This is a genomic window from Allobosea caraganae, assembly GCF_003351345.1.
GTDB classification, from domain to species: domain Bacteria; phylum Pseudomonadota; class Alphaproteobacteria; order Rhizobiales; family Beijerinckiaceae; genus Allobosea; species Allobosea caraganae.
Genome location: NZ_QQTO01000020.1, coordinates 1 through 55161, shown reverse-complemented (window position 1 = coordinate 55161; position 55161 = coordinate 1). Strand labels below are relative to the sequence as shown.

54 protein-coding genes and 2 tRNA genes (1 of these 56 only partly in view) are annotated in these 55161 nt (G+C 67.6%); 30 read left to right on the top strand and 26 right to left on the bottom strand.

Annotation, left to right across the window (positions count from 1 at the left end; all coding sequences use genetic code 11):
• Nucleotides 1-849, top strand: the 3' portion of a protein-coding gene (locus DWF00_RS13270) for a helicase HerA domain-containing protein (protein ID WP_114831350.1). It extends 669 nt beyond the left edge of the window; the window shows 849 of its 1518 coding nt (coding positions 670-1518); the start codon falls outside the window, past its left edge; it ends in the stop codon at nucleotides 847-849.
• Between the two features lie 306 nt (nucleotides 850-1155).
• Here DWF00_RS13270 and DWF00_RS13265 read toward each other — a convergent pair whose 3' ends face one another.
• Nucleotides 1156-1725, bottom strand: a complete 570-nt coding sequence (locus DWF00_RS13265; protein WP_114831349.1) for a TIGR00645 family protein — start codon at nucleotides 1723-1725, stop codon at nucleotides 1156-1158.
• A 280-nt stretch (nucleotides 1726-2005) separates the two neighbouring features.
• Here DWF00_RS13265 and DWF00_RS13260 point away from each other — a divergent pair, with 280 nt between their 5' ends.
• Both DWF00_RS13260 and xth read left to right on the top strand, forming a co-directional pair.
• Nucleotides 2006-2434 carry a BA14K family protein gene (locus DWF00_RS13260; RefSeq protein WP_114831348.1) on the top strand — a complete coding sequence of 143 codons (429 nt, stop codon included), beginning with the start codon at nucleotides 2006-2008 and terminating at the stop codon, nucleotides 2432-2434.
• A gap of 184 nt (nucleotides 2435-2618) precedes the next feature.
• Entirely contained in the window at nucleotides 2619-3404 is a 786-nt protein-coding gene (gene xth, locus DWF00_RS13255) for an exodeoxyribonuclease III (protein WP_114831347.1), read from the top strand.
• Between the two features lie 10 nt (nucleotides 3405-3414).
• Here the strand turns inward: xth and DWF00_RS13250 are convergent, their stop codons facing one another.
• From DWF00_RS13250 to DWF00_RS13200, 10 genes are all read right to left on the bottom strand, one after another.
• Nucleotides 3415-3648: a hypothetical protein gene (locus tag DWF00_RS13250; protein ID WP_114831346.1), complete on the bottom strand. Its 234-nt coding sequence runs from the start codon at nucleotides 3646-3648 to the stop codon at nucleotides 3415-3417.
• Nucleotides 3649-3756: 108 nt separating this feature from the next.
• Complete coding sequence (locus DWF00_RS29075) at nucleotides 3757-4125, bottom strand: hypothetical protein (protein WP_147283770.1); 369 nt, start codon at nucleotides 4123-4125, stop codon at nucleotides 3757-3759.
• A 209-nt stretch (nucleotides 4126-4334) separates the two neighbouring features.
• Nucleotides 4335-5294, bottom strand: coding sequence for a tetratricopeptide repeat protein (locus DWF00_RS13240; RefSeq protein ID WP_114831344.1), 960 nt, complete (start codon nucleotides 5292-5294; stop codon nucleotides 4335-4337).
• A complete protein-coding gene (gene ilvD / locus DWF00_RS13235; protein WP_114831343.1) occupies nucleotides 5281-7011 on the bottom strand; it encodes a dihydroxy-acid dehydratase in 1731 nt (576 codons plus the stop codon). Before ilvD ends, DWF00_RS13240 begins: the two co-directional genes overlap by 14 nt.
• Before the next feature lie 424 nt (nucleotides 7012-7435).
• Nucleotides 7436-8017 (bottom strand): YqaA family protein, encoded by a 582-nt coding sequence (locus DWF00_RS13225; protein WP_114831341.1) that lies wholly within the window; start codon nucleotides 8015-8017, stop codon nucleotides 7436-7438.
• Between the two features lie 274 nt (nucleotides 8018-8291).
• On the bottom strand, nucleotides 8292-11111 hold the full coding sequence (locus DWF00_RS13220; RefSeq protein WP_114831340.1) for a valine--tRNA ligase: 2820 nt from the start codon (nucleotides 11109-11111) through the stop codon (nucleotides 8292-8294).
• A 265-nt stretch (nucleotides 11112-11376) separates the two neighbouring features.
• A complete protein-coding gene (dps, locus tag DWF00_RS13215; protein ID WP_114831339.1) occupies nucleotides 11377-11859 on the bottom strand; it encodes a DNA starvation/stationary phase protection protein Dps in 483 nt (160 codons plus the stop codon).
• A 116-nt stretch (nucleotides 11860-11975) separates the two neighbouring features.
• Nucleotides 11976-12533 carry a PopZ family protein gene (locus DWF00_RS30175; protein ID WP_465247584.1) on the bottom strand — a complete coding sequence of 186 codons (558 nt, stop codon included), beginning with the start codon at nucleotides 12531-12533 and terminating at the stop codon, nucleotides 11976-11978.
• 358 nt (nucleotides 12534-12891) lie between these two features.
• On the bottom strand, nucleotides 12892-14304 hold the full coding sequence (locus DWF00_RS13205; RefSeq protein WP_245973871.1) for a TolC family outer membrane protein: 1413 nt from the start codon (nucleotides 14302-14304) through the stop codon (nucleotides 12892-12894).
• A 152-nt stretch (nucleotides 14305-14456) separates the two neighbouring features.
• The gene (locus tag DWF00_RS13200) at nucleotides 14457-15098 is read right to left on the bottom strand and encodes a protein-L-isoaspartate O-methyltransferase family protein (RefSeq protein ID WP_114831336.1); all 642 of its coding nucleotides are present in this window, start codon (nucleotides 15096-15098) and stop codon (nucleotides 14457-14459) included.
• Nucleotides 15099-15421: 323 nt separating this feature from the next.
• Here DWF00_RS13200 and efeU point away from each other — a divergent pair, with 323 nt between their 5' ends.
• The 4 genes from efeU to efeO are packed head-to-tail and all read left to right on the top strand — an operon-like array spanning nucleotide 15422 to nucleotide 19452.
• Nucleotides 15422-16252, top strand: a complete 831-nt coding sequence (gene efeU / locus DWF00_RS13195) for an iron uptake transporter permease EfeU (RefSeq protein WP_114831335.1) — start codon at nucleotides 15422-15424, stop codon at nucleotides 16250-16252.
• Nucleotides 16249-17310 carry a cupredoxin domain-containing protein gene (locus DWF00_RS13190; protein ID WP_114831334.1) on the top strand — a complete coding sequence of 354 codons (1062 nt, stop codon included), beginning with the start codon at nucleotides 16249-16251 and terminating at the stop codon, nucleotides 17308-17310. The genes efeU and DWF00_RS13190 overlap by 4 nt, the downstream gene beginning before the upstream one ends.
• Nucleotides 17307-18626 carry an iron uptake transporter deferrochelatase/peroxidase subunit gene (gene efeB / locus DWF00_RS13185; RefSeq protein ID WP_114831333.1) on the top strand — a complete coding sequence of 440 codons (1320 nt, stop codon included), beginning with the start codon at nucleotides 17307-17309 and terminating at the stop codon, nucleotides 18624-18626. The genes DWF00_RS13190 and efeB overlap by 4 nt, the downstream gene beginning before the upstream one ends.
• 1 nt (nucleotide 18627) lies before the next feature.
• The gene (efeO, locus tag DWF00_RS13180) at nucleotides 18628-19452 is read left to right on the top strand and encodes an iron uptake system protein EfeO (protein ID WP_114831332.1); all 825 of its coding nucleotides are present in this window, start codon (nucleotides 18628-18630) and stop codon (nucleotides 19450-19452) included.
• A gap of 219 nt (nucleotides 19453-19671) precedes the next feature.
• Here efeO and DWF00_RS13175 read toward each other — a convergent pair whose 3' ends face one another.
• Nucleotides 19672-20151, bottom strand: a complete 480-nt coding sequence (locus DWF00_RS13175; RefSeq protein ID WP_147283769.1) for a hypothetical protein — start codon at nucleotides 20149-20151, stop codon at nucleotides 19672-19674.
• 317 nt (nucleotides 20152-20468) lie between these two features.
• Nucleotides 20469-20543, bottom strand: a tRNA-Asn gene (locus tag DWF00_RS13170).
• A 179-nt stretch (nucleotides 20544-20722) separates the two neighbouring features.
• On the opposite strand from DWF00_RS13170, the gene DWF00_RS13165 reads away from it, so the two are divergent.
• Together DWF00_RS13165 and DWF00_RS13160 are read left to right on the top strand one after the other, a co-directional pair.
• Nucleotides 20723-20796, top strand: a tRNA-Cys gene (locus DWF00_RS13165).
• Nucleotides 20797-21033: 237 nt separating this feature from the next.
• Nucleotides 21034-22482 carry a cryptochrome/photolyase family protein gene (locus tag DWF00_RS13160; RefSeq protein ID WP_114831330.1) on the top strand — a complete coding sequence of 483 codons (1449 nt, stop codon included), beginning with the start codon at nucleotides 21034-21036 and terminating at the stop codon, nucleotides 22480-22482.
• Between the two features lie 29 nt (nucleotides 22483-22511).
• Here the strand turns inward: DWF00_RS13160 and DWF00_RS13155 are convergent, their stop codons facing one another.
• Complete coding sequence (locus DWF00_RS13155; protein ID WP_114831329.1) at nucleotides 22512-23297, bottom strand: SDR family NAD(P)-dependent oxidoreductase; 786 nt, start codon at nucleotides 23295-23297, stop codon at nucleotides 22512-22514.
• Between the two features lie 168 nt (nucleotides 23298-23465).
• On the opposite strand from DWF00_RS13155, the gene DWF00_RS13150 reads away from it, so the two are divergent.
• Entirely contained in the window at nucleotides 23466-24182 is a 717-nt protein-coding gene (locus DWF00_RS13150) for an alanyl-tRNA editing protein (protein WP_114831420.1), read from the top strand.
• 28 nt (nucleotides 24183-24210) lie between these two features.
• Nucleotides 24211-25068, top strand: a complete 858-nt coding sequence (sseA, locus tag DWF00_RS13145; RefSeq protein WP_114831328.1) for a 3-mercaptopyruvate sulfurtransferase — start codon at nucleotides 24211-24213, stop codon at nucleotides 25066-25068.
• Between the two features lie 149 nt (nucleotides 25069-25217).
• On the opposite strand, the gene DWF00_RS13140 is transcribed toward sseA, so the two are convergent.
• Both DWF00_RS13140 and DWF00_RS13135 read right to left on the bottom strand, forming a co-directional pair.
• Nucleotides 25218-26000, bottom strand: coding sequence for an SDR family NAD(P)-dependent oxidoreductase (locus DWF00_RS13140; protein ID WP_114831327.1), 783 nt, complete (start codon nucleotides 25998-26000; stop codon nucleotides 25218-25220).
• Nucleotides 26000-26698: a hypothetical protein gene (locus DWF00_RS13135; protein ID WP_114831326.1), complete on the bottom strand. Its 699-nt coding sequence runs from the start codon at nucleotides 26696-26698 to the stop codon at nucleotides 26000-26002. The genes DWF00_RS13140 and DWF00_RS13135 overlap by 1 nt, the downstream gene beginning before the upstream one ends.
• A 125-nt stretch (nucleotides 26699-26823) precedes the next feature.
• On the opposite strand from DWF00_RS13135, the gene DWF00_RS13130 reads away from it, so the two are divergent.
• The 5 genes from DWF00_RS13130 (at nucleotide 26824) to DWF00_RS13110 (ending at nucleotide 31052) form a co-directional block, all read left to right on the top strand.
• A complete protein-coding gene (locus tag DWF00_RS13130) occupies nucleotides 26824-27663 on the top strand; it encodes an IclR family transcriptional regulator (protein ID WP_114831325.1) in 840 nt (279 codons plus the stop codon).
• Nucleotides 27660-28475: an ABC transporter permease gene (locus DWF00_RS13125; RefSeq protein WP_114831324.1), complete on the top strand. Its 816-nt coding sequence runs from the start codon at nucleotides 27660-27662 to the stop codon at nucleotides 28473-28475. Before DWF00_RS13130 ends, DWF00_RS13125 begins: the two co-directional genes overlap by 4 nt.
• A 50-nt stretch (nucleotides 28476-28525) precedes the next feature.
• Nucleotides 28526-29518 (top strand): ABC transporter substrate-binding protein, encoded by a 993-nt coding sequence (locus tag DWF00_RS13120; RefSeq protein ID WP_114831323.1) that lies wholly within the window; start codon nucleotides 28526-28528, stop codon nucleotides 29516-29518.
• A gap of 4 nt (nucleotides 29519-29522) precedes the next feature.
• Nucleotides 29523-30314 carry an ABC transporter ATP-binding protein gene (locus DWF00_RS13115; protein WP_114831322.1) on the top strand — a complete coding sequence of 264 codons (792 nt, stop codon included), beginning with the start codon at nucleotides 29523-29525 and terminating at the stop codon, nucleotides 30312-30314.
• Nucleotides 30315-30551: 237 nt separating this feature from the next.
• Nucleotides 30552-31052 carry a cupin domain-containing protein gene (locus DWF00_RS13110; RefSeq protein ID WP_114831321.1) on the top strand — a complete coding sequence of 167 codons (501 nt, stop codon included), beginning with the start codon at nucleotides 30552-30554 and terminating at the stop codon, nucleotides 31050-31052.
• A gap of 165 nt (nucleotides 31053-31217) precedes the next feature.
• Here the strand turns inward: DWF00_RS13110 and DWF00_RS13105 are convergent, their stop codons facing one another.
• A complete protein-coding gene (locus DWF00_RS13105) occupies nucleotides 31218-31424 on the bottom strand; it encodes a TOBE domain-containing protein (protein ID WP_114831320.1) in 207 nt (68 codons plus the stop codon).
• Nucleotides 31425-31567: 143 nt separating this feature from the next.
• Here DWF00_RS13105 and modA point away from each other — a divergent pair, with 143 nt between their 5' ends.
• The 6 genes from modA to cueR all read left to right on the top strand — a co-directional run bounded on the left by modA (nucleotide 31568) and on the right by cueR (nucleotide 37907).
• Nucleotides 31568-32371, top strand: coding sequence for a molybdate ABC transporter substrate-binding protein (gene modA, locus DWF00_RS13100; RefSeq protein ID WP_114831319.1), 804 nt, complete (start codon nucleotides 31568-31570; stop codon nucleotides 32369-32371).
• On the top strand, nucleotides 32368-33066 hold the full coding sequence (modB, locus tag DWF00_RS13095; protein WP_114831318.1) for a molybdate ABC transporter permease subunit: 699 nt from the start codon (nucleotides 32368-32370) through the stop codon (nucleotides 33064-33066). Before modA ends, modB begins: the two co-directional genes overlap by 4 nt.
• Complete coding sequence (gene modC, locus DWF00_RS13090; RefSeq protein WP_114831317.1) at nucleotides 33063-34151, top strand: molybdenum ABC transporter ATP-binding protein; 1089 nt, start codon at nucleotides 33063-33065, stop codon at nucleotides 34149-34151. The genes modB and modC overlap by 4 nt, the downstream gene beginning before the upstream one ends.
• A 284-nt stretch (nucleotides 34152-34435) precedes the next feature.
• Complete coding sequence (locus tag DWF00_RS13085) at nucleotides 34436-34819, top strand: winged helix-turn-helix domain-containing protein (RefSeq protein ID WP_114831316.1); 384 nt, start codon at nucleotides 34436-34438, stop codon at nucleotides 34817-34819.
• A 141-nt stretch (nucleotides 34820-34960) separates the two neighbouring features.
• Nucleotides 34961-37483 (top strand): heavy metal translocating P-type ATPase, encoded by a 2523-nt coding sequence (locus tag DWF00_RS13080; RefSeq protein WP_210207919.1) that lies wholly within the window; start codon nucleotides 34961-34963, stop codon nucleotides 37481-37483.
• Nucleotides 37484-37499: 16 nt separating this feature from the next.
• A complete protein-coding gene (gene cueR, locus DWF00_RS13075; RefSeq protein WP_114831315.1) occupies nucleotides 37500-37907 on the top strand; it encodes a Cu(I)-responsive transcriptional regulator in 408 nt (135 codons plus the stop codon).
• Between the two features lie 119 nt (nucleotides 37908-38026).
• Here cueR and DWF00_RS13070 read toward each other — a convergent pair whose 3' ends face one another.
• The 7 genes from DWF00_RS13070 to DWF00_RS13040 are packed head-to-tail and all read right to left on the bottom strand — an operon-like array spanning nucleotide 38027 to nucleotide 44677.
• Nucleotides 38027-39079: an ABC transporter substrate-binding protein gene (locus DWF00_RS13070; RefSeq protein WP_114831314.1), complete on the bottom strand. Its 1053-nt coding sequence runs from the start codon at nucleotides 39077-39079 to the stop codon at nucleotides 38027-38029.
• Nucleotides 39076-40269 (bottom strand): NAD(P)/FAD-dependent oxidoreductase, encoded by a 1194-nt coding sequence (locus DWF00_RS13065; RefSeq protein WP_114831313.1) that lies wholly within the window; start codon nucleotides 40267-40269, stop codon nucleotides 39076-39078. The genes DWF00_RS13070 and DWF00_RS13065 overlap by 4 nt, the downstream gene beginning before the upstream one ends.
• Entirely contained in the window at nucleotides 40266-41654 is a 1389-nt protein-coding gene (locus DWF00_RS13060) for an FAD/NAD(P)-dependent oxidoreductase (RefSeq protein ID WP_114831312.1), read from the bottom strand. The genes DWF00_RS13065 and DWF00_RS13060 overlap by 4 nt, the downstream gene beginning before the upstream one ends.
• Entirely contained in the window at nucleotides 41651-41941 is a 291-nt protein-coding gene (locus DWF00_RS13055; protein WP_114831311.1) for a (2Fe-2S)-binding protein, read from the bottom strand. Before DWF00_RS13055 ends, DWF00_RS13060 begins: the two co-directional genes overlap by 4 nt.
• Before the next feature lie 11 nt (nucleotides 41942-41952).
• A complete protein-coding gene (locus tag DWF00_RS13050) occupies nucleotides 41953-42747 on the bottom strand; it encodes an ABC transporter permease (RefSeq protein WP_114831310.1) in 795 nt (264 codons plus the stop codon).
• A 5-nt stretch (nucleotides 42748-42752) separates the two neighbouring features.
• A complete protein-coding gene (locus DWF00_RS13045) occupies nucleotides 42753-43610 on the bottom strand; it encodes an ABC transporter permease (RefSeq protein WP_114831309.1) in 858 nt (285 codons plus the stop codon).
• Complete coding sequence (locus DWF00_RS13040) at nucleotides 43607-44677, bottom strand: ABC transporter ATP-binding protein (RefSeq protein WP_114831308.1); 1071 nt, start codon at nucleotides 44675-44677, stop codon at nucleotides 43607-43609. Before DWF00_RS13040 ends, DWF00_RS13045 begins: the two co-directional genes overlap by 4 nt.
• Before the next feature lie 174 nt (nucleotides 44678-44851).
• On the opposite strand from DWF00_RS13040, the gene DWF00_RS13035 reads away from it, so the two are divergent.
• From DWF00_RS13035 to DWF00_RS13005, 7 genes are all read left to right on the top strand, one after another.
• Entirely contained in the window at nucleotides 44852-45670 is an 819-nt protein-coding gene (locus DWF00_RS13035) for an IclR family transcriptional regulator (RefSeq protein ID WP_114831307.1), read from the top strand.
• A gap of 602 nt (nucleotides 45671-46272) precedes the next feature.
• Complete coding sequence (locus DWF00_RS13030; RefSeq protein ID WP_114831306.1) at nucleotides 46273-46467, top strand: hypothetical protein; 195 nt, start codon at nucleotides 46273-46275, stop codon at nucleotides 46465-46467.
• Nucleotides 46468-46500: 33 nt separating this feature from the next.
• Nucleotides 46501-47457, top strand: a complete 957-nt coding sequence (locus DWF00_RS13025; protein ID WP_114831305.1) for a sulfonate ABC transporter substrate-binding protein — start codon at nucleotides 46501-46503, stop codon at nucleotides 47455-47457.
• A 48-nt stretch (nucleotides 47458-47505) separates the two neighbouring features.
• Nucleotides 47506-48657 carry an FMNH2-dependent alkanesulfonate monooxygenase gene (gene ssuD, locus DWF00_RS13020; RefSeq protein WP_114831304.1) on the top strand — a complete coding sequence of 384 codons (1152 nt, stop codon included), beginning with the start codon at nucleotides 47506-47508 and terminating at the stop codon, nucleotides 48655-48657.
• 7 nt (nucleotides 48658-48664) lie between these two features.
• Nucleotides 48665-49522 (top strand): aliphatic sulfonate ABC transporter permease SsuC, encoded by an 858-nt coding sequence (gene ssuC, locus DWF00_RS13015; protein WP_114831303.1) that lies wholly within the window; start codon nucleotides 48665-48667, stop codon nucleotides 49520-49522.
• Between the two features lie 11 nt (nucleotides 49523-49533).
• Nucleotides 49534-50367 carry an ATP-binding cassette domain-containing protein gene (locus DWF00_RS13010; RefSeq protein ID WP_114831302.1) on the top strand — a complete coding sequence of 278 codons (834 nt, stop codon included), beginning with the start codon at nucleotides 49534-49536 and terminating at the stop codon, nucleotides 50365-50367.
• Nucleotides 50368-50376: 9 nt separating this feature from the next.
• Nucleotides 50377-50946 carry a flavin reductase family protein gene (locus tag DWF00_RS13005; RefSeq protein ID WP_245973868.1) on the top strand — a complete coding sequence of 190 codons (570 nt, stop codon included), beginning with the start codon at nucleotides 50377-50379 and terminating at the stop codon, nucleotides 50944-50946.
• A gap of 9 nt (nucleotides 50947-50955) precedes the next feature.
• On the opposite strand, the gene DWF00_RS13000 is transcribed toward DWF00_RS13005, so the two are convergent.
• Entirely contained in the window at nucleotides 50956-51933 is a 978-nt protein-coding gene (locus tag DWF00_RS13000) for a TRAP transporter substrate-binding protein (protein ID WP_114831301.1), read from the bottom strand.
• Nucleotides 51933-53786 (bottom strand): TRAP transporter large permease, encoded by a 1854-nt coding sequence (locus DWF00_RS12995; protein WP_114831300.1) that lies wholly within the window; start codon nucleotides 53784-53786, stop codon nucleotides 51933-51935. Before DWF00_RS12995 ends, DWF00_RS13000 begins: the two co-directional genes overlap by 1 nt.
• A gap of 322 nt (nucleotides 53787-54108) precedes the next feature.
• Here DWF00_RS12995 and DWF00_RS12990 point away from each other — a divergent pair, with 322 nt between their 5' ends.
• The gene (locus tag DWF00_RS12990) at nucleotides 54109-54966 is read left to right on the top strand and encodes an NmrA family NAD(P)-binding protein (protein WP_114831299.1); all 858 of its coding nucleotides are present in this window, start codon (nucleotides 54109-54111) and stop codon (nucleotides 54964-54966) included.
• Nucleotides 54967-55161: the final 195 nt, after the last annotated feature.

Below are 55161 nucleotides of genomic sequence, written 5' to 3'. Positions count from 1 at the left end.
GAGATGTTCCGCGACCTGGAGCGCGGCCAGTTCGTCGCGCTCGGCCCCGCCTTGTCGAAGCGGCCCTTGCCGTTGCGCATCGGCGCCGTCTCCTCCGTCGATCGCGGCGGCGCGCCCGGCCTGATGCCGCTGCCGGAGCAGGCGCCAGAAGACGCCAGCAAGCTGATCTTCGAGGCCGGCGCCAACGAGCCGTCCCCCTCGCCCTGGCCGCCGCGCCCGGCCGCCGCCCGCCCGCGCCCGCCGGCCAACGACGTCTTCCGTCAGATCGAGAGCTATCGCCCGACGCCCGCTCCGGAGCCCGAGCCGGAAATCCCGATGGATCCGGCGGAGCGCGAGGCGATCATGACCGAGATCCTGCGCGAGCTGATGGCCGACCCGGAGACGCGCACCCGCCAGGTCGCGGTGCTCTATCAGGATTTCACCGTGCGCTGCCGCATGCGCCGGATCGGGCAGGCCTCGCTGAGCCTGGACGAGTTCCGCCGCCGGCTCGCGGTGGCGCGCGCCGGTGCGAGCGCGGACATCACCGGGTCGGAACGCTGGCAGGCTGCGCTCGCTGCTGCCGCCTCGCTGCCGGAAGACCTCCACAGCCTGTTTCTGTTCATCGTCCGCAGCGCGATCGAGCAGACGCCCTGCCCGTCCGATGCCGAGCTGGCGGCTGTCTATGGCAGCCACTCGCCCAGCCGGGCCCGCCGGCTGATCGGCTATATCGAGGAGCGCGGCCTGCTCGTCTGCCATGTCGATTTCAGGGGGCAGCGCACCTTGGCGCTGCCGACGCTCGGGCTGGAGACCGCCCCGGGATTGGCGCTGCCGCGCACCACAGCGGGAATGCCGCGTGGGGCAAGGGGCTGACAGGGCGAGCGGCTCTCTTCCCTTCTCCCGTCTGGGAGAAGGTGTCCCGGCAGGGGCAGACGAGGGCCCGCCGCTAAACCAGTTAAGCTGAAACGGAGCCCCGGTCAGGTCACAGCGCAGCGTCTAACCGCAGGCCCTCACCCTGCTCTGTCCCATCCGGGAGAGGGTTTCCCGCGTTTCTCATAGAAAGCCGGGAGCTACCGCCTAGAGCATCGGACCGAAAAGTGGAATCCGGTTTTCGGAACAATCCGATGCAATAACAAAAGCCTAGATCGCCACTTTGCGTCCAATAGGACGCACGGCGATCTAGTGCCCCTTCCCGGCCGGCACCGTCATCCGGTCCACCCAGGCGATGCCGATCGCCGACAGAATGAAGACGACGTGGATCGTCGTCTGCAGGATGACACCGGTCTCGGTGTAGTTCGCGGTGCGCCCGGCAATGCCGATATTGCCGGCCTCGATGAAGGTCCGCAGCAGGTGGATCGACGAGATGCCGATGATCGCCATGGCGAGCTTGATCTTGAGCACGCTCGCATTGACGTGGCTCAGCCATTCCGGCTGGTCGGGATGGTCCTCAAGCCGCAACCGCGAGACGAAGGTCTCGTAGCCGCCGACGATGACCATGATCAGCAGGTTCGAGATCATCACCACGTCGATCAGCCCGAGCACGACCAGCATGATCTGCTGCTCGCTGAAGTCGAACGCATGAGTGACGAGGTGCCAGAGCTCCTTCAGGAACAGGAAGACGTAGACGCATTGCGCCACGATCAGCCCGAGATAGAGCGGCAATTGCAGCCAGCGCGAGCCGAAGATGATCAGCGGCAGCGGCCTCATCGGAGCGCGAGGAAGCGGCTGGGTGTCCTCGGAATGCGACATGGTCTGGGTCCGGTCCTTTCGAACGTGAATCATGGTTTTGCGATGCAATATCGCGTGCCTTACATGGTATGAGCGCGCGCATGACGCAACCCGGCAGGATGTTTCGCCGGCACCGAAGATCAATATCGCGGCGCTAGCCGCAATATCCGTTTACCGGCAGATGAAAATTCGCCCATATTCGCTGCTAGCTCTTTCATGACGCGGCGTCGCGAGTTAGATTCCGTTCAATTGGAGGAACAGCACGCGTTCCTCTCGCATCGGAGAGGAAAGGAGTTTCGTCATGATCAAGACCCTGACCATCGCTGCCGCTCTGGCCGGTAGCGTCATGATCGCTGCCCCGGCCGGCGCCGCGCCGCTAAGCGCGACCGCAGGCTCGGCCGCTTCCTACAGCGAAGCCGGCAAGGACCTCACCCAGACCGTGCAGTATCGCCGTTACGGCTACGGCGGCTATGGCTATCGCGGCGGCTATTATGGCGGGCGCGGCTATTATGGTGGCCGTGGCGCGGCGGTCGGCGCCGGCGTGGCGGCCGGCATCCTCGGCGGCGCTCTCGCCGCTGGCGCGCTGGCGGCCCCGGCCTATCGCCCGGCCCCGGTCTATGTCGAGCCGGACGGCGACGCGATCGCCTATTGCTCGCGCCGCTTCCGCAGCTACGACCCCGAGACCGGCACCTATATCGGCACCGGCGGCGTGGTCCGCTCCTGCCCCTGAGCGGGATGGCGGTGCTCTAAGCACCGACCCACAACGACCGAGCCTCTCCGTGGCGACGCGGAGAGGTTTTCTTTTGCGCGCAGCCCGGCACGATCCTGACGCCATTCGGCTGCAACGGCGCATAGGGCTTGTCACCGGCTTATCCCTGCCGCTTATTCTGCGCTACCTGACTCGGAGCACGCCGTTGCGCATCGCCACCTGGAACGTCAACTCGGTCCGCCAGCGGCTCGGCCATCTGCTCGACTTCCTGAAGGAGGCCGAGCCCGACGCGCTCTGCCTGCAGGAGCTGAAATGCATGGATGCCGATTTCCCGCGCCGGGAGATCGAGGAGGCCGGCTGGCAGGTCGAGACCCACGGCCAGAAGACCTTCAACGGCGTCGCCATCATCAGCCGCAGCAAGCTCGAGGATGTCAGGCGCGGCCTGCCGGGCGACGAGAGCGACGAGCAGGCGCGCTATCTCGAAGGCGTGCTGCCGCTGGGAACGGGCGTCGTGCGCCTGGCCTCGATCTACCTGCCGAACGGCAATCCGCCCAACACCGAGAAATACCCCTACAAGCTCAACTGGATGCGCCGCCTCACCGCGCATGCGAAGGAGCTGCTCGCCCATGAGGAGCCGCTCGTCCTGGCGGGCGACTACAACGTCATCCCCGAGCCGCGCGATGCGCGCGAACCGGCCGCCTGGGTCGACGACGCGCTGTTCCTGCCGCCGACGCGCTCGGCCTTCCGCGGCCTGATCAATCTCGGCCTCACCGAAGCGCTGCGCGCCACGACCGACACGCCCGGCCTCTACACCTTCTGGGATTATCAGGCCGGCGCCTGGCAGCGGAACAACGGCATCCGCATCGACCATCTCCTGCTCTCGCCGCAAGCCGCCGACCGGCTCGCCGGCGTCAGCATCGCCAAGCATGTCCGCGGCTGGGACAAGCCCTCCGACCATGTGCCGGTGCTGGTGGAGTTGCGGCCGCAGTAAATCCGGCGGATCAGCCGGGGGGCTGCGCGCCAGTATCCTGCAAAGCGGCCTGCTGGGCCAATTGCGCGAAGCGCAGGACCGAAACCGCGCCGACGGTCACCAAAGCGACGGAAACGATCGCCGCCGCCAATTGCGAGGCGATGCTCCTGCGGCGATTCAGCCCCCGCTTCTCAAGCAGGTGCATAACGAACAACAGAGCGAAGCCGAGCGAGATCAGCCCGATCGTGAAGACAGTCTTGAGCACGACACAACCCGTCCAACCAGCACAGCTAAATAACGCGCTGTTCGGAGGCCGCCAGTCAATGCCGCAGGCGGGAATCGAACTGTATCATCAAGAGAAATCACGCGGCGGCTACTGCGCCGAGCCGCGCTTGACCCCGTCCTTGATGAAGACGCGGAACCGCGTGGTGCCGCTGGCGCTGCCATCGGCCGAGCGCCACTTGCCGTTGCTGCAAAGCGTGCCGCCCTGCGTCTCGACGGCGTCGAAGGTGATCACGTTGCGATAGGCGGTGCCGTTCGGCTCGACCGCGCGGAAATTCGTCGTGCAAGCGCCGTTGGCGACAACCGGGTCGTAGTCGTGGATCATGATGCCGCCTCCGCCCGTGCTTGGAAACGGATCGGTCAACGGCGCCCATGCCCCATAGTTCTCCTGAGCAGAAGCGGCTGCGACAGCCCCAAGCAGGAAGGCGGCGCTGGCGAAGGATGTCCTGAAGCTGGTCATGATGAACTCCCCGGTCTGTCCGAGGAATACGCGACGCCAAGTAAACCAGATGCAGGAGGCGCCGGACCTGAGACCATTCGAGAATTCGCTGGCGTGAGTCGGCTGGCGTGGCGGTCGAGAACCGGAGCGGAGCGGACTTCATGTCCGTGAGCACCGGAAGCGCAGATCGCTGCGTCAGACGGCCTCGTCAGTAGAATTCGCGAATGGTCTCAACGGGGTGGGATGCGGCCGCTGGTGTATTGCTGCTGCCGCTCGACGAGCGCGAGCGCGGCGCTGCGGTCGCCGGCGGAAGCAGCGGCGAAGGCTGCGTCATAGCGCTCCAGGATCCAGGCGTCGCGCTGCGGATCGGCCGCGTCGCGCGCCAGCGAGAGCCACATCAGCCCCTGCGAGACCTGCCGCGGCACGCCATCGCTGCCGCGCACCAGCATGTCGCCGAACACGGCGCGGGCCGGGACATGCCCCTTCTCGGCCGCGAGCTTCATCCAGCGCGCTGCCTGGCGCTGGTCGCGCGGCGTGCCCTGGCCGTTCATGTAGAGCCGAGCCAGGTTGTACTGCCCTTCCGGGTCACCGAAATAAGAGGCGGCGTAGTGGAACATGTCGAAGGCGCGGTCGGCATTGGGCTTCACATAGGTGCCCTTGATGCCGTCGATGAAATAGCCGCCGAGCGCCACGAATGCGCTGCCGACGATGCGGCCATCGGCCGTGCCCGGAATCGCGTCGGCATTCTCGTCCGCGATCTTCGAGAAATACTCGAAGGCCTTGAGGTCGTTGGTCGGAACGCCTTCGCCGCCGGCATACATCCGGCCCAGCTTGAACTGCGCGGTGAGATGGCCCTGCGAGGCGGCGTATTCCAGCGCGCGCACGGCGCCGACCTGGTCGCCCGCCGTCTTGTCGCGCATCCAGGCCCGGAGGGCTTCGCGGGCGTTGGTGAAGGGAGCCAGCGGCAGCGCGGCGCGCGGGGCTGGAGCAGCCGGGGCTGTCGTGAGCCCGCCGGCCAGAGGCTGCGGAACGGCCGAATCGTCCGTTTCCGGTTCGGGCAAGGCGACGCCAGGGATCGGCCGCGGCGGAATCGGCGCGGCGCGACCGGCAACGGCATCCTGTGCCCAGGCTGCCGGCTGGCAGCCCAGGACCAGCAGCGTCCCTACGATGATGGCGTCAGATATCCGCATAGCAATGGGTTTCGGCCGCCCCTCCTGGGTGGGTCACGGCCCCACCTTTCGCAGAGCCGACAGTTTGCGCGTACTTCCACAGCGCGCCCGAGTTGTAGTCGGTCTTGCGCGGCGTCCAGGCCTTACGACGCTCCTCAAGTTCGGCATCAGAAAGGCGGACTGCGAGCTTTCCTGTGATGGCGTCGAGCTCGATGATGTCGCCATCCTTGAGCAGGCCGATCGGCCCGCCGACAGCCGCCTCAGGCCCGACATGGCCGACGCAGAAGCCGCGCGTCGCGCCCGAGAAGCGCCCGTCGGTGATGAGCGCGACCTTGTCGCCCATGCCCTGGCCGTAGAGCGCTGCGGTGGTCGAGAGCATCTCGCGCATGCCGGGGCCGCCCTTGGGCCCCTCGTAGCGGATGACCAGCACGTCGCCGACCTCGTACTCGCGATTGGCGACGGCCTTGAAGGCGTCTTCCTCGCAATCGAAGCAGCGCGCCGGGCCGGTGAAGGTCAGTTGCTCGGTCGTCATGCCGGCGATCTTCACGATCGCGCCCTCGGGAGCGAGGTTGCCCTGCAGGCCGACGACGCCGCCATTATCAGAGAGCGGCTTGTTGGCGGGGCGGATGACGTCCTGCTCGTCGTTCCATTTCACCGAGGCGAGGTTCTCGGCGATGGTGCGGCCGGTGACGGTCATGCAGTCGCCATGCAGGAAGCCGTGGTCGAGCAGGGTCTTCATCAGCAGCGGGATGCCGCCGACCTCGAACATGTCCTTGGCGACGTATTTTCCGCCCGGCTTCAGGTCGGCGATATAGGGCGTCTTCTTGAAGATCTCGGCGACGGCGAAAAGGTCGAAGTCGATGCCGCATTCATGCGCGATCGCCGGCAGGTGCAGCGCGCCATTGGTCGAGCCGCCCGAGGCGGCGACGACCATCGCGGCGTTCTCCAGCGCCTTGCGGGTGACGATGTCGCGCGGCCGGATGTTCCGGGCGATCAGCTCCATCACCATCTCGCCGGCGGTGTAGCAGAAGGTGTCGCGGACATCGTAGGGCGCCGGCGCCCCGCAGGAATACGGCAGGGCAAGCCCGATCGCCTCGGCGACGGTCGCCATCGTGTTGGCGGTGAACTGCGCGCCGCAGGAGCCCGAGGACGGGCAGGCCGCCTCCTCCAGCTCCTTCAGGTCCTCGTCCGACATCGCGCCGACCGAGTGCTTGCCGACGGCCTCGAACACGTCCTGAACGGTGACCGGCTTGCCCTTGAAGGTGCCGGGCAGGATCGAGCCGCCATAGATGAAGATCGAGGGAACGTTGAGGCGCACCATCGCCATCATCATGCCGGGCAGCGACTTGTCGCAGCCGGCGAGGCCGACCAGCGCGTCATAGCAATGGCCGCGCATGGTGAGCTCGACCGAGTCGGCGATGCACTCGCGCGAGGCGAGCGACGACTTCATGCCCTGGTGGCCCATGGCGATGCCGTCGGTCACGGTGATGGTGCAGAACTCGCGCGGCGTGCCCTGGGCGGAGGCGACGCCCTTCTTCACGGCCTGGGCCTGGCGCATCAGCGAGATGTTGCAGGGAGCGGCTTCGTTCCAGCAGGACGCGACGCCGACGAAGGGCTGCGAAATCTGCTTCGAGGTCATCCCCATCGCATAATAATAGGAGCGATGCGGAGCACGCGCCGGCCCGACGCTGACATGCCGGCTGGGGAGTTTCGACTTGTCGAAAACGCGCGCGTCCATCTTCTTTTTCCTCGTTCCGCCCTGCACTTAGGGTGCGTGGCAGATGTGCCACGCCGCCCGCGCCGGACGCAACGTTCACGCCTCGGCAGGATGCAGGGTAAATCGACGCCCCAATCCTGCCAGACAGAGTTTAATTCTTCTATATCTCAGAGACTTAGTGCGACCCTTTGCTGGGCGCGCTTTGTGGCAGCATCGCGGCAATTCCGGCAGTGCAGAGCGGTGCCTGCGCAATGCGGATCGGTGTTGCGGGGATGTCACAAATCAGCGGGGCGGCGATCATCCCCCGCGCCGTGATCCCGGCCGCAACGCCGCAGAGTGCGGGGATTCATCTTAGGACTTCGGCGCTCTACGATGGATCCCGGAGCGGCGCGGCTTCGCCGCTTGTCCGGGACGACGCAGTCGAAATCGCGGCGTCTGTGAAGAGTTAAAGCACCGCCGGCAGCACGAAGAAGCCGCCGATCACCACGAGCGCCAGCACGGCTGCGCTGAGCGGCAAATGCTTTTCGATGAAGATGCGGATGTCGTCGCCGTAGAAGCGCAGCGCGACCGCAATCATGGCGAAGAAGGTGACGCGCGAGACGACCATGCCGAGCGTGAACTTCCAGATGTCGAAATGCAGGAAGCCGGACATGATCGTGACGATCTTGAACGGGATCGGCGTCAGGCCCTTGGTGACCAGCACCCAGAACCAGAAATCCTGCGAGGTCGCGATCAGGTGCGCGGCCTTGTCCTGCAGGCCGTAGATGCCGATCAGCCAGGAGCCGACCGAGTCATAGAGGAAGGCGCCGATCGCATAGCCGAGATAGCCGCCCGAAACCGCCCCCAGCGAGCAGACCAGGGCATAGAACCAGGCGCGATCCGGCCGCGCGATGCACATCGGCAGCAGCAGCGGCAGCGGCGGCAGCGGGCTGATCGAGCTTTCGACGAAAGTCAGCGCGAAGAGCAGATAGGGAGCGCCCGGGTGGGAGGCGTAAGATACGCACCAGTCATAAGCTCGCTTGAGCATGCGTCGGAACTACTCGCCTCGTGCTGCGGGTCGATGGCGCATGGCGGGCCTGCGCCACGCGCATCTAATCGCGTTTCCGTGAATATACCAGAGCTCGCCTACATCAAGGTCAATTTGGCGACGGTTTCATGACCGGCTGTTGGCAAAAAGCCGCAGCTTGCCCGCCACCGTCATTGCGAGCGCAGCGAAGCAATCCAGGGGGATTGCGTGAGCGAGCCCCCTGGATTGCTTCGTCGCTGCGCTCCTCGCAATGACGGCGAGGTGCCGCCGCCCTTTACGACAGCCGCGCCAAAGCCTCGGCGATCTTGATCTTGCGCGCCTCGGCCTGCGCCTTGCGCTCGCGGTTCTCCTCGACGACCTCTTCGGGCGCGCGCGCCACGAAGTCGGGGTTGCCGAGCTTGCGATCGACCGCGAGGATGTCCTGGTCGAGCTTGGCCAGCTCCTTCTCCAGCCGCGCCCGCTCGGCGTCGAGATCGATGATGCCGGCGAGCGGCAGGGCCGCGACCTCGCCGCGCACGATGATCTGAGCCGATTGCGCCGGCGAAACGGCCTCAAAAGCGATATTCGAGACCCGCGCCAGCCGCTCGATCATCGGCGCCCACGCCTCGACCGCGGCCTTGGTCGCAGCGCTGGCATTGACCAGCACCAGCGGCACCTGCGTCCCGGCCGGGACGTTGGTCTCCGAGCGAACCGAGCGGATATCGGAGATCAGGTCGACGACGAAGCCGATCTCGGCCTCGGCCGTCTCGTCCTTCAAGCCGGCGAGCTCGGGCCAGCGCGTCAGGCAGACCAGCGCATCGTCGCCCTTGGCGAGCTTGCGCGGCGCGCCCTCGCCCCCCTTCACCGCCCAGAGCTCCTCGGTCATGAACGGCATGAACGGGTGCAGCAGCTGGGATATCAGGTCGATGACATGGGCGACGGTCGCCTGCGTCTCGGCCTTCTCCTCTGGCGCCACGCCTTCGCCCTGCAGCACCGGCTTGGCCAGTTCGAGATACCAGTCGCAGAACTGGTTCCAGACGAAGCGATAGGCGCTGCCGGCCGCCTCGTTGAACTTGAACGAAACGATGCCTTCGGCGATCTCCTCGCTGGCGCGGGCAGCCTCGCTCAGGATCCAGCGATTGAGCGGCTGCTTCACCGCGGCTGGATCGAAGCCGGCAACGCGGGCGCAGCCATTCATCTCGGCGAAGCGGGCGGCGTTCCAGATCTTGGTCGCGAAGTTGCGGTAGCCCTCGACGCGCGCGGTCGCGAGCTTGATGTCGCGGCCCTGCGCCGCCATGGCCGAGAGCGTGAAGCGCAGCGCGTCGGCGCCGTACTTGTCGACCAGCGTCAGCGGATCGATGACGTTGCCCTTCGTCTTCGACATCTTCGCGCCCTTCTCGTCGCGAACGATGGCGTGGATGTAGACGTCGCGGAACGGCACCTCGTCCATGAAGTTGAGGCCCATCATCATCATCCGGGCGACCCAGAAGAAGATGATGTCGAAGGCCGTGACCAGCGTCGCCGTCGGGTAGTAGCGCTTCAGCTCGGCCGTCTCCTCCGGCCAGCCCAGCGTCGAGAACGGCCAGAGCGCCGAGGAGAACCAGGTGTCGAGCACGTCCCCGTCGCGGGTGAGCGCGACAGGACCGCCATAGTGGCCGAGCGCCTGCGCCTGCGCGGCGGCCTCGGATTCGGCGACGAAGCACTCGCCGTCCGGCCCGTACCAGGCCGGGATCTGGTGGCCCCACCAGAGCTGGCGCGAGACGCACCAGGGCTCGATGTTCTCGAGCCAGTCGTTGTAGGTCTTGGTCCAGCTCTCCGGCGTGATCTTGGTGCGGCCGTCCTTGACGGCTTTCAACGCGCGCTCGGCCAGCGGCTTGACGTCGACATACCATTGGTCGGTCAGCCAGGGCTCGATCGCGACATCGGAGCGGTCGCCATGCGGCACGGTATGACCGTGGGGCTCGACCTTGGCGAGCAGGCCGCGCTCGGCCATCAGCGCGACGATGGCGCGCCGGGCCGCGAAGCGGTCGAAGCCGTCGAGCTTCAGCGTCTCGGCAGCCGGCTGGACGCCAGCGAGGAAATCATCGTTGCCGTCGAGGGTCAGCCGCGCCTCGGCGTCGAAGATGTTGATGACCGCGAGCTTGTGGCGCTTGCCGACCTCGAAATCGTTGAAGTCGTGCGCCGGCGTGATCTTGACCGCGCCGGTGCCCTTCTCCGGATCGGCGTAGTCGTCGCCGAAGATCGGGATGACGCGGCCGACCAGCGGCAGGACCGCGTTCTTGCCGATCAGGTGGCCGATCTTTTCGTTCTCGGGATGCACCGCGACGCCGGTATCGCCCAGCATCGTCTCCGGCCGCGTCGTCGCGACCGTGATATAGGTCGAGGGATCGTTGGCGTCATAGGTGACGCCTTCGAGCGGGTAGTCGAAATAGTAGAGGTGCCCGCTCGGGTCGCGGTTCAGCGCCTTGTCGAGCTTGGCGGCGTCGAACGCCTCCTCCCCGCCCCGCTCCCACTTGAACGAGCCGGTCTTCTCGACCTGGATCACCTCGAGGTCGGAGATCGCGGTCTGGAACTTCGGGTCCCAGTTCACCAGGCGCTTGGCGCGGTAGATCAGGCCCTGCTTGTGCAGGGCGACGAAGACCTTGAGCACGGCCGCGCTCAGGCCCTCATCCATGGTGAAGCGCTCGCGCGACCAGTCGCAGGAGGCCCCTAAGCGCTTGAGCTGGTTGACGATGGTGCCGCCGGATTCAGCCTTCCAGCGCCAGACCTCTTCGAGGAAGGCCTCGCGGCCCATGGTCCGGCGGTCGGTCTTGTTCTCGGCCGCGAGCTTGCGCTCCACCACCATCTGCGTCGCGATGCCGGCATGGTCTGTGCCCGGCTGCCAGAGCACGTCCTTGCCGCGCATGCGCTCGAAGCGGCAGAGCACGTCCTGCAAGGTGTTGTTGAGCGCGTGGCCCATATGCAGCGAGCCGGTGACGTTCGGCGGCGGGATGACGATGCAATACGGCTCGGCGCCCGGCTCGGCGCCGCGCCCGGCCTTGAAGGCATCGGCCTCTTCCCAGGCCTTGCTGATGCGGGCCTCAACGGAGGCCGGCTCGAATGTCTTGTCCATCATCGCTTCGCTCGAACGCAAAACGGCCGGGAAGTCCCGGCCGGAAATCGGAAGGCCTAAAGGTTCGCCTTAAGAGCCCATGGGATGGGGCCGCGTCAACGTTTTCGACGCAGCGACGCCCTCGGGGGTGAGAGTGCTTGAGACTTCGCTGGGGTGAGTCGACTGGCGTGGCCGTCGAGAACCGGAGCGGAGCGTACGTTTGTACGTGAGCACCGGAAGCGCAGACGGCCGCGTCAGGCGGCCACCCCAGTAGAATTCGCAAGCGCTCTCAGGCGGCGCTCGATTCCAGGAACCAGAGCGCCTTGTCGAGGGCCCGGGAGTATCCCGTGAAGATATCGGCGGTGTCGGCATCGCCGGCCTCGTCGGCCGTGTCGATCGCGGCGCGCACGCTCTTGGCGGCCTCGGCATAGCGCTCGATCAGCTCGGCGAGATGGTCCTTCACCGCGACGATCTCGGTCGGATAGGCTTTGAGCTTGGTCGCCGCAGCGACGGTCTGCGTCGTGCCGAGCGCGATGCCGCCAAGCTGCGCGACGCGCTCGGCCACCGTGTCGACATGGCCGTCGAGCTCGGTGCGGAAACCGTCGAGCATCTCGTGGATGGCGATGAAGCCCGGACCCTTCAGGTTCCAATGCGCCTGCTTGGTGACGAGCGCGAGGTCGATGCCATCGGCGAGCCGGGCATTGAGCAGCTCGATCATGGCGGTCTTGGTGTTGGACTTGAGATCGATCCGGGAGACGGGCTTCTTCGACATGGCACTATCCTCGCTCAACCTGCTTGCGGCGGCGGCGCGCCGTCATGCGCAGATATAGCGGGCGCAGGCGGCATTCCCAATGCGCCAGCCGCAGATCGGCTACCAGATGACGAAGCTCAGTTCCGCCCGCCGCGCGCGACGCGCTCGATCTCGGCGCGGACCAGCCGCTCGACCATGGTCGGCAGGTTGTCGTCGAGCCAAGTCTTGAGCATCGGCTTCAGCATGTCCTTGACCAGATCCTCGAGCGTGCGGGCGTTGTTGCTCAGGACGGTGTGGGCGAGCGCGCCGAAGGCGTTGTGGACGGACGAGCTGGTCTGGTCTGAGATCAGCGAAGCCATGTCGAAGGGCGGTGGCGGGGCCGGCTGGAACGGCGGCGGCACGAAGGCCTGGGCCGGCGGCTCGGGCGGCAGCATCGGCGCGGGCTCCGGCTCGGGAGCGGCGGCCTCGACCTCGGGCGCATCGAGGAAATCGATGTCCTGCGCTTCCGGCTCGGGCGGCGGGATCAGGCTGGCCTCGGCGCCGAGGTCGAGCACGTCCTCGTCGATATCGGCGGCCGGGCCCTCAGCCGCCGGGGCGGGTTCCGCCACGGGAGCAAGCTCCGGCTCCGGCGCGGCGGCGGCAGGCTTGTCGTCGTCCGCGATGATCCGGCGGATGGAGGCGAGAATCTCCTCCATCGACGGTTCGTTGGGCTTCGGTTGCGCGCTCATGCTGGATCCGGACCACTCGACACCGGGCGCGTCACCAGAATCAACGCTGCCCCAAAGTTGAGTATTTCACCGAAAGGGCAGCAAGCAAGGCAGGTTTCAGCCCACCCACAGGAGAAATCCGGTCTGTTGCCGGAATGTCTCCTAAGGTCAGGCAGGAAAGCCGTGATTACCGGACCAAAGACAGTTAGGTCAGCGAGACCTTCCGAGAACTCGCTGACGTAAGCCGGCTGGCGTGGCTGTCGAGAACCGGGGCGCAACCCACCTTGGTACGTGACACCGGAAGCACGGAGAGCCGCGTCAGGCAGCCACGTCGGTGGGATGCCGCTCAGCGGCCGTCGGGCGTCTGCGTGCCCCAGAGCAGGCCCTTGACCTGGTCGTAGTGGCGGCGGGCGTCGTAGACCTCGGTCTTGAGCTTCAGCGTCGTGGCCGAGAGCTTGCCGGTCGCCGAGAGCACCGAATAGGAGGCGACGACGCGGTCGCGCTGCGCGGTGACCAGGGTCGAGCGGGCGCTGACCAGTTCCTGCTGGGCGTTGAGCACGTCGAGCGTGGTGCGCTGGCCGACCTTGGCCTCTTCGCGCACGCCGGCGAGCGCGGTCTCGGCGGCCTGGACCTGGGCCTGCGCGGCGATGATCTGCGCCTTGGCGGCATCGAGCCCGCCCCAGGCCGAGACCACGGCGGCACGCACCGTGTCACGCTGGGTGTCGACGTCGATCCGGCGCTGGCCGGCGGTTTCCTTGGCCTGGCGGGTGCGGGAATAGATCTGCCCGCCCTCGTAGATCGGAATGGTCAGGCGGCCGACGATGCTGGCCGTGTTGACCTTGTCGCCGCCGAACTGGTTGTCGTAGCGCCGGGCGACGCTGCCGATGACGTCGAGCGAGGGATAGAGATCGGACTCGGTGACCTTGACCTGCAACTCGGCGACATCGACGCCATGCAGCGCCGCGACGATCGCCGGATGCACCACCAGCGCGCTCCTGAGCGCAACGTCGAGGCTCTTGGGCAGCAGGTTCTCGACCGGGCGGCCGGGCGCCAGCGACTTCGGCTCGACGCCGACATTCTGGCGGTAGCGCGCGATGCTGGTCTTCAGGTTGGATTCGGCCAGGATCGCCTGCGACTGCGCCGAGGAGAGCCGGGCTTCGGCCTGCGCGACGTCGGTGCGGGTGACTTCACCGACCTGAAACCGGTCGCGGGTCTGGCGCAGCTGCTCCTCGAGAACCTCGACGTTGTTGCGGTTGAGGTTGAGGATCGCCGTGTCGCGCAGCACGTTCATATAGGAGGTCGCGGCATCGAGCAGCACGTTCTGCTCGGTGTTCTGCAAGGTCGCGCGAGCGCCGAGCACCTGCGATTCGGCCGCGCTGACGCCGCTCGCGGTGCCGCCGCCGTTGAAGATGTTCTGGCTGACCTGGACGCCGACGCCGCGCGGCGCGGTTCGTTCGGTCGAGCGGTTGCTGACGCCGCCCACGGTCGGGATGTGCGAATTGGTGATCTCGGCGCCGATATCGGCGGAGGCCGTGATCTGCGGCCGGTAGCCCGAGAGCGCCTGCGGCACGTTCTCGTTGGTGACGCGCACCTGGGCGCGCTGCGAATTCAGGGTCGGATTGCCGTTATAGGCGCGGGAAAGCGCCGCTTCCATGGTTTGCGCGGAGGCCGGCGCGAAGTGCGCCGCCCCAAGAAGTGTGGTCAGCACCGCCGCGAGGCTGTAGCCGAACCGCTTCCGCTTTACTTCGTTTTCAATCACGTGGACGCCTCTTGCGGACTGGAGTCGCGCCCAGGCATCGCCCCAGCCTCGGCAAAGTTCATACAAATCATAGCCATCGCCAAGCCCTAGGCCAACGCCGCGCTGACGTTGCGACGGTTTCTCTGTCGCAGTGCCGCAAAAATGCGACACCTTTAGAACACGAAACCCGGTTTCCGGCGGAATTCCTCAAGAATCGGCGCCGCCGCATCGAAGACGGGCCGCGCCGACATCGACTCCCCGGCCTTCTGATAGAGCTTCACCCGGGCCGAGCGACCGATTCCCTCGATCGCGATCAGCCTGCCGCCGTTCTTCACCAGCCCGAACAAGCTTTCCGGCGCCGTCTCGCAGGCGCCGCTGACCAGCACCGCGTCGAAATCCGAATCGGCCGGCCGCGAGGCACTGAGCGTGACGCCCGCCGTGCCCGCCTGCTTGAGCGCGCCCTGCGCCAGGGCGAAGGCCGCTTCATCCGGCTCCCAGAGCGTCGCCTGCGTGCCCATCTCGGCCATCAGCGCTGCGCCGAAGCCGCTGCCGCCGCCATATTCGAGGACCTTCTCGCCCGGCTGGAGATCGAGCACCTGGATCATCCGCGCGATCACCATCGGCGCCATCAGCGCGCGGCCGGTGCCCGGCAGCGGCACGGGCTGGTCGAGATAGGCGAGATGGGAGAGCTCGGCCGGCACGAAGGCCTCGCGCGGCACCCGGTCGGCCGCGGCGAGCAGGGTGCGGTCGGTCACTTCGTAAGTGCGCAGCTGGCAATCGACCATCACGCGGCGCAGCTCTGTGAAGCCGTCCATGTTCGCAATCTCCGTCAGCGCAGCACCACGAGCCGCTCCGCCTCAGCTTTTGTTCGAGCCCGCCGAAAAAGGCAAGATGGCGGCAGGCGCCTGCGTAGCACCGCAGCATGACACAATGGCATGGGCGACGCTCGCGTCATCTCTGCCGCCCGGTCGGCGAAGCCAAGATTAGAACCCGTATAAACTACTGATCCCAATCACGTTTCCCAATCCAGCCAACACATTTCGGCCGCGTTGACCGGCCAAAGCCGTTGCAATACGGCAAGCCCCGTCCAGTTCGGCACCGTTTGGTTCGTTCACGCGGGAACTGGGGAATCACTGCCATGCTCGTTCCCTTCCTCATCATGCTGCGCGAAGGCATCGAGGCCGCGCTGATCGTGGGGATTATTGCGAGTTACCTCGCCCGCACCGGCCGGAGCGAATGGCTGCCGGCGCTCTGGGTCGGCGCCGTGCTCGCCTGCGGCGCGAGCCTCGCGGTCGGCGCCGGGCTCGACATCGTCAGCGGCGAGTTGCCACAGCGGGCGCAGGAGCTGTTCGAGGCCTGCGTCGGATTGATCGCCGTGGCGCTGCTGACCTCGATGGTGTTCTGGATGCGCAAGGCCGCCCGCAGCATCAAGGGCGAGCTGCATGCCGGCATCGACGCGGCGCTGTCGGGCGAGCGGCAGGGGCTGGCCCTGGTCGGCCTCGCCTTCCTGGCGGTGGCGCGCGAAGGGCTCGAATCCGTCTTCTTCCTCCTCGCCGTCCTGCAGCAGAGCAGCGGCTGGGAGGCGCCGGCCGGGGCCGCGCTCGGCCTTGCCGGCGCGGTGGTCGTCGGCTTCGCCATCCACGCGATGGGGATGAAGCTCAACCTGCGCGTCTTCTTCCGCTGGACCGGCATCTTCATCCTGTTCGTCGCGGCCGGGCTGGTCGCCAATGCAGTGCGCGCCCTGCACGAGGCCGGGCTGTGGAACGGCTTGCAGCAGATCGCCTACGACATCGGCGCGCTCCTGCCGGTCGACGGCCCCCTCGGCTCGGTGCTTTCCGGCTTCTTCGGCTATCAGGAGCGCGCCACGCTCGGCGAGGTGCTGGCCTATCTCGCCTTCCTCGTCCCCACCCTCGCCTTCTTCCTCGCGACCGGCCGGCCCGAGCCGAAGCTGAGCGGAGCCCGGCCGTGACCGCCGCGGCCTCCAGTGGCAAGCCCTCGCCTGCCCTGCGCCTCGCCATGGCCGGCACGGCGCTGATCCTCTGCGGCGGGGTGGCCGCCTTCTTCTATGCGGCCCAGCGCGGCGCCAAGCCCCGCCCCGGCCAAAGCTCCGCCCAAGATGTCGCCATCGCCATCACCGAGCGCACCTGCGAGCCGGCGCAGATCACGGTGCCGGCCGGCAAGACCTCCTTCATTGTCACCAATCGCAGCCAGCGCGCGCTCGAATGGGAGATTTTGGACGGCGTCATCGTGGTCGAGGAGCGCGAGAACATCGTGCCCGGCCAGTCGCGCCGGCTGACGGCGCAGCTCCATCCCGGCGAATACGCCATGACCTGCGGCCTGCTCAGCGCGCCGCGCGGCAGGCTGATCGTCAAGGCCTCGAACGATGCCGCTGCGCCCAAGCTCGCGCTGATGGATTTCATCGGGCCGGTGGCGGAATACCGGGTCTACCTGATCGGCCAGTCCGATGCGCTGGCGGCGGCGCTGGAACAGTTGCGGGGCGCGGCAGAAGCCCGCGACATCGACGCAGTCGCTCAGCGCGCCGCCGAAGCCAGCGCAGCCTTTGCCCGCCTGCAACCGGCGCTGACCGACGATGAACTGAAGGCGGGCCCGATCGCCGATCTCAAGCTCGCCCTCGCCAACGCGGCAGGCTCGCGCTCGGAAGCGGATCTGGCGACATTCGTCAAATCGCCGGCGTCGCTGCAAGACAAGGCCAAGGCGCTAGCCGACGCTCTCGCCGCACGCACGGTGCTGCCCGATGCCATGCTTGGCGGGGCGGTGCGAGCCGCAGCCGGGCTCGTGAAGCCGAGCGAGGCCTCAGCCTCGCAAGTGGCTGGTATCCGCAAGATCGTCGAACTGCTGCAGCCCTTGGTCACGCGGCTGGACGCCCCCCTCGCCGCAAAGACCGCCGCCGATCTCGGCACGGTCGAGCGCGGACCGGACAGCGCTGGCGCATCAGCAGCCCTGGCCGGCGACCTTACCGCCATGCGCGCGAAGCTGACGCTCGACGCAAGCGGGAAGACGCCATGAGCAAGCCCGCCGATCCTTTCCGCCCCTCGCGCCGCGCGCTGCTCTCGGCCGGCGCGGTCGCGCTCGGCTCCTGCCCTTTCTCAGGCGCCGTCGCCGCCCCTGCGCAGAACCCCGCCGCCGCGCCTGAAAGCGACGACACAGCCCAGCGCCAGCCCTTCTATGGCAGGCACCAGCCCGGCATCGTCACGCCGCGCCCGGCCACCGGGCTCGTCGCCGCCTTCGACGTGGTCGCGACCTCGCTCGACGATCTCGATCGGCTGTTCCGGCTGCTGACCGAGCGCATCGCCTTCCTGATGCAGGGCGGCGAGGCACCGACGGCCGACCCGGCCTATCCGCCACCCGATAGCGGCATCCTCGGCCCGGTGATCGCGCCCGACAACCTGACCATCACGGCCGCGCTCGGCTCGTCCCTCTTCGACGAGCGCTTCGGCCTGGCGCCGCTGAAGCCCGCGCATTTGCAGCGCATGCGGCGCTTCCCGAACGACGCGCTCGACGGCGCGCTCTGCCATGGCGACCTCTTGCTGCAAATCAGCTCGAACAGCGCCGACACCAACATCCACGCGCTGCGCGACATCGTGAAGAACACGCCCGACCTGCTGATCCTGCGCTGGAAGCAGGAGGGCACCGTGCCGGCGCGGCCCGCCAAGCCCGGCACGCCGCCGGAAAGCGCGCGCAACCTGCTCGGCTTCCGCGATGGCACCGCCAATCCCGACGCGGCCGAAGCCGACCTGATGGACCGACTCGTCTGGGTCCAGGCCGATGCCGGCGAACCGGACTGGGCAACGGGCGGCACCTATCAGGTCGTCCGCCTGATCCGGAACTTCGTCGAGCGCTGGGACCGCACGGCGCTGCGCGAGCAGGAGGAGATCATGGGCCGCGAGAAGGCGACCGGCGCGCCGCTCGGCTTGGCCCGGGAATATGACGTGCCGGACTACGCCTCCGATCCCGAAGGCAAGCGCACCCGGCTCGACGCCCATATCCGCCTCGCCAACCCGCGCCGGCCCGAGACGGACGCAAGCCGCATGCTGCGCCGGCCCTTCAACTATTCGAACGGCGTCACCAGGGCCGGCCAGCTCGACATGGGCCTGCTCTTCATCTGCTTCCAGCAGGACCTGGAGCGCGGCTTCATCGCCGTCCAGAAGCGCCTCAACGGCGAGCCGCTGGAGGAATACATCAAGCCCGTCGGCGGCGGCTATTACTTCGCCCTGCCCGGCGTCCAGGCCAAGGGCGAGCACCTCGCCCATGCGCTCATCACCGCGGCCCGCGCCCGGGTCGCCTCCGCAACGACACCCAACTCGAAAAAGACAGGAGACTAGGATGGCCAAGCGTTTCGCCTGGCTGGCCGGCGCCAGCATGATCGTCGCCGTGATCGCGAGCCCGGCTCTCGCCGTCTCGCCGCTCGAGCTCGTCACCCCGATCGCGGACTACAAGCTCTACGTCTCGCGTGGCGTCGACACGCTGGTCCGTGACACCAAGGCCTTCACCGACGCGGTCAAGGCCGGCGACCTCGCCAAGGCGCAGTCGCTCTACGCCTCGACGCGCGTCTCCTACGAGATGATCGAGCCGATCGCCGAGCTGTTCAGCGATCTCGACGGCGCGATCGATTCACGCGCCGACGACCATGAGAAGAAGGAGGAGGATCCGGAGTTCACCGGCTTCCACAGGATCGAGTACGGGCTCTTCGCCAAGAAGAGCACGGAGGGCCTCAGCCCCTTCGCCGACAAGCTGATGAGCGACGTCAGCGACCTGCAGACTCGCGTCAGGGGCCTGACCATCCCGCCCGACAAGATGATCGGCGGCGCTGCGGCCCTGATCGAGGAGGTCGCGGCCACCAAGATCTCCGGCGAGGAGGATCGCTACAGCCATACCGACCTATGGGACTTCCAGGCCAATATCGACGGCGCCAAGAAGATCGTCGACCTGCTGCGCCCGCTGACCGAGCGCAGCGACAAGGCCTTCGCCGCCAAGGTCGACGCCAACTTCGCCACGGTCGAGAAGACGCTGGCCAAGTACCGCCTCCAGAGCGGCGGCTTCGAGACCTATGACAAGCTGAGCGAAGCCGACCGCAAGACGCTCGCGGCCGCGATCACGACGCTGGCCGAGGACCTCGCCAAGCTGCAGGGCGTGCTCGGCCTGAGCTGAGCCAGCGACTGCAGCGGCTGGCCGCCATCGAACAGGGTGGCCAGCCACTGGTCACATTGCGGCTGCCTGTTACGAAGCTCGGCTCGGGAAAAGGGCGGCCGGTTGATGGCGCCGAGCAGATAGACTCCAGCCGTCATCGCGAAGAACTCGCGGATATTGCTCAGTACACGCCGAAACGGCGGGCACTCGCATCCGCCCAACGGTTCGGCGCGTCAGAGATCACTGCTTGGCTTGGTCATGAGCGTCCGCGAGCTCGCTCGCCAGGGTGATGAGATCGGTGAACGGCTTGGTCTCCTTCCCGCAATCGATGCCGCCTTGAAGGTTGCGGCCCGACAGGCGCCAGCCATTCGCCGTCTTGTAGACCGCGATTTGCTTCTGGATTGTCTCCGAAAAATTCCGCTTAGACTGGGCATTGACGCAAAACAGAACGGCCCAGCCGCCCGTGATAGGGTCCTGATGGACGTTAGGTCCGGTTATCGTTGCGCTGCTGACGCGGGCACGCGGCGAGAACGGGCCGGCCTTCATCTCGTTCGCATTGACCAGCGCCTGAGCGATCATTCGGCGAATGAGAGGCTCTTGCTCCTTCGCTTGCTGCAGCGCCTCTTCCGACCCCGGCGGCATCGAACCCGGACGCGCTGCATTCATGCAGCCAGCGAGAGCGGCCGAGATGCTCAGCACCGCTGTTAGACGAGCAATCATGTGCCTCCCCCTATCAGGTAGGCAAACCTAAGATCACCGATCGCTAGTTGTGCAAGGCTTTGAATTGCCAGCAACGCATGCGGCCGAGCGTTGTTGCATTTTAGCAATCGCCATCAGGGCCACTTCTCGGCCTCCGCCGTTGCCAGCTCAAATTCGTTGCAGCGTTACGTTGGCGACCAGGGTACCGGCCGGTCGGCCCGGTCGCCAGGCGGCGCAGCGTTCGTTCAATGCGAGCCGCCGCTAAATTTGCTACCCATGTGCTACCCAGGCCAATTTCAGGAGAAATTGCCAATGCTTCGAAAACACCGTGGGAGCACTGGCTCCCGGAGCAGGATTCGAACCTGCGACCAATCGATTAACAGTCGATTGCTCTACCGCTGAGCTATCCGGGACCGGTGGGCGGCGTATAGCGGCGCTCCCCCATGGGCGCAAGCCCTTTACGACATTCCCATGGCAGGAAATCGCTTGGGACAATGTTCGCCTGTGCATGGCGTCGGATTGGGTTGCGGGCAGGCCCGCCATGTGGTTATACGCGGCGCTAAGGAATTCGCCGTATGGCAATTCCCAGGATGGCCTCGTGGCGGAGTGGTTACGCAGAGGACTGCAAATCCTTGCACCCCGGTTCGATTCCGGGCGAGGCCTCCAAACTCCCGATCAGTCGCTGATAGTCGCTCCCTGCGGTGCCACCGGCTGCGACGCGCTTCCGTCTCAGGCTCGCAGCGCCTGGGCGCCCGCGTTCGGAATCAGTCGCCGCTTTAAGCTGTTCCGCCTTGTGGCGATCGCTCCGGTGACGAACCTTTCCCTCCATCGGCAGTTCCTCGAAGGCGCTCTTTCCGGCGCGACACACTGGCCTACTCGCAGAAACGTCGAGGCAAGCTTGCGATGAGCGCATCCTCCCTTGTCTGGTTCCGCGACGACCTCCGGCTCGCCGACAATTCCGCCCTCGCAGCGGCCGCATCGCGCGGCCCTGTATTTTGCCTCTACATCCACGACGAGGGGCCAGAACGTCGGCCGCTCGGCGGCGCCGCGCGCTGGTGGTTGTCGCGCTCGCTCGCTGCCCTGGCGAAAAGCCTGACGGATAAGGGCGGCGCGCTCGTGCTGATGCAGGGCGACCCGGCCCGAATCCTTCCGGAAGTCGTGGCCGCATGCGGCATCGATATCGTCAGTTGGAACCGGCGCTATGACGGCGCCGCGGTCGCGCTCGACACGGCGCTGAAGGCGAATCTCCTGGCTGCCGGCGTCAAGGTCGAAAGCCACAACGCGAACCTGCTCAACGAGCCCTGGGAGATCGCCACCACCAGCGGAACGCCGATGAAGGTGTTCACGCCCTATTGGCGCGCCGCCCGGGCCAAGGGCGAGCCGGCGACGCCAGGACCCGCGCCAGAGCGAATCGACGCCCTGCCCTTGCCGCCACAGTTGAAAAAGCGTGCGCTCCCCCTCGAGGCGCTGGCGCTCGAGCCGACCGCGCCCGATTGGGCCGGAGGGCTGCGCGAAGCCTGGATGCCGGGCGAAGCTGGCGCCCGACAGGCTCTGGCCGAGTTTCTCGATGGGCCGATTCGCGGCTATGGCGAGGAGCGCGATCGCCCGGATAAGGCCGCGACCTCGCGGCTTTCGCCGCATCTGCGCTTCGGCGAGCTCAGCCCGCGTCAGATCTGGCATGCGGCGCAGGCCGCCGCCCATGCGCATCCGGCATTGCAGGGCGATGTCGACAAGTTCCTCTCGGAGATCGGCTGGCGCGAGTTCTCCTACCATCTGCTCTTCCACAATCCCGGTCTGGCGACGGCGAACTACAACCGGCGCTTCGACAGGTTTCCGTGGCGGAACGATTCGGCGGCGTTGCGCGCCTGGCGGCGCGGGCAGACCGGCTATCCGATCATCGATGCCAGCATGCGCGAGCTCTGGACGACCGGCTGGATGCATAACCGCGTGCGGATGGTCGTGGCCTCCTTCCTGATCAAGCACCTGCTGATCGACTGGCGCGAGGGCGAGGCCTGGTTCTGGGACACGCTGGTCGATGCCGACCCGGCCAACAATCCTGCGAGCTGGCAATGGGTCGCGGGCTCGGGCGCCGACGCCGCCCCCTATTTCCGCATCTTCAATCCGGTCACGCAGGGCGAGAAGTTCGACCCCAAGGGCTCATATGTCCGCCGCTGGGTGCCGGAGATCGCCGGCCTCGGCGACAAGTCGATTCATCAACCCTGGAAGGCGCGCCCGGCGGAGCTCGCGGCCACCAACATCCGGCTCGGCGAGACCTATCCCGAGCCGATCATCGCGCTCGATTTAGGCCGCCGCCGCGCTCTCGATGCGCTGGCAACGCTGGGCGGCAACTGACGCAAGCGCCGTCCCGCGGGACGATGCGGCTAGCCGCCGCGCCTGGACAGTCGCGTGACCGCGCGGAAATAGAGCGGGTACGGCAGCAGGTTCAGCAGCTTCAGCCCCCAGGCCATCCGGCGCGGGACGGCGATCTCGAAGCCGCCGCGCTCGAAGCCGTCGACCGCGCGCCGCGCCGCCTCCTCGACCGGCATCAGGAACGGCATCAAATATTCGTGCTTCTGCGTCATCGGCGTGTCGATGAAGCCGAGATTGAGCACCTGCACGCGGATGCCGAACTTCTCGCAGCCCGGCTTCAGCGATTCGCACAGATAGATCGCTCCCGCCTTCGAGGTGCCATAGGCCACCGCGCCCGGCAGGCCGCCATAGCCGGCGACCGAAGCGTTCACGACGATGTGCCCGCGCCCACGCTGCTTCATCCGCTCCAGCACCGCGGCAAGCCCGCGGGCGGCACCGAGCAGGTTGATGTCGACAGCCGCCTCCAGCGCCGCAAGGTCGAGCGGCTCGGTCTTGGATTTCGGCGCGATGCCGGCATTGAGGAAGGCGAGTGCGATCGGCCCGTGCACGCTCTCGATGCCCTCGACCAGCGCCCGCATCGCCGCAGCATCGGTGACGTCGCCGGCATGGGCGACGATGCGGCCGGGCAGGTCGGCGGCACTGTCGGCGATCACCTCCAGCAGGTCGAGCCGGCGCGCCGTGATCGCCACCGTCCAGCCACGCTCGGCCAGTTCGAGCGCCACCGCCTCGCCGATGCCGGAGCTCGCGCCGGTGATCCAGGCGACGCCGTCCTTCGGCTGCATGCGCGGCAATGACATGGGCTCTCCGGGGCTGTCATAAGGGATTACCGCCGCGCCCTGCCCCCGTGCAATGGTCAACGCTGCCGAAACATGCGGCTATGGCGCGGCGCGCGCATTCGGTGCATCGTCCGCCGCGACCGGCGCCGCCAATGCGCCACGAAAACGAAGATCCGGGACTTGAAGCCGATGCCGACCGAATTGCTGTTCCGCGACGACGCCTATCTGAGGGAGACGCCGGCCAAGGTCGAGGCCGTCAACGAGCTCGGCGGCATTGTGCTCGACCGCACCATCTTCTACGCCACCGGCGGCGGCCAGCCCGGCGATGTCGGCGTGCTCCGGCGCGGCGACGGTTCCGAGATCGCGATCGGCACCACGATCTACAACAAGGAAGACAAGAGCCAGGTCATCCATGTCCCGGCCGCGGACCAGGCCGCGCCCGCCGTTGGCGAGACCGTGACCCTCGTGCTCGACTGGGAGCGCCGGCTGAAGCGCATGCGCATCCACACCGCGCTGCATTTGCTCAGCGTCGTGCTGCCCTACCCCGTCACCGGCGGCTCGATCGGCGATGGCGATGGCAGGCTCGACTTCGACATTCCCGAGGGCGGGCTCGACAAGGCCGAGGTCGCGGAGAAGCTGAACGAACTCGTCGCCCGCAACGCCGCCGTCACCGAAAGCTGGATCACCGACGCGGAGCTCGACGCCAATCCCGGCCTGGTCAAGACCATGTCGGTGCAGCCGCCGCGCGGCTCGGGCCGCGTCCGCCTGGTCTCGATCGAGGGCATCGACCTGCAGCCCTGCGGCGGCACGCATGTGCGCAACACCTCCGAGATCGGCCTTGTCGCGATCACCGATATCGAGAAAAAGGGCAAGCAGAACCGGCGCGTGCGCATCGCCCTCGCCTGAAATCCTTGAGAAAGACGGGAAACGCCCAATGGCCCGCGATGATGTCTTCGTCTCCACCGACTGGCTGGCCGAGCGCCTGAACGCGCCCGACGTCGTCGTGGTCGACGGCTCCTGGTACCTGCCGGTCCATGCCCGCGATCCGCATGCCGAATATGCCGAGCGCCGCATTCCCGGCGCGCTGCGCTTCGACATCGACACGGTCAAGGACACGGGCTCCGATCTGCCGCACATGTTGCCCCGGCCTGAAATCTTCGCCGCCACTGTGGGCGGGATCGGCATCGGCGACGGCATGAAGATCGTCGTCTATGACGGGCTCGGCCTGTTCTCGGCCCCGCGCGTGCGCTGGACCTTCAAGACCTTCGGCGCCAAGGACGTGGTGATTCTCGAAGGCGGCTTCCCGAAATGGCAGGCGGAAGGCCGGCCGGTCGAGGAAGGCCCGCCACGCTCCCGTGCCGCCCGCACCTTCACTGCAAGGCTCGACCATTCGGCCGTGGCCGATGCCGGCGATGTCGAGCGCGCGCTCGGTAGTGGCTCCATCCAGGTCGTCGACGCGCGCCCGGGCGACCGCTTCCGTGGCGAGGCGCCGGAACCGCGCCCCGGCGTGCGCTCCGGCCATATGCCGGGCTCGCTCAGCCTGCCCTTCCCGGCCATCGTCGCGGATGGCGCGCTGAAATCGCCCGAGGCGATCGCGGCCGCTTTTGCCGAGGCGGGCGTCGACCTGGACAAGCCGCTGATCACCAGTTGCGGCTCGGGCGTCTCGGCGGCGATCCTCTCGGCCGCGCTGGAGACGATCGGCAAGCCGGCGCGCGCGATCTATGACGGCTCCTGGGCCGAATGGGGCGCCAGCGACCGCCCGATCGCGACCGGGCCAGCCAAGAAGGGCTGAACTTACCTCACCCTCGCCGTCATCCCGGCCGGAGCGCAGCGTAGCGCCGGGATCCATCGCAAGGCTCAGCGCTCTACGATGGATCCCGGAGCGGCGCCGCTTCGCGGCTTGTCCGGGATGACGGCGCTATTTCCGGATAGCTGGCACGTTCAATACGTCGCCCGGCCGCCCGACAGGTCAAAAATACCGCCAGTCGAGAACGAGCATTCGTCGGAGGAGAGCCAGAGCACCATCCTCGCGACTTCCTCGATCTCGACGAAGCGGCCCATCGGGATGCGCGCGAGGATGTCGGCCCGGCGCTCGGCCGTGATCTCCTTCGCCATTGCCGTTTCGGCGGCGGCGGGCGTGATCGCGGTGACGATGATGCCGTCCTTCGCCGTCTCCTTGGCGACGCTCTTGGTCAGCGCCAGCAGCCCGGCCTTGGAGGCGCTGTAGGCCGCGGCAAGCGCCATGCCTTCCTTGCCCTGGATCGAGGCGATGTTGACGATGTGGCCGCGCAGGGCGTGCTGGCTGACCGCGGTCTCGCGCGGCACCTGCGCCCGCATCCGCCCGACCACGGCGCGCGTGACCAGGTAGGCGCCGAACAGGTTGACCTGCAGCACGCGCTGAAAGTTCTCCGGTGAGGTCTCCCAGACCGGCTTCACCTCGCCGAGCACGCCGGCATTGTTGATCAGGATGTCGATGCGGCCGCCGCTCTGGAAGGCCGCCTCCGCCCCGATCTCGACTGCGGCCGCGTCGGTGATGTCGATATGGCGGGCGCTCGCGGCCGGGCCGAGATCGGCGGCGGCTTCGGCCAGAGCGGCCGCATTCGCGTCCCAGAGTTCGACGGTGGCGCCCGCATCGATCAACGCCTGGGCAATGCCGCGCCCGAGCCCGCCGGCGCCGCCGGTGACGATGGCCCGGCGGCTGCGCAGATTGTAGCGCGCCCCCATCAGCCGGCGCTCCAGGGTGTCTTGGTCCGAGTGACCTGATGGCGGTAGAGCCCGAGATCGAACGGCCCCTCTGCGCCTAAAGCCTCCAGCTTGCCGGCCGCAAGCTCCGCCTTGGCCAGCGCGATGAAATCGACCTCGTCGCCCCAGCCTTCGAGCAGCAGCACCCAGCGCGGTACCGTGTTGGCAACGCCGCGCGCCTTCTGCTCGGCGGTGGCGACGCCACTGGCTTCGGCATCGGCGGTCAGGAGATGGACGCCGGCGATGCCGGGCTTGGCGAGCAGGTCGGGAATGGTCTGGCGCAGCAGTTTGGCCCTGTGCTCGGCGGCCTTCTCGTCCGCCACGTCATAGCGCAGCGTTGCGATCAGGCCGCCCTGGGACGGCCCCGCCGTATGCGCGACGCGGCAGATCGAGCGGGCGACCGAACGAAAATGCTTCACCGTCGAGAGCGTCCATGGCGTCGGCGCGTTCACCCGCGCCGTATAATCCTGGCCCTTGAGTGTCTCGACGCTCAAGGCTTCGTAAAGGTTGAAGAATTCGAGGCTGGCCTCGATCGCGACATAACGCCGGCCGCGCAGGAAGCCGGGGATGCCGACCCGCTCCGGCATGTGCTCCTGGCCGTGCCAGGCATAGAACTCGCCGCGCCCTTCCGGAGCGATGTCGTGCCAGATCGCGACCGCTCCCTCACCTGCCAGACTCATGGTCGCTCCCTCACCGTCAAGGCTCGTTGACTCGGCCCTGCCCCGCTTCTATACGAAACTCAATTCTGAATTGGAATGCTATTCCAAAAATAACAGAGACGGCAGGAACGGCTAAGGATGGAACGTTGACGGTCGGAGCGGTCGAGCGCGCGCTGAAGATGCTGGAGACGCTGTCGGGCGAGCCCGAGGGCGTCGATCTCGGCGCACTCGCCGAACGGCTCGACCTGCCGGCCTCCGCAACGCATCGCCTGCTCGCGACCTTGGCCGAGCGCGGCTTCGTCACGCAGGATGCCGCCAGCGGCGCCTATGCCCTGACGCTCAAGCTCGCCCTGCTCGCCTTCCGCAATCTCGACCTGCGCCACCTTCCCGATGCCGGCCAGATCGTGCTCGACGGCCTGGCGCGCGCCACCGGCGAATATTGCCGGCTCGCCGTGGTCGAGGGCGAGAATCTCGTCTGGATCGCCCGCGCCCAGGGCGCGACCGCCGGCCTGCGCTACGAGCCGCCGATGGGCTCCGAGATCGTCCTGCACGCCACCGCCACCGGCAAGGCCTGGCTCGCCTCGCTGCCGGAGGACGAGGCGCTGCGCATCGTCTGCGCCCGCGGCTTCCAGGGCCGCACCGGCCCAAACGCCGTCGAAGGCGTCGACGCGCTGCGCGGGCATCTCGACGAGACGCGCCGGCGCGGCTTTGCGCTGGCGGTCGAGGAAGGCGAGCTCGGCGCCGTCGCGCTCGCGACGACCTTTCGCGCCTCGCCCGATGAGCGCGCACCAGTTGCCGGCACGCTCAGCGTCGCCGGCCCGACCGCGCGCATGCAGCCCGAGCGCCACGCCGCGATCTCCGAAGCCCTGCGCAAGGCCGCCGCCGAGATGGCCGAGATCTGGCCACTGCGCCGCCGGCAGAATCCGGGCCAGCAGGTCCCCGCCCTCAACGGCCGTGCCCTCCTCCAGACGGGAGCCCAGGCATGAGCAACGACAGCGCCGCCCTGCCCGCCGTAGCGACCAAGGCCGACGCCTCCGGCAACGCCCGCGCCTGGTTTTCCGCCATCGCCTGGCCGCTGGCGAGCTTCGCCGTGCTGCTGCTCGCCTGGCAATGGCTGGTGCCGATGGCCGGCATCCCCGAATACATCCTGCCGGTGCCGAGCGCCTTCTTCGAGCGGCTCTGGATCGATCGCGCCCTGATCGCGCAGCACACGCTGGTCACCGCCAACGAGATCGTGCTCGGCTTCCTGATGGCGGCGGTGGTCTCGATCCCGCTCGGCTACGTAATCGTCTCCGTGAAGATCCTGGAGAAGGCGATCTACCCGGTCATCGTCTTCTTCCAGCTGGTGCCGAAGATCGCGATCGCGCCGCTCTTCGTCGTCTGGTTCGGCTTCGGCCTGTTCCCGAAGGTGCTGCTGACCTTCCTGCTTTGCTTCTTCCCGACGCTGGTCGCCAGCATGACCGGCTTCCGGGCGCTGGACGAGCGCGTACTTTACCTGACCCGCTCGATGGGCGCCTCCGGCTGGCAGACTTTTCGCTATGTCCGGGTGCCGGCAGCGCTGACCTATATCTTCTCCGGCCTGAAGGTCTCGGCCGTCTTCGCCGCCACCGGCGCGATCGTCGGCGAGTTCGTCGGCGCCAATGCCGGACTGGGCTACCTGCTGCTGCGCGGCACGAGCTTTTTGGACATGCCGCTGATCTTTGCCTGCCTGGTGGCGCTGAGCGTCGTCGGCATCGTCTTCAGCTACCTCGTCGATGGACTGGAGGTCCTGCTGATGCCCTGGCAGCGCAAGGGCTGAACCGCACCGAACAACGCAAACCGGCACAGACCGGACCTGGGAGGAATGAGATGAACAGACGCATGCTGATCACCGCCGCTGCCGCACTCGCGCTCAGCGCCACCACCGTGCTCGCCCAGAGCGGCGGCAAGCCACTCAAGATCACGCTGAACTTCCTCGCGGCCGCGCCCAATGCCGGCTTCATGATGGCCAAGCAGATGGGGCTCTACGAGAAGGCCGGCATCAACCTGACCATCGAGGAGGGCAAGGGCTCCGGCACCACCGCCCAGATGGTCGCGACCGGCCAGACCGATATCGGCTTCGCCGACGCCCCGGCCGCGATGCAGTTGCGCACCAAGGGCGCGCCGGTGAAGATCATCGCACCGGTCCTGCAGACCAACGGCTTCGCCATCATCTCGCTGGAAGACACCGGCATCGCCACGCCCAAGGACCTGATCGGCAAGAAGCTCGCGGTCCAGCCCGGCACCGCGCAGACGACGCTGCTCGACGCGATCCTGGCCAGCAACGGCATCGACAAGGGCAAGGTCGACGTCATCAACATCGATCCCGGCGCCTTCGTCGGCGCGCTGCTGGAGAAGAAGGTCGACGCCATCTTAGGCGGCGCCGATTTCCACTCGGTCCAGATCCGCGAGCGCGGCTTCAAGGTCCGCGACATCTTCTACCGCGACGTCGGCGTCCCCACCGTTGGCCTCTCGATCATCGCCCGCGACGACCGGATCAAGGCCGATGCCGACCTGTTCAAGAAGTTCGTCGAGGTCAGCCTGCAGGGCTGGGACGCGGCGCGGAAGAACCCCGATGCCGCCGCCGACGCCGTCGTGGCGCAATTCCCCTCGGTGAAGAAGGCGCAGGTGCTGGCGCAGTTCGACGTCGTCAACAAGCTGCTCTGTGCGCCGGGCGCCGCCTCGCTCGGCAAGGTGCCGGAGAAGAACTGGAACGTCAGCTTCGAGCTGCTGACCCAGTATCTCGGCCTGCCCAAGGACAAGCCGATCACCGACTACTACACCACCGACCTGGTGCCGGCTTCGGCGCCGTCCTGCTCCTGAGGTGATGGTGAGCCTCGCGACCGCATCGACGAATGGCGCCGCCTCCATCCAGGGGCGCGGCGTCATCAAGACCTTCGGCGGCTTCACCGCCGTCGACGGCCTCGACCTCGACATCAGGAGCGGCGAGTTCGTCAGCCTGATCGGCCCCTCCGGCTGCGGCAAGAGCACGTTCATGCTGATGGCGGCCGGGCTGATACCGGTCAGCGCCGGCGAGTTGCTGGTCGACGGCAAGCGCCTGACCTCGCCGCTGACCGATATCGGCATCGTCTTCCAGGACCATCTGCTGCTGGAATTCAGGACGGCGCTTGAGAACGTCATGCTCCAGGCCGAGATTCGCGGCCTGCCGCTGGCGCCGGCGAAGGAGCGCGCGCTCGAGCTCTTCGCCAAGCTCGGCATCTCGCATGCGGTCGACCGCTATCCCAAGCAGCTCTCCGGCGGCATGCGCCAGCGCGTCTCGATCGCCCGCGCCCTGATCCACAATCCCTCCGTGCTGATGATGGACGAGCCCTTCGGCGCGCTCGACGCCATCACCCGCACGCAGATAAGGCACGACCTCGAAATGCTCTGGCTGGAGACGGCCAAGACCGTCGTCTTCATCACCCACTCGATCGACGAGGCCATCGGCCTTTCCGACCGCGTGCTGGTGATGTCGCCGACGCCCGGCCGCATCGTCGACGAGATCGTCATCGAATTGCCGCGCCCGCGCCCCGCCCATCTCGGCGACTATCCGAGCTTCAACCACTATGCCGACCGCATCCACGACGCTTTCCGCCGCTTCGGCGTGATCAAGTACTGAATCGGCCGCCCGACCGAATTCCCTCTTCGATTCCGGATAAAGCGCCGTCATCCCGGCCGCAGCGAAGCGGAGCGCCGGGATCCATCGTAGAGTGCTGCGCCTTACGATGGATCCCGGAGCTTGCGCGGCTAAAGCCGCTTGTCCGGGATGACGGTGCGTGTGAGTTCGCTGACAGAAGCAATCTGGCTTCCAAGTCAATGCGTCAGGCTCTAGTTTCCGGCCGACAGGAGCATCCCGATGGCCGACCACGATCACCCGCATTCGCACGACCATGACCACGAGCCGCGCTGGAAGCATGACGGCGTCCGCGTCATCACCGGCGACAAGCTCGACTCGAACACGGCGCAGACGCCGGGCATGTTCCGGCAGGCGGCGATCAACCATGCCCGCGTCGGCGCGCAGAAGATCTGGGCCGGCACGGTCTCGATCCAGCCCAACGCCAAGACCGGCGTGCACCACCATGGCGAGCTCGAGAGCGTGATCTACGTGGTACGGGGCAAGGCGCGGATGCGCTGGGGCGAGCGGCTCGAATTCACCGCCGAGGCCGGTCCCGGCGACTTCATCTACGTGCCGCCCTTCGTGCCGCACCAGGAGATCAACGCCAATCCCGACGAGCCGCTCGAATGCGTGCTGGTGCGCTCCGACAACGAGGCCGTGGTGGTCAACATCACCGATGTCGACCCGGTCGAGAAGCCGGAGGCGGTCTACTGGGTCGACCCGATCCACAAGCACCCATAGGGCGCCGGGCGCTGACGGCCCTGCCTCTTTTGAGCTGACAGCCTCTCCCGTCATGGTCGGGCTTGTCCCGACCATCCACGTCTTCGCTCATCGCGGGCGGTGGTCAAGACGTGGGTGCTCGGGACAAGCCCGAGCATGACGGCGTGCTGGGAGAACCCCAGCCCCTCAATCGATCGCGATCATCACGTCGGAAGCCTTGACCACAGCATAAGCATCTTGCCCAACGATGAGCCCGAGCTCGTCCACGGCCGCATTGGTGATCGACGAGGTCACGACCGCGCCGCCGATGTCGATCCGGACATGGGCGGTGGTCGCGCCCTTGGTGATCTCGACGATCCGGCCCTTGAGCTGGTTGCGGGCGCTGATCTTCATGGTGTCTCTCCTCGAATGGCCGCAGGCCAGGCCCGCAGCACGTGCGAGCTCACATGCAGGTGATTGACACGGCTCTCGACGGCACGCAACGATCGCTATATTCGACGGTGTACAACGATAGCGATTTCGAGGGGACGAGAACCATGACAACCCGCCGCCACGTACTCGGCTTTGCCGCCGCCTTCCTGCTCGGAATGGGCTCCGTCGCCAGCACCGCCCAGGCGCAGAGCAAGGACCTTGTCATCTTCGCCGCCGCCAGCCTGAAGAACGCGCTCGACGAGGCCGCCGCGGGCTGGGTCAAGGAGAGCGGCAAGCCGGCTCCAAAAATCTCCTATGCGGCCAGCAACGCGCTCGCCAAGCAGCTCGAGCAGGGCGCCCCGGCCGACATCTTCATGTCCGCCGACCTCGACTGGATGGACTACGCGGCCTCCAAGAGCCTGATCAAGCCCGACACCCGCGTCAGCCTGCTCGCCAACCGCATCGCGCTGGTCGCGGCCAAGGACTCGACCGCCAAGGTCGATCTCAAGTCCGGCGTCGACCTCGCCGCCATTCTCGGCTCCGGCCGCCTCGCCATGGGCAATGTCGACTCGGTGCCGGCCGGCAAATACGGCAAGGCCGCGCTGGAGAAGCTCGGCGGCTGGGACAAGGTCAAGGACAAGGTGGCGCAGGCCGACAACGTCCGCGCCGCCCTCCTGCTGGTCTCGCGCGGCGAGGCCCCGCTCGGCATCGTCTACACCACCGACGCCGCCGCCGACCCGCAGGTCAAGGTCGTCGCGACCTTCCCGGAGGATTCGCATCCGCCGATCATCTATCCCGTCGCCGTCACCAAGGATTCGGCCAACCCCGACGCCCAGGCCTTCCTGACCTATCTGCGCGGCCCGGCCGCCAAGGGCGCCTTCGAGAAGCAGGGCTTCACGGTGCTGAACAAGGCTGCCAGCTCTTCGTGAGCGACTGGCTGTCACCTGAAGAATGGACGGCGGTCAGGCTCAGCCTGATCGTCGCGACCACGGCGATGCTGGCGAGCCTGCCTTTCGGGGTCGGGGTCGCCTTTTTGCTGGCGCGCGGCAAGTTCTGGGGCAAGTCCCTGCTCGACGCGCTAGTCCACCTGCCGCTGATCATGCCGCCGGTCGTGACCGGCTATTTGCTGCTGATCGGCTTCGGCCGGCGCGGGCCGATCGGCCAGTTCCTCTATGAATGGTTCGGCATCGTCCTGTCCTTCCGTTGGACCGGCGCTGCGCTCGCCGCCGCCGTGATGGGCTTCCCGCTGATGGTGCGCGCCATCCGCCTCTCGATCGAGGCGGTCGACCGCAAGCTCGAGGATGCCGCCGGCACGCTCGGCGCCAATCCGTTCTGGGTCTTCGCCGTGGTGACCCTGCCGCTCTGCCTGCCCGGCATCGTCGTCGGCATGATCCTGTGCTTCGCCAAGGCGATGGGCGAGTTCGGCGCCACCATCACCTTCGTCTCGAACATCCCCGGCGAGACCCAGACCCTGCCCTCGGCGATCTACACCTTCACTCAGGTGCCCGGCGGCGACGCCGGCGCGATGCGGCTCACCCTGATCTCGATCGCGATCTCGGTCGCAGCTTTGTTCCTCTCCGAATTGCTGGCCCGCTTCGTCGGGCGCCGGATCGCGATCGAATGAGCCCGCTCCTCGATATCGCGGTCGAGCACAAGCTCGGCAGCTTCACGCTCGACGCCAGCTTCACCTCGGACGGGCGGCTGACGGCGCTGTTCGGCCGCTCCGGCTCGGGCAAGACCTCGCTGGTCAACGTTATCGGCGGTCTGATCCGGCCCCAAGTCGGGCACGTCATCGTCGATGGCCAGGTGCTGGTCGACACCAGGCGCGGCATCTTCGTGCCGAAGCATCGCCGCCGCATCGGCTATGTCTTCCAGGAAGCCAGGCTCTTCCCGCATCTCACGGTGCGCCAAAACCTGCTCTTCGGCCGCTGGTTCACGCCGAAGGCCGAGACCGACGGCAAGGACCTGCCGGCTGTGCTCGACCTGCTCGGCATCGGACATCTGCTCGATCGCCGCCCGACCGGCCTCTCCGGCGGCGAGAAGCAGCGCGTCGCCATTGGCCGCGCCCTGCTCGCTCGCCCGCGCCTGCTGCTGATGGACGAGCCGCTCGCCTCGCTCGACGAAGCCCGCAAGGCCGAAATCCTGCCCTATATCGAGCGCCTACGCGACGAGATGGCGATCCCGATCGTCTACGTCTCGCATTCCGCCGCCGAGGTGGCGCGGCTCGCAACCACGCTCGCGATCGTCGACCAGGGCGCGATCAAGGCCTGCGGCCCGACCGCGGAGGTGATGTCGCGGCTCGACATGGCGCGATTGCCGGGCGCGCCTGAAGCGAGTTCGCTGCTGGAGGCCAAGGTCATCGGGTTCGACGCCGAATATGGGCTGACGCGACTCGAGACGCGTGCTGGAACGCTGCAGGTGGCGCGCGCGGGGCTCGCTTTGGGAAGCACGCTCCGCGTCCGCATCCTGGCGAGCGACGTTATGGTCAGCCTGAGCCCCCTCGATGGCATCAGCGCGCTCAACGTGCTGGCCGGCACCGTAGCCGAGATCGGCGAGCGCAGCGAGGCTGGCGCCGTCGACCTGCGCATCGACTGCAATGGCGAGATGATCGTTGCGCGGCTGACGGCGAAATCCGTCGCGGCGCTCGCACTGAAGTCCGGCAGCCCGGTCTATGCGGTGATCAAAAGCGTCTCGATCGACGCGCCCTGACGATAGCCGCATGAAGCGTGGGAGCCCTCTCCTGTAAGGAGAGGGTTGGGGTGAGGTGTCGGCCGCTGGACACTGCTGCCGTACCCCGACCGCTGCAACCGCAGCGCCTCACTGGTATTCTGGCCTACACCTCACCCTGCCCTCTCCTTACAGGAGAGGGTTCCCCGCGCTATGGAAGCCGACCGCCGCGCTATAACCCACCGCATACATCGCAACATCGTCCCCGAGCGATGCCACAACCCACAAACCCGGCTAAGCTGGCACCTTCCAACAAGGACCCGCCGATGCCCGAGTCGCCCTTCCTCCCTGCCGTGAAAATGAGTCTCCGGCTCGATTTCGCGCCCGGCGGCCGGCTTGGCCCGGGCAAGGTCGCGTTGCTGGAGGCAGTCGCCGAGACGGGCTCGATCTCGGGTGCCGGGCGAGCGATGGTCATGTCCTACCGCCGTGCCTGGCTGCTGATCGACGACCTCAACCGCATGTTCAGGACGCCGCTGGTCGAGGCCCAACCCGGCGGCGCCAAGGGCGGCGGCGCCGAGCTCACCCCGCTCGGCCGCGAGGTCGTGGCGCATTACCGCGCCATCGAGAGCAAGGCGCTGAAGGCCGGCTCGCTGCATGTCGAGGCGTTGCGGGAGCTGATCGACCGCGAGCCGGCGGCCGGCGAAGCCTGATCCCCCCGACGTCACCCGGCGCTCCGCTTCGTCGCGGCCGAGATGACGGCGCGCATTTTTCTGAAACCGCGACACTGCGCCCCTTGACCTTCCCATGATGGGAAGGACCATATGACCTGTCATCAGCTCAGGAGAGACGTGATGACGATGGCGAAGACAGCGAGCGGCCAGGCCCTCGATATCCAGATCGGCGGCATGCATTGCGCCGGCTGCGTCGGCCGTGTCGAGCGCGCGCTCAAGGCCGTGCCGGGCGTTGCCGACGCGAGCGTCAACCTCGCGACCGAGCGCGCCCATGTCACCCTGGCTGAGGCCGGGCCGGCAGCCGGCGCGATCGCCGAGGCGCTCCGCGGCGCGGGCTATGAGGCGGCCGGCAGCACGATCGAACTCTCCGTCAGCGGCATGACCTGCGCCTCCTGCGTCGGCCGCGTCGAGGCGGCGCTGAAGGCCGTGCCCGGCGTTGCCAGCGCGAGCGTCAACCTCGCGACCGGGCGCGCCGCGGTGCAGGGCTTCGGCAACGATTTGACGCCGCGGCTGATCGCGGCCGTGAAGGCCGCCGGCTACGAGGCCGCACCGGTCAGCCCCGGTAGCGATACCTCGGATCGCGAACAGCAGGCCCGCGAGGCCGAGCAGGCCAGCCTGAAGCGTGCCGTCATCATCGCGGCAATCGCCACCTTGCCCTTGCTCGTCATCGAGATGGGCTCGCACCTGTTCCCGGTGCTGCACCATGTCCTCGCCGGCAGCATCGGCGAGCAGCCGGTGAGGCTCTTCTCCTTCGCGCTGGCGAGCTTCGTCCAGTTCGGGCCCGGCCTGCGCTTCCTGCAGAAGGGCTGGCCGGCCCTGCTGCGCGGCGCGCCGGACATGAACTCGTTGGTCATGCTCGGCACCAGCGCGGCCTATCTCTATTCGGTGGTCGCAACCTTCGCGCCCGGCCTGCTGCCGGATGGCACCGCCTACACCTATTTTGAGGCCGGCGCGGTCATCGTCACGCTGATCCTGACCGGGCGCTGGTTCGAGGCGCGCGCCAAGGGCCGCACCAGCGAGGCGATCCGCCATCTGATGTCATTGCAGGCCAAGTCGGCCCGCGTGCTGCGCGACGGCGTCGAGAGCGACCTCGCCATCGAGGCGGTCGTGCCCGGCGACATCGTCATCGTCCGGCCGGGCGAGCGCATCCCGGTCGATGGCTCCGTCCTCGACGGGCTCTCCTATGTCGACGAGGCGATGATCACCGGCGAGCCCGTCCCCGTCCGCAAGGAGCCGGGCGCGGCAGTCACCGGCGGCACGATCAACGGCACCGGCGCCTTCCGCTTCACGGTGCTGAAGGTTGGCGCCGACACGGTGCTGGCCCAGATCGTCCGCACGGTCGAGGCGGCGCAGGGCGCCAAGCTGCCGATCCAGGCCCTGGTCGACAAGGTGACGATGTGGTTCGTCCCGGCCGTGATCGCGCTCGCTCTGATCACCTTCGCGGTCTGGATGGTGTTCGGCCCGAGCCCGGCCTTCGCCCATGCGCTGGTCAATGCGGTCGCGGTGCTGATCATCGCCTGCCCCTGCGCCATGGGTTTGGCGACGCCGACTTCGATCATGGTCGGCACCGGCAAGGGTGCCGAGCTCGGCATCCTGTTCCGCCAGGGCGAGGCCTTGCAGGGCCTGAAGGACGCAAAGATCGTCGCCTTCGACAAGACCGGCACGCTGACCAAGGGCAAGCCGGAGCTGACCGATATCGCCGCCGCGCCGGGCTTCGGCGAGGACGAGGCGCTGCGCCTGATCGCCTCGATCGAGGCCCGCTCCGAGCACCCGCTGGCCGAGGCCATCGTCGCCGAGGCACGCAGGCGCGGCCTGACGCTGGCCGAACCGCAGGGCTTCTCCGGCGAGCCCGGCGTCGGCGTCAGCGGCATGGTCGATGGCAAGCGCGTCGAGATCGGTGCCGCCAGACTGATGCAGCGGCTCAAGATCGATGTCGCCAGCTTCACGGAAACGGCAGAACGCCTGGCCGATGCCGGCAAGACGCCGCTCTATGCCGCGGTCGACGGCAGGCTCGCCGCCATCGTCGCAATTGCCGATCCGATCAAGGAGACGACGCCCGACGCCATCGCCGCCCTGCACAAGCTCGGCCTGCGCGTCGCCATGGTCACGGGCGACAACCGCCGCACCGCCGAGGCCATCGCCAAGCGGCTCGGCATCGACGAGGTCCGGGCCGAGGTACTGCCCGCGCAGAAGGCCGAGATCGTCAAGGCGATGCAGGCTGATGGCACCGGCGTCGCCTTCGTCGGCGACGGCATCAACGACGCCCCTGCCCTGGCTCAGGCCGATATCGGCATCGCCATCGGCACCGGCACGGATATCGCCATCGAGAGCGCCGATATCGTGCTGATGTCGGGGGACCTCAACGGCGTGCCCAAGGCCATCGCCCTGTCGCAGGCAACCATCGCCAATATCCGGCAGAACCTGGCCTGGGCCTTCGGCTATAACGTGCTGCTGATCCCGGTCGCGGCCGGCGCACTCTATCCTGCCTTCGGCATCCTGATGTCGCCGATGGTCGCCGGGCTGGCGATGGCGCTCTCCAGCGTCAGCGTGCTGACCAATGCGCTCAGGCTCAAGCGCTTCCGGGCGCCTGTCGCCGAGCGACCCGCGCCGCCACCCGAGGCGCGGCTGGCACCGGCTGAGTGACGAAGCGAGGATCGCCATGAATATCGGAGAAGCAGCCAGCGCATCCGGCGTCAGCGCCAAGATGATCCGCTACTACGAGAGCATCGGCCTGATCGAGCCGCCCGCGCGCACCGAGGCCGGCTACCGCGTCTATGCCGGCGAGGACGTGCACGCCCTGCGCTTCGTCAAGCGGGCCCGCACGCTCGGCTTCTCGATCGAGGAGACGCGCGAGCTGCTGGCGCTCTGGCACGACAAGAGCCGCGCCAGCGCCGACGTGAAGGCTTTCGCCCTGAAGCATATCGGCGAACTCGAAACCAAGATCGCCGAATTGCAGGGCATGGCCCAGACGCTCCGGCACCTCGCCCACAATTGCCATGGCGACCACCGGCCGGACTGCCCGATCCTTGAGGATCTGGCCGACCCGGCCGGGGCCGGTCGTCACTAGGGCGGGCCAGCAGCTCAACGTCATTGCGAGGAGCGCAGCGACGAAGCAATCCAGGAGGACTGGGCGCTTGGCGGCCCCTGGATTGCTTCGCTACGCTCGCAATGACGATGAACGCCCGCTCAGCGCTCGATCATCTTGTTCCAGCGGCTGTTCCATTCCGGCCGCTTGGCGTTGATCGCGTCCCAGTCCAGCGTCACCGCGGTCTTCATGAAGCCGTGGAAGGCCTCGAGCTTCTTCTCGGCCTCGGGCGTCGAGGCCTTGGCCTTGGTGTTCGAGGGCACGACGTTGCCGGCGGCGAGCGCCTTCGACTGGGCATCGGCCGAGAGCAGGTAGGCGGCGAGCTTCTGCGACAGCTCCGGCTCCGAGTTGTTGGCGATGACGCATTGCGCCACCATCAGCACGACCGATCCCTCCTTCGGCTGGGCGTATTCGACGCCGATGCCCTTCTCCTTCAAGGTCGCGATCGCGGTCGGGGTCAGCGGGAAGATCGCCGCCTCGCCGGTCTGGGCCATCTCGGAGATCTTGGCCGAGCTCGGGATGAACTCGATGACGTTCTTGCCGATCGTGTCACGGAACTTGCTGAAGCCCGGCTCGACATTGGCTTCCGTGCCGCCTTGGATGCGGTTGAACATCAGGAAGGCGTGCAGGCCGAAGGAGGAGGCCGAGGCCGACTGGAACACGACCTTGTCCTTGAACTTCGGATCGGCCAGATCCATCCACGAGGTCGGCGCGGCCCAGCCCTTCTCGTCGAACAGCTTCTTGTTATAGCCGAGCCCGGTCATGCCGAGGTCGATGCCAACGGCCATGTCGTCCTTCATGCGGGTCCCGTTAGCGAGTTCGCCGAGCTCCGGACCGGCCTTGAGCTTCTCGCACAGGCCGGCGCCGATGGCGCGGACCATGACGCCGTCATCGAGGAACATCACGTGCATCTGCGGCTTGTCCTTGGCCGCGGTCGCCTTGGCCAGGATGTCCGAGGAGGTGCCGGGCACGACCACGAGTTTGACGTTGTTGGCCTTCTCGAAATCCGGGAAGACGGCTTGCGTGAAGGTCTTCTCGAAATTGCCGCCGTTCATGCCGACATAGAGCGTCTTGGTCTGGGCGCTCGCCGTGCCGGCGGCGGCCAGCGCGAAGGCAGCGACGGTGGTCGCCAAAGCGGTTCGACGGTTGATCATGAGTTGAACTCCCCTGCTTGTTGCGGCTCTGAATTTTGCCCCGCACCCGAGCCTGGGTGAGTGCGGGCGGAAGTCGGATTGCCGAAGCGGCCGATCGAGAAGGCCTCGATCGGCGTCGAGGTCGCGCCATCGCGGACGAGCTCGGCCAGCACCTCGCCGACGCCGGGCGCGATCTGGAAGCCGGCGCCGGTGAAGCCGAAGGCGTGGAACAGGCCGGGCGTGGTCAGGCTCGGGCCGATGACCGGGTTCTTGTCCGGCGTCGCGGCTTCGGTGCCGGTCCAGAAGCGGATGGCATGGGCGTGACGCAGACCGGGAAACAGCTCAGCCGCGTGGTTCATGATCGCGAGTGCGCCGTCGCCGCGCGGCCGCGAGAAATCGGGATCGTCCAGCGGCAGGCCGCGCTCGCCGCCGACGACGCAATTGCCGCGCTCGACCTGGCGGGCATAGATGCCGCCGCCCTCCATGCCGATATTGACTGAGATGACCGGGTCGAGCGGCTCGGTCACCACCATCGAGGGATAGATGCGCGAGATCGGCGCCGCCTCGCCGAAGGCTTCGGCGAAGGCTCCGGCCCAGGCGCCGGCACTGTTGATGACGTAGCGCGCCTTCAACGAAAGACCGTCGCCCGCCTCTAGCGCGAAGCCCGAGCCATTTCGCGTAACGCCTTGAACCGGCGTGCTTTCCAGCACATGCACGCCGGCCCGGCGCGCGGCGGCGGCAAATCCCGTCGAGACCAGGCGCGGGTTGGCGTGGCCGTCGCCCGCACAGAAGGAAGCGCCGAGGATATCGCCGCCGATCCAGCCAAAGCGCTCGCGCAACCCGTTATGGCCGATCAACTCGAGATCGAGCCCATGACCCTCGACGCTCCGCTTGTAGGCTTCGAGCGTGGCCATGTCGGCCTCGCTGCGGGCCAGCTTGAGATGGCCGGAGCGCAGGAACTCACCATCGATGCCGATCTGCGCCTTCAGCCGCGGCCAAACGGCATGGGCCCGTTGCGACAGCGGCAATTGCTCCACCGGCCGACCCTGCCGGCGCACGCCGCCATAGTTCACGCCGCTGGCTTGCGCACCGCAATAGCCCTTGTCGAGCAGGGCGACGGAAAAGCCCATGCCGCGAAGCGCCAGCGCGGCCGAACTGCCGACCAACCCGCCGCCGATGATCGCGACGTCGATATCGAGATGCCGGCTCATTCCGCCGCCTCGCGCGCTATTTCGCCAAGCGCGAGCGTCAGCGGGATCGGCTTGATCGGCGCCTGGCTGCGCAGCCGGCCGACCGCATCGATGGCGCGCCCGGTCTCGGCCGCCAGCAATTCGGCCGCGGCGGCGCCGCACATCCGGCCCTGGCAGCGGCCCATGCCGACGCGGCTGACAGCCTTGAGCCGGTTGACCTCGCTGAGCGAGAAATCGGCGGCGGCGCGACGCAACTCGCCGGCGCTGACCTCCTCGCACCGGCAGACCAGCGTCTCGTCGGCAATATCCTTCGCCCAATGCGCCGGGAACGGAAAGGCAGCCTCCAGCACATCGCGAAAGCGGCTGACGCGGGCGAGCGAGTGCTCGATGGCCGCCGCTCGCTCCGGCCGATGCGGCAGGCCGCGATCCTCCAGGAGCGCCAGCGCGGCGCGCTCGCCAGACAGTTCCGCCGCATCGGCACCGGCAATGCTCGCGCCATCGCCGGCGAGGTAAACGCCATCCGCGCTGCTGCGCCCCGCGGCATCCCGCTCCGGCAACCAGGCGCGGTCGCGTTGATCGAAGCGGAAGCGGCAGCCGGCGAGATCGGCGAGTTGCGTCTCGGAGCGCAGCGCCAGCCCGTAGCCGGCGCCGTCGCAGGCGAGGTGCATCTCGCCGCCGCCCTCGCGCCAGGCGATGCCCTCGACCCGCTCCCCGCCCTCGATGCGGACATCGCTGACGCCATAACGCAGCGCGACGCCCTTGAGCTTGAGCTCCGCCGTCATCCGCATGCCGCGCAGGACGACAGCTGGTTCCAGCACCAGGCCGCGCAGCAGGTTGAGCTTGGCCGAAAATGGCGCGGTATCGAGCACTGCCGCAACAGAGACGCCAGCCTTCATGTACTGCCAGGCGACGAGATAGAGCAGCGGCCCGGAGCCGATGAACACCACCTTCGCGCCGATGGCGCAGCCCTGCGCCTTGAGCGCGATCTGCGTGCCACCGAGCGTGAAGACGCCCGGCAAGGTCCAGCCGGGGATCGGCAAGGTCCGGTCGGTCGCGCCGGTGGCGAGAATCAGCCCGTCATAGGCGACCTGCCGGCTCGCACCGCCGACGGCGATATCGGCTTTGCCCTCGCGCAGGCTCCAGAGCAACGCCTGTGGCCAGTAGTCGATGCGATCGGTGAGGGCAGCGAAATCGCGGTGCAGCCCCTCGGCCTTGGCCGCTTCCGAGCCATAGAGCGCCACGCTGCTGCGCTCGTCCGGCACGAGGCGCTGGCGATAGATCTGGCCGCCGCAGCTAGGGGCCTCGTCGACGACGAGCGGGCGCAAGCCCACCTCGGCGAGCGCCTGCGCAGCGCGGATGCCGGCCGGGCCGGCGCCGACGATCAGCGGTTGCGGGCGCGCGCTCATGCCGCCCTCGCCTTGGCCGTGACGATGCGCATGCCGGCGACGAGCACGGTCGAGCAGGCACGCAGGCGCTCGCCGCCCTCCAGCACCACCCAGCAATCCTGGCAGGCGCCCATCTGGCAGAAGCCGGCGCGCGGGCTGGCCGAGAACTCGCTGAAGCGCAGTATCTCGGCTTGGCTCAGGATCGCGGTCAGTAGGGTGTCGCCCTCCCTGCCCTCGCAAGCCGCGCCATCGAGCGTGAAGGCGATGGCGGGATGGTCCTTGCGGGCGATGCGGTGAAGCAGCGGCATGGGTCAGTGCCTCACTTCTGGCCGACCAAAATCTTGTCGAGGCCGAAGGCGCGGTCGAGCACCAGCATGGCGCCGGCGGTCAGCGCGATCATCAGCGCCGAGACGGCGGCCATCATCGGGTCGATGGACTCAGTCGCGTACATGTACATCCGCACCGGCAGGGTCACGGTCTGCGGCGAGGTCACGAAGATCGACATGGTCAGCTCGTCAAAGCTGTTGATGAAGGCGAGCAGCCAGCCGCCGGTGATGCCGGGCAGGATCATCGGCGCGGTCACCCGCCGGAATACCGTCCAATGCGAGGCGCCGAGCGTCATCGCCGCCTGCTCGGCGCTGCGGTCGAGCCCGGTGAAGGCCGCCATCACGAGTCTCAGCACATAGGGCGTGATCACGATGACATGGCTCGCCACCAGCCAGGCGAAGCTGCCGGTCGCGCCGATCAGCGCGAACAGGCGCAGGAAGGCGACGCCGAGCACGAGGTGCGGGATGATCAGCGGCGACAGGAAGAGCGCGTTCAGCGCGTCGCGGCCGGGGAAGTCGTAGCGGTCGATGGCGAGCGCGGCCGGCACGGCGAGCGCGACCGCGATCGACGCGGCCAGCGTCGCCAGCCACAGGCTGTTGACGAAGGAATCGACGAAGTCGGGGTGGACGAAGATCGCCTGGAACCAGCGCAGCGAGAAGCTTGTGGTCGGGATCGACAGCGTGTTCTCGGGCGTGAAGGCGACGAGGCAGATCACCGCGAGCGGCGCCAGCATGAAGATGACGACGAGCGTGTGGAAGGCGAGCGCGACGGGACCGTTCTTCTGCATGGCGCTCACCCCAGGGTCCGGCGGGCGCGCGCTTCGACCATGCGGTTATAGGCGAGCATGATGATCAGGTTCGCGAGGAGCACCATGATCGCAATCGCGGCGCCGAGCGGCCAATTCAGCTCGTGCATGTACTCGTCATAGACCAGCGTCGCCGCCATCTTGAGCCGGCGGCCGCCGAGCAGGCCAGGGATGGCGAAGGCGCTGGCCGAGAGGCCGAAGACGATCAGGCTGCCCGAGAGCATGCCGAGCGAGACCTGCGGCATCACCACCCGGCGCAACGCCGTGAAGCGCGAGGCGCCCAGGCTCCAGGCCGCGGCCTCGACCATCGGGTCGAGCTTCTGCAGCGAGGTCCAGATCGGGATCACCATGAAGGGCAGCATGACGTGGACGAGCGCGATCACGATGGCGCTCTCGGTATAGAGCAGTTTGGCCGTGCCGAAGCCGAGCGCCTGCAGCAGCTGGTTCACCAGTCCGGTCGAACCCAGCAGCATGCTCCAGCCGAAGGCGCGCACCACGACCGACACCAGGAGCGGCCCGATAATCACCAGCAGGAAGACCGAGCGCCAGGGATCGCGCATCCGCGACAGCACATAGGCCTCGGGCAGGCCGACAGCTGCGCAAATCAGCGTGGTCAGCGCCGCCAGGCGCAGCGTGCGCCAGAAGATGCCGAGGTAGTAATCGTCCGAGACCACCGCGGCGTAATGCGCCAGCGTGAACTCGTTCTTGATGCCGGTGGTGTGGTCGTAGACGTGGAAGGACAGGATGAACGTCAGCACCAAGGGCAGGACGATCAATCCGAGGAAGAGCAGCGCCCCCGGCGAAACCAGCAGCCAGGGCGTCAGTGCCGGGCGCGCCCGGCTCATGCCGCCGCTCCCTGTGCGCTGAGTGCCTCAACCCGCAGGCTGGCGGGCGTCCAGTCGAGCGCGACGGTATCGCCCTCGCTCGCCGGCTCCTCGCCGTCGTTGGGCACCGAGACCGAGATCAGGCCGATCGCGGTCTCGACGTTGAACAGCCAGTAGCTGCCGAGGAAGAAGCGGTTGACGATCTTGCCGTCGAGCCTTCCCTGCCCGGCCGGCTTGAGCAGCAGCTTCTCCGGCCGGATCGAGAGCGCGACCGCGTAGCCATCAGCCAGATCGACGGCTTCGCTCGGCAGTTTCATGCCCGCGATCTCGGCATGACCGGAGGCACCGTGACGGCGCCAGACGCCGTCGAGCCGGTTCATCTTGCCGACGAAGGAGGAGATGAAGGCCGTCGCCGGACGTTCGTAGAGCCGGTACGGCGCATCGATCTGTGTCATCCGCCCCTGCTCCATCACGACGACGCGGTCGCTGATCGAGAGCGCTTCGGCCTGGTCATGCGTCACCATGATCGTGGTGGTGCCGACGCGCTGCTGGATGCGGCGCAGCTCGAACTGCATCTCCTCGCGCAGCTTGGCGTCGAGGTTGGAGAGCGGCTCGTCGAGCAGCAGCACCGGCGGCTGGATCACCAGCGCACGCGCGATGGCGACGCGCTGGCGCTGGCCGCCGGAGAGCTGGCGCGGATAGCGCTCGGCGAACTGGCCGAGATGCACGAGGCCGAGCATGGCCTTGACCCGCTCCTCGCGTTCGGCGCGCGGCACCTTCCGCATTTCCAGGCCGAAGGCGACGTTCTGCGCGACCGTCATATGCGGGAAGAGTGCATAGCTCTGGAAGACGATGCCGAGACCGCGATTGTTCGGCGTCACGCGGGTGATGTCGCGGCCATCGAGCGTGATCTTGCCCTTCGAGGGCTCGACGAGACCGGCGATCATTTGCAGCGTCGTGGTCTTGCCGCAGCCGGAGGGGCCGAGCAGCGAGACGAACTCGCCCTTGGCGACGCTGAGGTCGACGTCCCGCACGGCGGCGAGCTCGCCATAGACCTTGCTCAGCGATTCCAGCGTCAGGAAGCCCATGACCACCCCGCACGGCTCGCGCCCACATGCGGGCGACGATCTGCAATCGCTCAACGAGGAGGCATGGATAAAAATTCGTCAATTTCAAATTCCATGGAAGAGAATTTTTATTGACATAATTCCGTTATGTAGAATTTTATTCGGATAGCTCTCGCAACCGACTTCCGTAGCCGAATGAACGATTCAGCCCAGCCCCTCTCCAGCCTGCGCCGCGCGCTCGGCCTTCTCCGCCTGATTGCAGCGGGCGACCCGGCCGGCATCCGGCTGAAGGACCTTGCCGCGGCAGCCGGCTGCAGCCAGCCGACGGCGCATCGCGCGCTTCAGGACCTGATCGCCGAGGGTTTTGCCGAGCAGGTCGCGGGCGGCAAGCGCTACCGGCTGGCGCTCGACTTCTTCGTGCTTGCGGCTCGGGCCGGCCTCACCGGGGGCCTGCGCGATCTGGCCCGGCCGGTGATGCTGCGGCTCTCGGCGACGCTGAACGACACCATCTTCCTGCTGGTCCGCAATGGCTATGACGCCGTTTGCATAGATCGGATCGAGGGCCCCTTCCCGATCCGCTCCTTCACCGGAGACATCGGCGGCAAGGTCCCGCTCGGCCTGGGGCAAGGCAGCCTTGCCATCCTCGCGAACCTGCCGGAGCAGGAGCGCGAGGCGGTGATCCGCTTCAACGTCCCGCGCCTGCTCGATCGCGGCTTTCTCGACGAGGCCGGGCTGCGCATGGCGATCGAGCGGGCGCGCGAGCAGGGCTGGGTCAACCTCAACACCGGGCTGATCCCCGGCATGGCCGGGCTGGGCGTGCCGGTCTTCGACGCGGAGGGCCGCGCCGTCGCCGCGCTCAGCATCGGCACGCTGGCCGAACGGCTGCGCGACGAGCGCCTGCCCAATGTCGCGCGCATGCTCCAGGCCGAGGCCGCGACGCTCGGCGCCCAGCTCAACCCGTTCGACACCGCCCTGCGCTATCCCTCGCGCAGCCTGAGCAGCACTGGGCGGTAAAGCGGCCAGATAAATGAGCCCTCATCCTGAGGAGCGGGCTCTAGCCCGCGTCTCGAAGGATGCTCCAGTGGGCTTCCGAACCTCCTGGAGCATCCTTCGAGACGCGCTCTACAAGCGCTCCTCGGGATGAGGGCTGGAGATAAGCACGCCGTATTGGAGGCGACTAACGACCAAACCACCAAACTGCCTCCAATCTCACCAAAGAAAACCGCTCTCCTCGCAGAGTGCCCAATCCAGAGCGGTTTCTCCTTCGCCGCCGCATGCATTTGAAAGTTCATTCCGTTGACGGATGGCGCTTTCCCGATGATGATTTCAGCATCGAAACGTAACAATTCGCATCGATCGCGGGATTTGCTGGAGCAGCTTGCGCCGCGTCACCAACGCTAAAAGCACCACGAAGGCATTCGTGGGCTCCTTCATCTGGAGATGAAGCCATGGACTGTCGTTCGACCTGCCCGCCTGCGAGCGTTCCTGCATACGGCCCGTACCAGGTCTGTTGTTCGCGATGTTGATCTGAGGCGCGGCTAGAACCGCCCTCTCGCCAGCACTCCCCACAGCCGCACAGACCAGGGACGCCGATCGCGCTCGGCGGCAGGACAACCATGCCCAACGCACTCGTCATCGAGGTCGCCAGCACGACGGCCGGCATCGTCGCCGGCTCGGAACGCGGCTTCCGCTTCTATTCCTCAACGCCGGAATTCGAAGAACTCGACGGACGCATCTTCCGCTCGCCGGCCGAGGCGACCCGCGCCGCCATCCTCCACAGCAAGGCCAGACCCAGCCGCAAAGCGGCCTGAGGCGCCTTCCCCCCATTTCAAGGATCAGATCCCATGGACCGCAGGCACTTCATCGCCGGCCTCGCCGGCACCGCGCTCGCCACCTCGACCTCGCCGCTGCTCGCCCAGAGCGCCGCACCGAAGGAGCTGCGCATCGGCTTCCAGAAGAACGGCGTCCTGCTCATCGCCAAGCAGCAGGGCGTGCTGGAGAAGCGCTTCGCATCGCAAGGCATCGCGGTGAAATGGGTCGAGTTCCAGTTCGGCCCGCCGCTGCTCGAAGCCCTGAACGTCGGCAGCATCGAATACGGCCCGACCGGCGACGCCCCGCCGGTCTTCGCCCAGGCCGCCAAGGCCAACCTGCTCTACGTCGCGACGCAGGAGGCGGCCGGCTCCGGCTCCGCCATCCTCGTGCCGCCCAAATCCACGATCCAGACCCTGGCCGACCTCAAGGGCAAGCGCGTCGCCTTCGCCAAGGCCTCAAGCTCGCACAACCTGACCATCGCCGCGATCGAGAAGGCCGGGATCGGCTACGACGAATTCACGCCGGTCTATCTCGCGCCGGCCGATGCGCGCGCCGCCTTCGAGCGCGGCGCGGTCGATGCCTGGACGATCTGGGACCCGTTCTTCGCCCTGGCCGAGACCATCCCCGGCGTGCGCGTGCTCGCGCCGGCCAAGGGCATCGTCGCGCAGAACTCGTTCTACCTCGCCAATCGCGACTTCACCGGCAAGAACCCGCAGATCATCTCCACGATCAACGAGGAACTCGCCAAGGTCGCGCTCTGGGCCGAGACCAATCGCGGCGAGGTCGCCGGCGTGCAGGCTGCGGCGACCGGCCTGCCCCTCGACGTCTGGCAGCGCGCGGTCGACCGCACCGAGTTCGAGATCAACCCGCTGAACGACCGCGTGCTCACCGTGCAGCAAAGCGTCGCCGACCGCTTCCACAAGCTCGGGCTCATCCCGAAGCCGATCAATGTCCGCGACCTCGTCTGGGACTGGAAGCCGAGCGCCTGAGCCGGCTCAGCCTCGCGCCTCCCCACAGCCACACAGGACGCTCCCACCATGGCCAAACCACTCGATCTCTTCTGGTTCATTCCCGTCAGCGGCGACGGCTCCTATCTCGGTACGACCGATGGCCACCGCCCGGCCGATTTCGGCTACCTCAAGCAGATCGCCCAGGCGGCCGACCGGCTCGGCTATGGCGGTGTGCTGATCCCCACGGGCAAAAGCTGCGACGATCCCTGGATCACCGCCGCCGGGCTCGCGGCCCATACCGAGAGGCTGAAATACCTCGTCGCGGCCCGGCCCGGCGTCGCCTCGCCGACCTTCGTGGCGCGGCAGGCCGCGGCGCTCGACCGGATCAGCAATGGCCGCTTCATCGTCAACATCGTCTCCGGCGGCAACCCGGCCGAGCTGGCGGGAGACGGCATCTACCTTCCGCATGACGAGCGCTACGCCCACACCGCCGAATTCCTCAGCGTCTACGCCCGTCTTCTCGCCGGCGAGACGGTCGATTTCGCCGGGAAATACATCAACGTGAAGGGCGCCAAGCTCGATTTCCCGCCGGTGCAGCAGCCGCGCCCGGAGATCTGGTTCGGCGGCTCCTCCGATCCGGCGCTCGACGTCGCCGCCGCCCATGTCGACACCTACCTGACCTGGGGCGAGCCGATCCCGCAGGCGAAGCTCAAGCTCGACGCCGTCCGTACCAGGGCTGCCGCGCTCGGCCGCAAGGTCCGCTTCGGCCTGCGCATCCACCTGATCGTCCGCGAGACCGATGCCGAGGCCTGGGCCGCCGCCGACAAGCTGATCAGCAAGCTGCCGGACGAGGCGATCATCGCGGCACAGAAGAAATTCGCCGAGGAATCCGACTCGATCGGCCAGAAGCGCATGAGCGCGCTCCACCTCGGCAAGCGCGACCAGCTCGAGATCGCCCCCAATCTCTGGGCCGGCATCGGCCTCGTGCGCGGCGGCGCCGGCACCTCGCTGGTCGGCAGTCCCGAGACGGTGGCGGAGCGGCTGCGCGAATACCAGGCGCTCGGCATCGAGACGATCATCGCGTCGGGCTATCCGCATCTGGAGGAGGCCTACAAGGTCGCGGAGCTGCTCTTCCCGGTGCTCGGCATCGGCAAGAACGCCGGCCAGACGCACGGCACGCAGATCGGCGAGTTCGGCATCAGCGGCACCGGCGTGCGCGTCGCCGTCGCGGCGTCCTGAGGTTGGGATGAGCGATCTTGCCCAAACCGGCCTCGCGCCGACCGCCCTCTCCGGCCGTGACCGGGCAGAGCCGCGCAATCTCGGCAAGGCGGCCCATGCCTTCGCGCTGACCTCCGGCCTGACGCCTTGGCTGCTGCCGGTGCTCATCCTCGCCGCCTGGCAGCTCGGCTCGCAATTCGGCCTGATCGCCGCCAACGTCCTGCCGGCGCCGAGCGACGTCGTTGCGGCCGGCTGGCGCCTGACGCTGAACGGGCAATTGCCGGAGAACATCGCCGTCAGCTTCAAGCGCGCAGCCTCGGGCTTCCTGCTCGGCGGCTCGCTGGCCTTCGCGCTCGGCCTGTTCAACGGCCTGTCGAAGCTCTCCGAGCGCCTGACCGACACCACCATCCAGATGGTGCGCAACATCCCCAACCTGGCGCTGATCCCGCTGGTCATCCTCTGGTTCGGCATCGAGGAGGAGGCCAAGCTCTTCCTGACCTCGCTCGGTGTGTTTTTCCCCATCTACATCAATACGTTCCACGGCGTTCGTACAGTCGATTCGCAGCTCGTCGAGATGGGCCGCTCCTACGAGATGAGCAATTGGGAACTGTTCCGCCGGGTGATCCTGCCCGGCGCGCTGCCCTCGATCTTCGTCGGCGTGCGCTATGCGCTCGGCATCATGTGGCTGACCCTGATCGTGGCCGAGACGATCGCGGCCAATTCCGGCATCGGCTACATGGCGATGAACGCGCGCGAGTTCATGCTCGTCGACGTCGTCGTGCTGGCGATCGTGATCTACGCCGCGCTCGGCAAGCTGGCCGACTCCATCGTGCGCCTGCTCGAGCGCCTGTGCCTGTCCTGGCACCCCGCCTTCCAGAAGCGCTGAGGAGGCAAGCCATGACCACAGCGATCCTGACGCAGACCGAGCGCAGCTTCGACGCCCTCTTCGAGGACCGTTCCGCCAAGGCGCGCGCCTCGCGCGGCCAGGCGGTGACGATCCGCCACCTGGGCAAGCGCTTCGGCGAGCTCGAAGTCCTCAGGGGCATCGATCTCGACATCCCGGCCGGGCAGTTCCTCGCCATCGTCGGCCGCAGCGGCTGCGGCAAGAGCACCTTGCTGCGCATCCTCGCCGGGCTCGACCAGCCGAGCAGCGGTTCGCTCAGCTTCAGCCATGGCGCGACTGACGCGGCCGTGAAGCCGCGCATCATGTTCCAGGAGCCGCGCCTGCTGCCCTGGCAGCGCGTGCTCGCCAATGTCGAGGTCGGCCTGGGCGCCGAGCGCAGCCTGCCCGAAGCCGAGGAACGAGCGTTCCAGACGCTGCGCGCCGTCGGCCTCGAAGCCAAAGCGAAGGATTGGCCAAGCGTCCTCTCGGGCGGCCAGCGCCAGCGCGTCGCTCTGGCCCGCGCGCTGGTCAGCCGGCCGCGCGTGCTGGCGCTGGATGAGCCGCTTGGCGCGCTCGATGCGCTGACTCGCATCGAGATGCAGGGACTGCTGGAGCGGGTCTGGCAGGCGCAGGGCTTCACCGCGATCCTGGTCACGCACGATGTTGCCGAAGCGCTGACGCTGGCCGATCGCGTCGTGATGATCGACGAGGGCCGGATCAGCCTCGACATCGCGGTCGACCTGCCCCGCCCGCGCCGGCGCGGCTCGGTCGAGATCGCCCGGCTCGAAGAACGCATCCTCAAGGACCTGATCCGCGAGGAAACCCCGCCCCCCGAATATACGATCTGAGGCTCAGTCATGAACGTCGTGCTGCCCATGCCCAAGGCCATCCGCCCCGTCCGCGACGATGCCGCGAGCTTCCGCTCGGCCTTCCGGCATCTCGCCGGCGGCGTCAGCGTCGTCACGGTCGGCCATGGCGACGACCGCACCGGCATGACCGCGACCTCGATCTCCTCGCTCTCGGCCGAGCCGCCGACGCTGCTCTTCTGCGTCAACCGCAGCTCCTCGACGCTGCTGGCGCTCGAGCGGCATCGCGCCTTCGGCGTCAACTTCCTCGACGCCTCGCAAAAGCAGATCGCCGACCGCTTCGCTGGCCGCCAGGGCGAGAAGGGCGTGCAGCGCTATGAGGGCGCCAGCTGGACCAGCGCCGTCACCGGCGCGCCGCTGCTGGTCGGCGGGCTGGCTTCGCTCGATTGCGAGGTCGAGGAGATGATCGAGCGGCACTCGCACAGCATCGTCATCGGCCGCGTCCGCGCCGTGAGGCTCGGCCACGAGGGCGCTGCGCTGGTCTATTGGCGCGGCGACTACGAGCGCCTCGGCTGGATGGCCGAGGAAGCTGCGACGGCGGTGGGGCTGCTGCCCTATTGAGCGCGCCGCTCAAGCGGCCGCGATCGCCTCGATCTTCGCGATGCCGCCAAGCTTGGGCGCAAAAGAGGTCCAGACCTTGCGGGCGCCAGCCTCCCAGGCCGGGCGGTTCTCCGGCTGGACGACCTTGCCGCCCTCGGATGCAGCCTTGACCATCGAGGCCTCCTCGTCCGCGATGATCAGCTCGTCGAAATAGCCGGCGCCGTCGAGAGCGGCCTCGGCAAACGCCTTGCGCTCCTCGGTCGACAGCCCCTTCCAGAACGCCGCCGAGACGTGGACCACGCCGGCCGCCCAGATATGGCCGGTCTCGATCAGCACCGGCACGACCTCGTAGAGCTTGAAGCCGACATAGGCCGATTTGGTCAGGTCCATCGCATCGACCACGCCGGTCTTCAGCGCGTTATAGGTCTCCGGGATCGGAATCGGCGTCGGATAGGCGCCGAAGCCGGACCAGAGCTCGGTATGGAGCGGGCTCTGGATCACGCGGATGCGCTTGCCCTTGACCGACTCAGGCGTGGTCAGCGGCTCCTTGGCGAGCAGATGGCGCGCGCCATAGTTGATGAAGCCGAGCACGACGAAGCCCTGCGCCTCGTATTTCGCCTTGAGCTCGGCGCCGAGCGGGCCGTCGAGCACGCGCTTGAGATGGGCGCGATCCTTGAACAGGAACGGCAGATCGAGCACCTGCCCGTCCGGCACCCAGGAGGAGAGCGCGGAGATCGTCGAGAGCGAGGCCTGGATCGAGCCCAGCCGCATCCCCTCCGCCACCTCCTTCTCACCGCCGAGCGCGGCATTGCCGACGATGCGCAGGTCGAAACGGCCGGGCGCGGATTTGGCCAGCGTCTCGGCGATGCGCCGCCAGATCCTCGTCTCCGGCTTGTCCTCGCCGAAGAGCGAGGCGACCGTGATTGGCCGCGCGGCGGCATGGGCTCGGCCCAGCATGGCCGGAGCGGCAAGAAGGCCCGCGGTAACGGCGCGGCGGCTTGGCAGCATCAAAAGTATCCCTTCAGCGACGGCCAGGCGGCCGCTCCCAGCGACAATAGCGCAAGCGCGACGAGGAGCGAGCCGAGCAGCGGCAGCACGGCCCGGAAAACTGCGCCCGCCGGCTGCCGCAAAATGCCGCTGACGACATAGACCAGGATGCCGAGCGGCGGCGTCAGCCCATGGATCATCAGGTTGACCACCAGGATGACGCCGAACTGCACCGGATCGAGCCCTGCCGCGACCGCAACCGGCAGCAGTAGCGGCCCGAGGAGCAGGATCGCCGCGCCGATGTCGAGGAAGAGCCCGGCGACCAGCAGCACGAGATTGGCGAGCAGCATCACCGCATAGGGGCCGGCGCCAAAGGCCGTGACCAGCGCCGCCATCTGCTCGGAGACGCGATCGACCGCGAGCAGGAAGGCGAAGGGCGCCGAGGCTCCGATCAGCAGGCCGACAGCCGCCGCCTCGGTCGCGGATTTGCGCAGCGCCGCGAAAACGGTGCGTCCGTTCAGGCTGCGCAGCGCCAGGCAGACGACCAGCGAATAGGCGACCGCGAGCGCCGAGGCCTCGGTCACCGTGACCACGCCGAAGCGGATGCCGGCGACGACGATGACGCCGAGCCCGATCGCCGGCAGTGCGCCGACGAAGCTCTTCGCCCGCTCGGTCCCGCTCGCCCGCGGCGCGGCGGCAACGACATTGCGGACGCTGAGATGAATGCCGATGGCGAGCGCCAGAGCCAGCACGCCGCCCGCGACGAAGCCGCCGACCAGCAGCGAACCGACCGAAAGGTTGGTCGCTGCCGCCAGCAGCAGGAAGGCGATCGAGGGCGGGATGATGTTGTCGAGCATCGAGACGCCGGCGACGATCGCACCTGCCTGGGCCGGCGGATAGCCGCGCGCGATCAGCGTCGGCGCCATAACCTTCGCGCCGAAGGCGGCGTTGGCCACCGAGGAGCCGGACGCGCCCGAGAACAGCACACTCGCAACCAGCGCGGTCTGCGCCAGCCCGGCCCGGAAATGCCCGACCAGCGCCCCGGCGAAGCGCACGAGACGCTCGGCCAACCCGCCTTCGGTCAGCAACTCGCCGGCGAGCAGGAAGAACGGCACGGCCAGCAGCAAGAACTTACTGATGCCCGAGACGGCGTTCTGCACGATGGCCGGCTCGGGCAGCAGGCCGCCAAAGGCGCCGCTCAGCGAGACACCGGCCAGCAGCGCAAAGGGCAAGGGCGCACCGAGGATGAGGCCGAGCCCGGCCCAGGCCGCCGCGATCAGGCTCGGCGGTTGAACGAAGACGCCGGTCGCCTGTTGCGCCAGCCAATAGAACGCCGCGCCAACGACCAATGACAGCGTGGCCGAGCGCCAGGAGCGGTCGAGCCCCGCCCGTGCCAGCACGATCAACAAGGTCAGCCCGCCGCCAATGGCGAAGACGGCGAAGCGCCAGGCTTCCGGCAGGCCGAGCACGGTCGAGATGCCACCGACCTGCGCCGCGACGCTGGCTCCACCAAGCGCGAGCACCAGCGAGCCATGCACGGCGAAGGCGTCGGCAAGGACCGAAGCGATGCGCCGGCCGGCCGCCGGCAACATGCCCACGATGACGTCGAGCCGCATCGCCAGCGCGCTGGTCACGGCCAGTGGGGCGCCGAAAGCGATCAGCGCGGCATGCAGCCAGATCGCTAGTTCGTCCGACCAGACGAAGCCGCCGCCGAAGACATAGCGGCGGATCACCGCCGCGATCACGACCGCGAAGAGCAGCGCCAGCAGCGCCGCCCCGGCGCTCTCCAGCATTGCCACCGCGCGCGCCAGCCAGCTCTCGGCTCGCGAGCGGGCCGGGCCGGTCGCGGGTTGCGCTCGCTCGTTCGCGTTCATGCGTCGGTCTGGTGCTCCGTCGAGACGTCACGGATGGGCGACGCAATCCGCGCAGCAACCGTCCCCGCCCATTTGCCACGCCGATATACCGGAGCGCCAGTTGGACGCCGGAGAATTCGCTCTGCGCAATGGGCGCCCCGCTCACATGCCATTCCTGATTATTTGTCAGAAATCATCTGACATAAGCGCACTTTCCTCAGGCGGCAGCATCAACGATGGTCGCGGGCATCGATCGGTCGAGCGCCGGCCGCCTTTGGCCGCTTCCCGGTCCATGGCGAGACCCCGCCTCGCCATTCCTCTCCGACGATCCAAGGACATTGCCATGTATGCCATCACCGGAATCACCGGCCAGGTCGGCGGCGCCGTCGCACGCTCGCTGCTTGCCGCCAACCAGCCCGTCCGCGCGGTGCTGCGCGACGCCGCCAAGGCGGCGGCGTGGAGCGAGCGCGGCTGCGAGGTTGCGCTGGCCGATATCGACGACGAGGCCGCGCTCACCGCCGCCTTCACCGGCGCGGAGGCCGTCTTCGTGCTGATCCCGTCGATGTTCGACCCCTCGCCCGGCTTTCCCGAGGCCCGCGCCGTCCATGCCGTCCTGCGCGCTGCCCTGGCTACCGCCGGACCCGGCCGCGTCCTCTGCCTGTCGACCATCGGCGCGCAGGCGGCGCAGGAGAACCTGCTCAGCCAGCATGGCCTGATGGAGCGGACGCTTGGCGACCTGTCGATGCCGATCTGCTTCCTCAGGCCGGGCTGGTTTATCGAGAACGCCGCCTGGGACGTGGCGCCGGCGCGCGAGAACGGAGTGATCCAGAGCTTCCTGCAACCACTCGACAAGCCGGTGCCGATGGTGGCGACCGCCGATATCGGCCGGGTTGCCGCCGGGTTGCTGCAGGATGGCTGGAGCGGCCGCCGCGTCGTCGAGCTGGAGGGGCCGGATCGGGTGACGCCGAACCAGATCGCGGCGGGCTTCGCCCATATCCTCGGCCGTCCGATCCGCGCCGAACCCGTGCCGCGCGAGACCTGGGAGGCGTTGTTCCGCTCGCAGGGCATGCAGAACCCGCTGCCGCGGGCCCGGATGCTCGACGGCTTCAACCAGGACTGGATCGCCTTCGAAGGCAAGCCGCTCAAGGGCGCTGTCGGTCTGGAGACCGTCCTGCGCGAACTCGTCGCCCGCGCAGGCTAAAGGCTTAGCCCAATGGCTCAGAACCTGACTTCGAGATTTCCCTTGAAGGCGTGGTCCTGGACGTCGGATGCGAGCTGTCCGGCATAGGACAGGCCGAGCGTGGCGTTCCGGCTGATGGCGAGGTCGAGCCCGGCCTCGACCAGCGCGGCGTTCCTGGCGACCGGGATGCCGGCGACCGAGAACGGGTTGGCCCCA

Coding starts and splice junctions, on each gene's coding strand:
- DWF00_RS13265 (WP_114831349.1), bottom strand. CDS start 1,725: ATGTCGCATTCCGAGGACACCCAGCCGCTTCCTCGCGCTCCGATGAGG.
- DWF00_RS13260 (WP_114831348.1), top strand. CDS start 2,006: ATGATCAAGACCCTGACCATCGCTGCCGCTCTGGCCGGTAGCGTCATG.
- DWF00_RS29075 (WP_147283770.1), bottom strand. CDS start 4,125: ATGACCAGCTTCAGGACATCCTTCGCCAGCGCCGCCTTCCTGCTTGGG.
- DWF00_RS13240 (WP_114831344.1), bottom strand. CDS start 5,294: ATGCGGATATCTGACGCCATCATCGTAGGGACGCTGCTGGTCCTGGGC.
- ilvD (WP_114831343.1), bottom strand. CDS start 7,011: ATGGACGCGCGCGTTTTCGACAAGTCGAAACTCCCCAGCCGGCATGTC.
- DWF00_RS13225 (WP_114831341.1), bottom strand. CDS start 8,017: ATGCTCAAGCGAGCTTATGACTGGTGCGTATCTTACGCCTCCCACCCG.
- DWF00_RS13220 (WP_114831340.1), bottom strand. CDS start 11,111: ATGATGGACAAGACATTCGAGCCGGCCTCCGTTGAGGCCCGCATCAGC.
- dps (WP_114831339.1), bottom strand. CDS start 11,859: ATGTCGAAGAAGCCCGTCTCCCGGATCGATCTCAAGTCCAACACCAAG.
- DWF00_RS30175 (WP_465247584.1), bottom strand. CDS start 12,533: ATGGAGGAGATTCTCGCCTCCATCCGCCGGATCATCGCGGACGACGAC.
- DWF00_RS13200 (WP_114831336.1), bottom strand. CDS start 15,098: ATGGACGGCTTCACAGAGCTGCGCCGCGTGATGGTCGATTGCCAGCTG.
- efeU (WP_114831335.1), top strand. CDS start 15,422: ATGCTCGTTCCCTTCCTCATCATGCTGCGCGAAGGCATCGAGGCCGCG.
- efeB (WP_114831333.1), top strand. CDS start 17,307: ATGAGCAAGCCCGCCGATCCTTTCCGCCCCTCGCGCCGCGCGCTGCTC.
- efeO (WP_114831332.1), top strand. CDS start 18,628: ATGGCCAAGCGTTTCGCCTGGCTGGCCGGCGCCAGCATGATCGTCGCC.
- DWF00_RS13175 (WP_147283769.1), bottom strand. CDS start 20,151: ATGATTGCTCGTCTAACAGCGGTGCTGAGCATCTCGGCCGCTCTCGCT.
- DWF00_RS13160 (WP_114831330.1), top strand. CDS start 21,034: ATGAGCGCATCCTCCCTTGTCTGGTTCCGCGACGACCTCCGGCTCGCC.
- DWF00_RS13155 (WP_114831329.1), bottom strand. CDS start 23,297: ATGTCATTGCCGCGCATGCAGCCGAAGGACGGCGTCGCCTGGATCACC.
- DWF00_RS13150 (WP_114831420.1), top strand. CDS start 23,466: ATGCCGACCGAATTGCTGTTCCGCGACGACGCCTATCTGAGGGAGACG.
- sseA (WP_114831328.1), top strand. CDS start 24,211: ATGGCCCGCGATGATGTCTTCGTCTCCACCGACTGGCTGGCCGAGCGC.
- DWF00_RS13140 (WP_114831327.1), bottom strand. CDS start 26,000: ATGGGGGCGCGCTACAATCTGCGCAGCCGCCGGGCCATCGTCACCGGC.
- DWF00_RS13135 (WP_114831326.1), bottom strand. CDS start 26,698: ATGAGTCTGGCAGGTGAGGGAGCGGTCGCGATCTGGCACGACATCGCT.
- DWF00_RS13125 (WP_114831324.1), top strand. CDS start 27,660: ATGAGCAACGACAGCGCCGCCCTGCCCGCCGTAGCGACCAAGGCCGAC.
- DWF00_RS13120 (WP_114831323.1), top strand. CDS start 28,526: ATGAACAGACGCATGCTGATCACCGCCGCTGCCGCACTCGCGCTCAGC.
- DWF00_RS13115 (WP_114831322.1), top strand. CDS start 29,523: ATGGTGAGCCTCGCGACCGCATCGACGAATGGCGCCGCCTCCATCCAG.
- DWF00_RS13110 (WP_114831321.1), top strand. CDS start 30,552: ATGGCCGACCACGATCACCCGCATTCGCACGACCATGACCACGAGCCG.
- DWF00_RS13105 (WP_114831320.1), bottom strand. CDS start 31,424: ATGAAGATCAGCGCCCGCAACCAGCTCAAGGGCCGGATCGTCGAGATC.
- modA (WP_114831319.1), top strand. CDS start 31,568: ATGACAACCCGCCGCCACGTACTCGGCTTTGCCGCCGCCTTCCTGCTC.
- modC (WP_114831317.1), top strand. CDS start 33,063: ATGAGCCCGCTCCTCGATATCGCGGTCGAGCACAAGCTCGGCAGCTTC.
- DWF00_RS13085 (WP_114831316.1), top strand. CDS start 34,436: ATGCCCGAGTCGCCCTTCCTCCCTGCCGTGAAAATGAGTCTCCGGCTC.
- DWF00_RS13080 (WP_210207919.1), top strand. CDS start 34,961: ATGACGATGGCGAAGACAGCGAGCGGCCAGGCCCTCGATATCCAGATC.
- cueR (WP_114831315.1), top strand. CDS start 37,500: ATGAATATCGGAGAAGCAGCCAGCGCATCCGGCGTCAGCGCCAAGATG.
- DWF00_RS13070 (WP_114831314.1), bottom strand. CDS start 39,079: ATGATCAACCGTCGAACCGCTTTGGCGACCACCGTCGCTGCCTTCGCG.
- DWF00_RS13065 (WP_114831313.1), bottom strand. CDS start 40,269: ATGAGCCGGCATCTCGATATCGACGTCGCGATCATCGGCGGCGGGTTG.
- DWF00_RS13060 (WP_114831312.1), bottom strand. CDS start 41,654: ATGAGCGCGCGCCCGCAACCGCTGATCGTCGGCGCCGGCCCGGCCGGC.
- DWF00_RS13055 (WP_114831311.1), bottom strand. CDS start 41,941: ATGCCGCTGCTTCACCGCATCGCCCGCAAGGACCATCCCGCCATCGCC.
- DWF00_RS13050 (WP_114831310.1), bottom strand. CDS start 42,747: ATGCAGAAGAACGGTCCCGTCGCGCTCGCCTTCCACACGCTCGTCGTC.
- DWF00_RS13045 (WP_114831309.1), bottom strand. CDS start 43,610: ATGAGCCGGGCGCGCCCGGCACTGACGCCCTGGCTGCTGGTTTCGCCG.
- DWF00_RS13040 (WP_114831308.1), bottom strand. CDS start 44,677: ATGGGCTTCCTGACGCTGGAATCGCTGAGCAAGGTCTATGGCGAGCTC.
- DWF00_RS13035 (WP_114831307.1), top strand. CDS start 44,852: ATGAACGATTCAGCCCAGCCCCTCTCCAGCCTGCGCCGCGCGCTCGGC.
- DWF00_RS13030 (WP_114831306.1), top strand. CDS start 46,273: ATGCCCAACGCACTCGTCATCGAGGTCGCCAGCACGACGGCCGGCATC.
- DWF00_RS13025 (WP_114831305.1), top strand. CDS start 46,501: ATGGACCGCAGGCACTTCATCGCCGGCCTCGCCGGCACCGCGCTCGCC.
- ssuD (WP_114831304.1), top strand. CDS start 47,506: ATGGCCAAACCACTCGATCTCTTCTGGTTCATTCCCGTCAGCGGCGAC.
- ssuC (WP_114831303.1), top strand. CDS start 48,665: ATGAGCGATCTTGCCCAAACCGGCCTCGCGCCGACCGCCCTCTCCGGC.
- DWF00_RS13010 (WP_114831302.1), top strand. CDS start 49,534: ATGACCACAGCGATCCTGACGCAGACCGAGCGCAGCTTCGACGCCCTC.
- DWF00_RS13005 (WP_245973868.1), top strand. CDS start 50,377: ATGAACGTCGTGCTGCCCATGCCCAAGGCCATCCGCCCCGTCCGCGAC.
- DWF00_RS13000 (WP_114831301.1), bottom strand. CDS start 51,933: ATGCTGCCAAGCCGCCGCGCCGTTACCGCGGGCCTTCTTGCCGCTCCG.
- DWF00_RS12995 (WP_114831300.1), bottom strand. CDS start 53,786: ATGAACGCGAACGAGCGAGCGCAACCCGCGACCGGCCCGGCCCGCTCG.
- DWF00_RS12990 (WP_114831299.1), top strand. CDS start 54,109: ATGTATGCCATCACCGGAATCACCGGCCAGGTCGGCGGCGCCGTCGCA.